The 57175-nt window shown below is 68.2% G+C and carries 45 protein-coding genes, 1 tRNA gene, 1 other RNA gene and 1 pseudogene (2 of these 48 only partly in view); 25 read left to right on the forward strand and 23 right to left on the reverse strand.

All coding sequences use genetic code 11. The features are described 5' to 3' along the window. From treZ to VFG40_RS12800, 4 genes are all read right to left on the reverse strand, one after another. Positions 1-1493, reverse strand: partial view of a malto-oligosyltrehalose trehalohydrolase gene (treZ, locus tag VFG40_RS12785; protein WP_324898049.1) — the 5' portion only. 313 nt of this gene lie to the left of the window's left edge; the window shows 1493 of its 1806 coding nt (coding positions 1-1493); its start codon is at positions 1491-1493; its stop codon lies beyond the left edge, outside the window. Continuing rightward, positions 1490-3673, reverse strand: coding sequence for a 1,4-alpha-glucan branching protein GlgB (glgB, locus tag VFG40_RS12790; RefSeq protein WP_324898217.1), 2184 nt, complete (start codon positions 3671-3673; stop codon positions 1490-1492). The genes treZ and glgB overlap by 4 nt, the downstream gene beginning before the upstream one ends. 77 nt (positions 3674-3750) lie before the next feature. Continuing rightward, the gene (glgA, locus tag VFG40_RS12795) at positions 3751-5301 is read right to left on the reverse strand and encodes a glycogen synthase GlgA (protein ID WP_324898051.1); all 1551 of its coding nucleotides are present in this window, start codon (positions 5299-5301) and stop codon (positions 3751-3753) included. A gap of 340 nt (positions 5302-5641) precedes the next feature. Further along, entirely contained in the window at positions 5642-5965 is a 324-nt protein-coding gene (locus tag VFG40_RS12800; RefSeq protein ID WP_324898053.1) for a hypothetical protein, read from the reverse strand. A gap of 413 nt (positions 5966-6378) precedes the next feature. Here VFG40_RS12800 and VFG40_RS12805 point away from each other — a divergent pair. Both VFG40_RS12805 and VFG40_RS12810 read left to right on the forward strand, forming a co-directional pair. Beyond that, positions 6379-6876: pseudogene (locus VFG40_RS12805) on the forward strand (ferritin-like domain-containing protein); the annotation flags it as partial. Between the two features lie 166 nt (positions 6877-7042). Next, positions 7043-8335, forward strand: a complete 1293-nt coding sequence (locus VFG40_RS12810) for an Nramp family divalent metal transporter (protein WP_324898055.1) — start codon at positions 7043-7045, stop codon at positions 8333-8335. 31 nt (positions 8336-8366) lie between these two features. On the opposite strand, the gene VFG40_RS12815 is transcribed toward VFG40_RS12810, so the two are convergent. Further along, positions 8367-9737 (reverse strand): cation:proton antiporter, encoded by a 1371-nt coding sequence (locus VFG40_RS12815; protein ID WP_324898057.1) that lies wholly within the window; start codon positions 9735-9737, stop codon positions 8367-8369. Positions 9738-9819: 82 nt separating this feature from the next. After that, positions 9820-10674, reverse strand: coding sequence for a YihY/virulence factor BrkB family protein (locus VFG40_RS12820; protein ID WP_324898059.1), 855 nt, complete (start codon positions 10672-10674; stop codon positions 9820-9822). A gap of 267 nt (positions 10675-10941) precedes the next feature. On the opposite strand from VFG40_RS12820, the gene VFG40_RS12825 reads away from it, so the two are divergent. After that, entirely contained in the window at positions 10942-11301 is a 360-nt protein-coding gene (locus tag VFG40_RS12825) for a response regulator (protein ID WP_324898061.1), read from the forward strand. 59 nt (positions 11302-11360) lie between these two features. Here VFG40_RS12825 and VFG40_RS12830 read toward each other — a convergent pair whose 3' ends face one another. After that, positions 11361-12236 carry a DUF72 domain-containing protein gene (locus VFG40_RS12830; protein ID WP_324898063.1) on the reverse strand — a complete coding sequence of 292 codons (876 nt, stop codon included), beginning with the start codon at positions 12234-12236 and terminating at the stop codon, positions 11361-11363. 167 nt (positions 12237-12403) lie between these two features. Here VFG40_RS12830 and VFG40_RS12835 point away from each other — a divergent pair, with 167 nt between their 5' ends. Then, on the forward strand, positions 12404-13348 hold the full coding sequence (locus VFG40_RS12835; protein WP_324898065.1) for an NAD(P)/FAD-dependent oxidoreductase: 945 nt from the start codon (positions 12404-12406) through the stop codon (positions 13346-13348). A 127-nt stretch (positions 13349-13475) separates the two neighbouring features. Here the strand turns inward: VFG40_RS12835 and VFG40_RS12840 are convergent, their stop codons facing one another. Next, positions 13476-13670 carry a hypothetical protein gene (locus VFG40_RS12840; RefSeq protein WP_324898067.1) on the reverse strand — a complete coding sequence of 65 codons (195 nt, stop codon included), beginning with the start codon at positions 13668-13670 and terminating at the stop codon, positions 13476-13478. Between the two features lie 416 nt (positions 13671-14086). Here VFG40_RS12840 and VFG40_RS12845 point away from each other — a divergent pair, with 416 nt between their 5' ends. From VFG40_RS12845 to VFG40_RS12870, 6 genes are all read left to right on the forward strand, one after another. Next, positions 14087-15883: a thiamine pyrophosphate-requiring protein gene (locus VFG40_RS12845; protein WP_324898069.1), complete on the forward strand. Its 1797-nt coding sequence runs from the start codon at positions 14087-14089 to the stop codon at positions 15881-15883. Continuing rightward, on the forward strand, positions 15880-16983 hold the full coding sequence (locus VFG40_RS12850) for an enolase C-terminal domain-like protein (protein WP_324898071.1): 1104 nt from the start codon (positions 15880-15882) through the stop codon (positions 16981-16983). The genes VFG40_RS12845 and VFG40_RS12850 overlap by 4 nt, the downstream gene beginning before the upstream one ends. A gap of 44 nt (positions 16984-17027) precedes the next feature. Beyond that, positions 17028-20018, forward strand: a complete 2991-nt coding sequence (locus VFG40_RS12855) for an FAD-binding and (Fe-S)-binding domain-containing protein (protein WP_324898074.1) — start codon at positions 17028-17030, stop codon at positions 20016-20018. A gap of 55 nt (positions 20019-20073) precedes the next feature. After that, positions 20074-20475 carry a sensory rhodopsin transducer gene (locus VFG40_RS12860; protein WP_324898076.1) on the forward strand — a complete coding sequence of 134 codons (402 nt, stop codon included), beginning with the start codon at positions 20074-20076 and terminating at the stop codon, positions 20473-20475. An 11-nt stretch (positions 20476-20486) separates the two neighbouring features. Further along, positions 20487-21518, forward strand: a complete 1032-nt coding sequence (locus VFG40_RS12865; RefSeq protein ID WP_324898078.1) for an SDR family oxidoreductase — start codon at positions 20487-20489, stop codon at positions 21516-21518. Between the two features lie 70 nt (positions 21519-21588). Further along, positions 21589-23367, forward strand: a complete 1779-nt coding sequence (locus tag VFG40_RS12870; protein WP_324898079.1) for a glycoside hydrolase family 15 protein — start codon at positions 21589-21591, stop codon at positions 23365-23367. 68 nt (positions 23368-23435) lie between these two features. Here VFG40_RS12870 and VFG40_RS12875 read toward each other — a convergent pair whose 3' ends face one another. Beyond that, entirely contained in the window at positions 23436-23642 is a 207-nt protein-coding gene (locus tag VFG40_RS12875; protein WP_324898081.1) for a hypothetical protein, read from the reverse strand. A 167-nt stretch (positions 23643-23809) separates the two neighbouring features. Between VFG40_RS12875 and VFG40_RS12880 the strand changes: the two genes are divergently transcribed. Beyond that, positions 23810-24004: a hypothetical protein gene (locus tag VFG40_RS12880; protein WP_324898083.1), complete on the forward strand. Its 195-nt coding sequence runs from the start codon at positions 23810-23812 to the stop codon at positions 24002-24004. A gap of 168 nt (positions 24005-24172) precedes the next feature. On the opposite strand, the gene VFG40_RS12885 is transcribed toward VFG40_RS12880, so the two are convergent. Then, complete coding sequence (locus VFG40_RS12885; RefSeq protein WP_414649297.1) at positions 24173-25162, reverse strand: SDR family oxidoreductase; 990 nt, start codon at positions 25160-25162, stop codon at positions 24173-24175. 208 nt (positions 25163-25370) lie between these two features. On the opposite strand from VFG40_RS12885, the gene VFG40_RS12890 reads away from it, so the two are divergent. Then, positions 25371-25655: a hypothetical protein gene (locus VFG40_RS12890; RefSeq protein WP_324898087.1), complete on the forward strand. Its 285-nt coding sequence runs from the start codon at positions 25371-25373 to the stop codon at positions 25653-25655. Between the two features lie 154 nt (positions 25656-25809). Beyond that, positions 25810-26097 (forward strand): hypothetical protein, encoded by a 288-nt coding sequence (locus VFG40_RS12895; RefSeq protein ID WP_324898089.1) that lies wholly within the window; start codon positions 25810-25812, stop codon positions 26095-26097. A 176-nt stretch (positions 26098-26273) separates the two neighbouring features. Here VFG40_RS12895 and VFG40_RS12900 read toward each other — a convergent pair. Next, positions 26274-26348: transfer RNA gene (locus tag VFG40_RS12900), tRNA-Val, on the reverse strand. A gap of 146 nt (positions 26349-26494) precedes the next feature. Between VFG40_RS12900 and VFG40_RS12905 the strand changes: the two genes are divergently transcribed. Then, positions 26495-26836: a lipid-A-disaccharide synthase N-terminal domain-containing protein gene (locus VFG40_RS12905; protein ID WP_324898091.1), complete on the forward strand. Its 342-nt coding sequence runs from the start codon at positions 26495-26497 to the stop codon at positions 26834-26836. Positions 26837-26852: 16 nt separating this feature from the next. On the opposite strand, the gene metH is transcribed toward VFG40_RS12905, so the two are convergent. The 3 genes from metH to VFG40_RS12920 are packed head-to-tail and all read right to left on the reverse strand — an operon-like array spanning position 26853 to position 31583. Beyond that, positions 26853-29546, reverse strand: coding sequence for a methionine synthase (gene metH, locus VFG40_RS12910; protein WP_324898093.1), 2694 nt, complete (start codon positions 29544-29546; stop codon positions 26853-26855). Next, positions 29543-30622: a homocysteine S-methyltransferase family protein gene (locus VFG40_RS12915; protein ID WP_324898095.1), complete on the reverse strand. Its 1080-nt coding sequence runs from the start codon at positions 30620-30622 to the stop codon at positions 29543-29545. Before VFG40_RS12915 ends, metH begins: the two co-directional genes overlap by 4 nt. A gap of 34 nt (positions 30623-30656) precedes the next feature. Next, complete coding sequence (locus VFG40_RS12920) at positions 30657-31583, reverse strand: metalloregulator ArsR/SmtB family transcription factor (RefSeq protein ID WP_324898097.1); 927 nt, start codon at positions 31581-31583, stop codon at positions 30657-30659. A 227-nt stretch (positions 31584-31810) separates the two neighbouring features. On the opposite strand from VFG40_RS12920, the gene VFG40_RS12925 reads away from it, so the two are divergent. Beyond that, complete coding sequence (locus VFG40_RS12925; RefSeq protein WP_324898099.1) at positions 31811-32971, forward strand: acyl-CoA dehydrogenase family protein; 1161 nt, start codon at positions 31811-31813, stop codon at positions 32969-32971. 152 nt (positions 32972-33123) lie between these two features. Here the strand turns inward: VFG40_RS12925 and VFG40_RS12930 are convergent, their stop codons facing one another. Then, positions 33124-36303 (reverse strand): multidrug efflux RND transporter permease subunit, encoded by a 3180-nt coding sequence (locus VFG40_RS12930; protein ID WP_324898101.1) that lies wholly within the window; start codon positions 36301-36303, stop codon positions 33124-33126. A gap of 12 nt (positions 36304-36315) precedes the next feature. Beyond that, entirely contained in the window at positions 36316-37521 is a 1206-nt protein-coding gene (locus VFG40_RS12935; protein WP_324898104.1) for an efflux RND transporter periplasmic adaptor subunit, read from the reverse strand. A gap of 559 nt (positions 37522-38080) precedes the next feature. Between VFG40_RS12935 and VFG40_RS12940 the strand changes: the two genes are divergently transcribed. From VFG40_RS12940 to VFG40_RS12950, 3 genes are all read left to right on the forward strand, one after another. Continuing rightward, positions 38081-43006, forward strand: coding sequence for an NAD-glutamate dehydrogenase (locus VFG40_RS12940; RefSeq protein ID WP_324898106.1), 4926 nt, complete (start codon positions 38081-38083; stop codon positions 43004-43006). Positions 43007-43258: 252 nt separating this feature from the next. Continuing rightward, positions 43259-44020: an NAD kinase gene (locus VFG40_RS12945; RefSeq protein WP_324898109.1), complete on the forward strand. Its 762-nt coding sequence runs from the start codon at positions 43259-43261 to the stop codon at positions 44018-44020. A gap of 101 nt (positions 44021-44121) precedes the next feature. Further along, positions 44122-45051 (forward strand): 5'-nucleotidase, encoded by a 930-nt coding sequence (locus VFG40_RS12950; protein ID WP_324898111.1) that lies wholly within the window; start codon positions 44122-44124, stop codon positions 45049-45051. Positions 45052-45125: 74 nt separating this feature from the next. Here VFG40_RS12950 and VFG40_RS12955 read toward each other — a convergent pair whose 3' ends face one another. From VFG40_RS12955 to smpB, 4 genes are all read right to left on the reverse strand, one after another. Beyond that, entirely contained in the window at positions 45126-46004 is an 879-nt protein-coding gene (locus VFG40_RS12955) for an aldo/keto reductase (protein WP_324898113.1), read from the reverse strand. A 77-nt stretch (positions 46005-46081) separates the two neighbouring features. After that, positions 46082-46957 carry a DMT family transporter gene (locus VFG40_RS12960; protein WP_324898115.1) on the reverse strand — a complete coding sequence of 292 codons (876 nt, stop codon included), beginning with the start codon at positions 46955-46957 and terminating at the stop codon, positions 46082-46084. 234 nt (positions 46958-47191) lie between these two features. Then, positions 47192-47546, reverse strand: a transfer-messenger RNA (tmRNA) gene (gene ssrA / locus VFG40_RS12965). Positions 47547-47637: 91 nt separating this feature from the next. Beyond that, positions 47638-48123 (reverse strand): SsrA-binding protein SmpB, encoded by a 486-nt coding sequence (gene smpB, locus VFG40_RS12970; RefSeq protein ID WP_324898117.1) that lies wholly within the window; start codon positions 48121-48123, stop codon positions 47638-47640. A gap of 84 nt (positions 48124-48207) precedes the next feature. Between smpB and VFG40_RS12975 the strand changes: the two genes are divergently transcribed. Both VFG40_RS12975 and VFG40_RS12980 read left to right on the forward strand, forming a co-directional pair. After that, the gene (locus VFG40_RS12975) at positions 48208-48639 is read left to right on the forward strand and encodes a type II toxin-antitoxin system RatA family toxin (RefSeq protein WP_324898119.1); all 432 of its coding nucleotides are present in this window, start codon (positions 48208-48210) and stop codon (positions 48637-48639) included. Further along, entirely contained in the window at positions 48632-48943 is a 312-nt protein-coding gene (locus tag VFG40_RS12980; protein ID WP_324898121.1) for an RnfH family protein, read from the forward strand. Before VFG40_RS12975 ends, VFG40_RS12980 begins: the two co-directional genes overlap by 8 nt. A gap of 57 nt (positions 48944-49000) precedes the next feature. Here VFG40_RS12980 and VFG40_RS12985 read toward each other — a convergent pair whose 3' ends face one another. Further along, positions 49001-49444 (reverse strand): outer membrane protein assembly factor BamE, encoded by a 444-nt coding sequence (locus VFG40_RS12985; protein ID WP_324898123.1) that lies wholly within the window; start codon positions 49442-49444, stop codon positions 49001-49003. A gap of 72 nt (positions 49445-49516) precedes the next feature. Here VFG40_RS12985 and fur point away from each other — a divergent pair, with 72 nt between their 5' ends. Then, positions 49517-49933 carry a ferric iron uptake transcriptional regulator gene (gene fur, locus VFG40_RS12990; protein ID WP_324898125.1) on the forward strand — a complete coding sequence of 139 codons (417 nt, stop codon included), beginning with the start codon at positions 49517-49519 and terminating at the stop codon, positions 49931-49933. A 299-nt stretch (positions 49934-50232) separates the two neighbouring features. Here fur and VFG40_RS12995 read toward each other — a convergent pair whose 3' ends face one another. Further along, positions 50233-51846, reverse strand: coding sequence for an MASE1 domain-containing sensor histidine kinase (locus tag VFG40_RS12995; RefSeq protein ID WP_324898219.1), 1614 nt, complete (start codon positions 51844-51846; stop codon positions 50233-50235). A 67-nt stretch (positions 51847-51913) separates the two neighbouring features. On the opposite strand from VFG40_RS12995, the gene VFG40_RS13000 reads away from it, so the two are divergent. Further along, a complete protein-coding gene (locus VFG40_RS13000; RefSeq protein ID WP_324898127.1) occupies positions 51914-52549 on the forward strand; it encodes a response regulator in 636 nt (211 codons plus the stop codon). 18 nt (positions 52550-52567) lie between these two features. Here the strand turns inward: VFG40_RS13000 and recN are convergent, their stop codons facing one another. Next, positions 52568-54241: a DNA repair protein RecN gene (gene recN, locus VFG40_RS13005; protein WP_324898129.1), complete on the reverse strand. Its 1674-nt coding sequence runs from the start codon at positions 54239-54241 to the stop codon at positions 52568-52570. Positions 54242-54375: 134 nt separating this feature from the next. Between recN and hrcA the strand changes: the two genes are divergently transcribed. From hrcA to dnaK, 3 genes are all read left to right on the forward strand, one after another. Beyond that, positions 54376-55437 carry a heat-inducible transcriptional repressor HrcA gene (hrcA, locus tag VFG40_RS13010; RefSeq protein ID WP_324898131.1) on the forward strand — a complete coding sequence of 354 codons (1062 nt, stop codon included), beginning with the start codon at positions 54376-54378 and terminating at the stop codon, positions 55435-55437. Positions 55438-55519: 82 nt separating this feature from the next. Further along, positions 55520-56053: a nucleotide exchange factor GrpE gene (gene grpE / locus VFG40_RS13015; RefSeq protein WP_324898133.1), complete on the forward strand. Its 534-nt coding sequence runs from the start codon at positions 55520-55522 to the stop codon at positions 56051-56053. 137 nt (positions 56054-56190) lie between these two features. Further along, a protein-coding gene (gene dnaK / locus VFG40_RS13020) for a molecular chaperone DnaK (protein ID WP_324898135.1) crosses the window boundary here: on the forward strand, positions 56191-57175 show its 5' portion. It continues 941 nt past the right edge of the window; 985 of the gene's 1926 nt are visible here — the first part of the coding sequence; it begins with the start codon at positions 56191-56193; its stop codon lies beyond the right edge, outside the window.

The raw sequence follows: 57175 nt of genomic DNA on the forward strand, positions 1-57175 counted from the left end.
CACGCCGCGGCGGGTGCCGCCGACTCGATCGCCGGGATCGACGCGTCGAAGGTGGCCGCGTCGTTCGGATCGGGAATCGCCTCGCGCTGCACCGGATCATGAAAGCCGGCGAAGCTGGCGAACTCGGCTCGGCGCCCCTCGCGCACCGCTTCAGCCAGTGCCGGCGGGTGGCTGGTGAAGAACAGGAACGGGCTGCGGCAGCCCCACTCGTCGCCCATGAAGAACAGCGGCACCATCGGGCACAGCGCCACCAGTGCGGTGGTCGCGCGCATCGCCGGCGGCTCGATCAGCGTCGCCAGCCGCTGCCCCAGTGGCCGGTTGCCGATCTGGTCGTGGTTCTGCGCGAACAGCACGAACCGGGTAGGCGGCAGATCGCCGCTCGGCTCGCCCCGCGGCCGGCCGCGCAGGTCCGGCTCGCCCTGGAACGCAAAGCCCTCGGCCAGCACGCGCGCCAGGTGCGCCGTCGGATCGTCGGCAAAGGCGCCGTAGTAGCCCTCGCTTTCGCCGGTGAGCAGGGCATGCAGCGCGTTGTGGCCATCGTCGTTCCACTGCGCCTGGTAGGCGCCGTCACGCAGCAGCGAGGCGCTGTTGTGCTCGTTCTCCAGCACCAGGTGCACCGGGTGGCTGATCCGGCTGCCCGCGCGGATCGCCTGCTCCAGATGGCGCAGGAACTGCGGCGGGGCGATGGCATGCACCGCGTCCAGCCGCAGCCCGTCCATGTGGTACTCGTTGATCCACATCAGCGCGTTGTCGATCACGAACTGCTGCACCGGCTCGCGCCGGAAGTCGATCGCCGCGCCCCAGGGCGTGGGCACGTCGTCGCGGAAGAAAGTGGGGGCATAGCGGGGCAGGTAATTGCCGCTGGGGCCGAAATGGTTGTAGACCACGTCCAGCAGCACCATCAGGCCGCAGGCGTGGGCCTCCTCGACCAGCTGCTTGAGCGCATCGACGCTGCCGTAGGCGGTGGCCGGCGCGTAGGGCAGCACGCCGTCGTAGCCCCAGTTGCGTGCGCCGGGAAAGGCACCGATCGGCATCAGCTCGATCGCCGTATAGCCGGCCGCGGCCAGCCGCGGCAGCTGCTGGCGCACGCCGTCGAAACCGCCGAGCAGCCCCACGTGCAACTCGCAGATCACCGCCTCGTGCCACGGCCGGCCGGACCATGCCTGGTCTTGCCAGCACCAGCTGGCCGGGTCCACCACCACGCTGGCGTCTTCCACGTCACCGGCCTGCGCGCGGGCGGCGGGATCGGGAACGACGGTGCCGTCGTCGAGCCGGTAGCGATAGGGCGTGCCGGCCGGCACCGACAGCACCGTCTCGAACCAGTCGTCGTCGCCTCGCTGCATGGCATGGGCGGTGTCGTGCACGAGCAGCTGCAGCTGCCGACACGCCGGCGCCCACAGGCGAAAACGCACGCGTCCGTCCGGCAACCAGTGGGTACCCCATGCGGTCTCCTGCACCCGATGCACGGCAGCGGCAGGCGTCGATGCGCTCATGCCGGCAACTCCGCGCGCAGGTACAGCGCGCCCAGCGGCGGCACCGTCAACGGCAGCGAGAACGGCTGAACGTGTGTCGGTGTCGCCTCGGCCTGGGCGTAGCCGCCGTTGCCGATATTGGAGCCGCCGTAGTGCGCGCTGTCGGTGTTGAGCAGCTCGCGCCAGCGGCCGCCGCGCGGCACGCCCACGGTGTAGCCGTGGCGGGGGATCGGGGTGAAGTTCAGCACCACCAGCACCGGCGGGGCCGGCTCGGCGTGGCGTAGAAAGGCATACATCGAATGCTCCGCGTCGTCGGCCACCACCCACGTCACGCCGCACGCATCGTGATCGTCACGATGCAGTGCCGGCTGGTGCTGCAGGCAGTGGTTGAGGTCATGTACCAAGGCTTGCATGCCGGCATGCATGGGGTCGTCCAGCAGCGCCCAGTCGAGCGCGCGGTCGTGGTCCCACTCGCGCCACTGGCCGAACTCGCCGCCCATGAAAAGCAGCTTCTTGCCCGGCGTGGCCCACATCAGCGCCAGCAAGGCGCGCAGGTTGGCGAACTGCTGCCAGCGGTCGCCGGGCATGCGCGAGAGCAGCGAGCCCTTGCCGTGCACCACCTCGTCGTGCGACAGCGGCAGCACGAAACGCTCGGTGTGGCCGTACGTCGCGCGGAGCGTGAGGTCGGCGTGGTGGTGGCGACGGTCGACCGGGTCGCGCTGCAGGTAGCGCAGCGTGTCGTGCATCCAGCCCATGTCCCAGGTGAAACCGAAGCCGAGCCCGCCCTCGTCGGTGCGCGCAGTGACGCCGGGCCAGGCGGTGGAGTCTTCGGCGATCATCATCAGGCCGCGGCCGTGCGCCGCCACGGCCTGGTTGAGCTCGCGCAGAAAGGCGATCGCCTCGAGGTTTTCGGGGCCGCCGTGCCGGTTGGCCAGCCACTGCCCCGGCGCGCGGCTGTAGTCGCGGTAGAGCATGCTGGCCACCGCGTCCACGCGCAGGCCGTCGACGTGGTAACGGTCGATCCACTCCAGCGCGCTGCCGATCAAATAGCTGCGCACCTCGGCCCGGCCGTAGTTGAAGATCAGGGTCTGCCAGTCCGGGTGCACGCCTTCGCGCGGGTCGGCATGCTCGTACAGCGCCGTGCCGTCGAAGCGCTGCAGGCCGTGCGCGTCGGCGGGGAAGTGCGCGCCCACCCAGTCCACGATCACGCCGATGCCGGCCACGTGGCAGGAGTCGACGAAACGGGCAAACGCCGCGGGGCTGCCCATGCGCGCGGTGGGGGCGTACAGGCCCAGCGGCTGGTAGCCCCACGAGCCGCCGTACGGGAATTCGCTGATCGGCAGCAGCTCGATGTGCGTGAAGCCCTGTGCCTGCACGTACGGGATCAACTCAGCGCCGAGCCGATCCCAGCCCAGCGGCTGGCCGTCTTCGCCGTGGCGCCAGGACAACGCGTGCAATTCGTAGATCGACACCGGTTCGCGCTCCGGGCTGGCGTGCGCGCGTCGCGCCAGCCAGGCGGCGTCGTGCCAGCGGAACACCGGCTCCGGGCTGACCAGCGAGGCCGACCCCGGCGACGGTTCCATGCGCCGGGCGTACGGGTCCGCCTTCAGCGGCAGCAACTGGCCGTGCCGGTCGAGCAGCTCGTACTTGTAGGCGGCGTCGGCGGCGACGCCGGGGAGAAAGATCTCCCACACGCCTGCTTCAAGCCGCTGCCGCATCGGATGGCGGCGCCCGTCCCAGTCGTTGAAGTCGCCCACCACCGACACCCGCGATGCCTCCGGCGCCCACACGGCGAAGCGGGCACCGTCAACGCCATCCACGTTCACCAAGTGCGCCCCGAGCAGGGTAGCCGGCTGCAGCAGTGAGCCCTCGCGAAACGCCTTCAGGAGCTCCACCGGCAGCTGCGGCGGCCACTGATAGGGATCGACCCAGCGTTGCTGCTGCCCTCGCCGGCGCGCCTGCCATACGAGCCGGGCCGGCCGCTGGCGCAGCGCCACGGCATGCACGCCCGGCGCCACTTCGGTTGCCGGCGCGGCGTGTGCGTCATCGAGGCACAGCGACACCTGCCGCGCATCGTGGGCCACCGTGGCGGCGATCCAGAGCTCGCCGCGCCGGTGGCAGCCGAGCCATGCAAACGGCTCGCCGTGACGGCCCTGCGAGAGCGCCTGGGCCACCTCCGGTGGCAGCAACGCGGTGGGCATCGGCGGCGGCGCAGGCGACGTGGCCGGCACCTGCTTGTGGCTGCGGGAGGGCCCCTTCACTGCACGTGTCATCGGGCTCAAGCCGCGATCTGCATCTGCAGGGTGCTGTCGTAGAGCGCCGCGTACTGACGTGCAGGCCCTTGCCAGTTGCGCGGCTCGAGCATCGCCGCCAGCCGCATCGAATCGAGCAACGCCGTTTGCTGGTGCAGCCGGAAAGCGCGCTGCAACGCATGGCGCATGCTCATCGCCGAAGCATGGGGAAACAGCAGTCCGGTGACGCCGTCGTCGATGGTGTCCTGCAGCCCGCCGGTAGCGTGCGCGATGGGCAGGCAACCGTAGGCCTGCGCGTACATCTGGCTCAGCCCGCACGGCTCGAAACGCGAGGGCATCAGGAGGAAGTCGGCGCCGGCGAAGATCACGCGCGAGGCTGCCTCGTCGAACGGCAGCGGCCCGGCCACATCGTCGGGAAAGCGCAGCTGCATCTCGCGCACGGCCTGCTCGAATTCCGGCTCGCCGTGGCCCATCACCACCAGCTGGCCGCCGGCGGCCACGATCTGCGGGATCGCCGCGCACACCAGGTCGATGCCCTTCTGGTGCACCAGCCGCGAGACGATGCCGAACAGCGGGCCGTGCCCCGGGCGCAGGTTGCAGCTGTGCTGGATCGCCAGCTTGTTTTGCTGGCGGCGCTGCCAGTCGCCGGGCTGGAAACGCTCCACCAGTGCCGGGTCGTTGACGCTGCTCCAGCTGGCGTCGATGCCGTTGACGATGCCGTGCAGGCGGCCCTGGCGGGCCTTGCGGGCCAGCAGTGCTTCCAGTCCGCAACCGTAGGTGGGGCCGGTGATCTGCCGCGCGTAGCTGTGGCTGACGGTGGTGCAGACGTCGGCATGTGCGATGCCCGCACGCAGGAACGAGAGGTTGCCGTGGAAGGCCAGCTCCGGGTCATCCACCAGCAGCCCCAGGTCGGCGCACTGCCGGCGCGGAAAGACCCCCTGGTAGGCCAGGTTGTGGATGGTCAGCACCGTTGGAGTATGGACGCCGCGCCAGCGCAGGTATGCCGCGGCAAGGGCGGTGGGCCAGTCGTTGAGGTGCAGCAGCCGCGGCTGCCAGTCGAGCCCGGCGCGGCCCGAAGCGATGTCGGCCGCGGCGCTGGACAAGGTGGCGAAGCGCAGCGCGTTGTCCGCCCACACCACACCGGCGTCGCCATAGGGATTGCCGGGGCGATCGAACAGGTCCGCGTGGCACAGCACCAGGATCTGCAGGCCGTCACGCGTCTGTGCCTCGCCGATGTCGCAGGCGGGGATGCCGGCCACGGCGCGCGTGCGCCCGACGATTGGAAACGAGCCGAGCGCGTCCAGCACGCTGCGGTAGCCCGGCAGCAGCACGCGCACGTCGTGCGACGCGCGCAGCGCGCGCGTGAGCGCCGCGGAGACATCGCCCAAGCCGCCGGTCTTGATGAAGTCGGTCATCTCGGTGGTGACGAACAGCGTGCCGACGTCGCTGCCGGTGTGGATCGGCTGGACGACACGGGCGCGACCGTGACGACTTGCTGCGCGTTCCGCGCTGCCCGTGGCGCGCCGCTGCGACACGGCGGTGGCAGCGGCACGGGAGCGCTTGATGGTGCTGTTCATGATGACCTCGAGTGCCCCGCCAAGTGCGCGCCGGTGCAGAGGCGGTCGCATGCTGCGCACGGCGCAGTGACTGGTGGGGAGATGGCTCAATGTCGGCGTTCGGCGATCAAGGCGGCGTGTAATTGGCGCGGGCTGCGCGCTCACGCGGACATCGCATTTGTCGGGACTGCTCGCCTTGTGGTCGTGACTGCTTGCGCCGGTTGCTCCTGCAACAGGCGCGCGGATTCCCGCGCGCATGCAGATGCTCGCTCGCGTAATGGCGCGACGGGAGTGCGTCCGAGAAAGTGAGAGGCGGCGGGGTCGAGCAGTGAAAAGGGCGTGCGCGCACACGCCCGATGATTCACCGGTCCTGTCGCCGCGCACTCTGCGGCGAGTCCCGCAGGCCCGGCTCCGCGGGCCGCACGCTGCTGCCGCTCCAGCGGCTCTGCGCCTCGTCGGCGTTGGTGTCGACGGCATCCTTCGCCATGCTGTTCTTGCCGGTGCTCTTCTCGTCGCTTCCCTGTTTCAGGCCTTTCAGCCCGGCCTGTTCGCTTCCCTCTGGCCCCTGCGTCGGCTCGCCGCGGTTGCGCGGGTTGTGCGTCTGCCCAGCGGCACCTTGCGGTGCGTCGCTCGCTTGCGTCGGCTGCCGGCCGCCAACGCGGCCGGAGGTGTCTGCATTGCTCATCGTTGACTCTCCAGGTGGATCCTCAAAAGTGCGGCTCAGGTGCCGGTTGCCGGGGTGCGGCCGAGGCATGCAGGGCATCGCTGCATGACGGGCGATGCTCCGCGCACGCGCAGCAAGCGGCCGTGCGTGCCGCATGACGTGGCTCGTGATGTTAGTGAAGGCGCTCTCTTGCATGCCGCAGCGGCCTCATCGACACCGCCCGCACCCGGCCGACGCGCTGCGGTCACGGCCCGCTGTTGATGATCCGCGTGCCTGCCACTGCGGCAGGCGCGCGCGGGAGTCACCCCGCGCATTTCTTGAACCCCCTGGGTGAGAACCCCCTGTTTCAGAAACGCCGTGCAGAAACCCCGGCTCCGGGAGCTCCATGTCCCGGGGGCCGCATGTCCCAATCCCCCAGTCCCACGAGGCACACCATGGCCGTCAAGAGCATCGAAGAACTGTTCGTACACGAGCTGTCGGACATCTACAGCGCCGAAAAACAGCTGACCCGGGCATTGCCCAAACTGGCCAAGGCGGCACAGGCGCAGGAGTTGCGCGACGCGTTCGAGGCCCACGCCGAGGAAACCCAGGGCCAAGTCGAGCGCATCGACCAGATCGTGCAGGCGATGGACCTGCGCCTGAAGCGGGTCAAGTGCGCTGCCATGGAAGGGTTGATCGACGAAGGCAGGGACGTCATCGAGTCGATCGACAAGGGGCCGCTGCGCGATGCCGCCCTGATCGGCGGCGCACAGAAGGTGGAGCACTACGAGATCGCCTCCTACGGCACGCTCAGCGCGCTGGCCAAGGAGCTCGGCTACAGCGACGCGATCGGGCTGTTGCAGGAAACCCTGAAAGAGGAAAAGGCCACCGACGAGAAGCTCACCCTGCTCGCCGAACAGGCCGGCAACCAGCGTGCCGCCGAGCAGTCGCAGGGAGGTCGGGCGGCCCAGTCGGGCGGGCAGCAGCGTTCGTCCGCAGGGTCGCAGAACGGATCGTCGCAACAGGCGAAGCATTGAGCCTGCGGCGCCGGATCGCATCGCGGACCGGACCGGCCCGCGATGCGACCGCCGGTGACTGCATCAACGGACGGGTGTGCTGATGGACATGCGTGCCGCCACGGTGCCTGCGCCGACGTTGCGACGTCCGAAGCGGGCTCGCGGCATCCGCGTGCTCGGTGCGGGCGCGTTGGTGGCTGCCGGATACATGGACCCGGGCAACTGGGCCACCGACGTCCAGGCCGGTGCGGGCCACGGTTATGCGCTGCTGCTGGTGGTGGTACTGGCGAGCCTGGTGGCGATGGTGCTGCAGGGCGTGGCGGCGGCGCTGGGCGCGGTGACCGGCCACGACCTCGCGCGATGGTGCCGCGAGCGCTTGCCGCGGCCGACCGTGGTGCCGATGTGGTTGATGTGCGAGGCGGCCATCGTCGCCTGCGACCTCGCCGAAGTGGTGGGCGCGGCGGTGGCGCTGCGCATGCTATTGCATGTGCCGCTCTGGCTTGGCGTGCTGCTGTCGACCCTGTTGATGGTGCCGTTCATCTGGCTGCAGCAGCGCGGTCGCCACTGGCTGGTGGCTGGCGTGATGGTGCTGCTGGGCGTGGTGATGGTGGCGATGGGGGTGCAGCTTTTCGCCGCCGCCCCGCGACCGCACGAGATGCTCGCCGGCATGCTGCCGGACCCCGCGCAGTGGCGGCACGGCGACACGCTCTGGCTCGCCGCGGGCATCGTCGGCGCGACCGTGATGCCGCACAACCTCTACCTGCATTCGTCGCTGACCACGCCGGTGGCGCGCTCGCCGCGCACGCAATTGCGCGCGGGGCTGCGGCGGATCGCGCTGGACAGCGCGGTGTCGCTGGGACTGGCGATGGCGGTGAACGTGGCGCTCTTGGTGCTGGCCGCGGCGGTGTTCCATGCCCACGGCGTCCGCCAGGTCGGCGACCTGGCCGAGGCAAGCCGGCTGATCGACCACCTGCTGCCGCAGCAGTGGGCCGGCATGCTGTTTGCGCTGGCGCTGCTGGCCTGCGCGCTCAACGGCATGGTTACCGCCACGCTGGCTGGGCAGATCGTGATGGAAGGTTTTCTCGACCTTCGCATGTCGCTGCCGCGCCGCGCGTTGATCACGCGCGGCCTGGCGCTAGGGCCTGCGCTGGCGGGCGTGCTGGTGTTCGGCTCGCACGGCTCTACGTCGCTGCTGGTCGGCAGCCAGGTGGTACTGAGTCTGCAACTGCCGCTGGCGGTGGTTCCGCTGCTGTGGCTGGCGGGAGACCGTGCCGTGATGGGCGGCCACCGCATGGGTCGGGTACTCAAGAGCGCCAGCTGGGCGATCGCCGCGGTGCTGGTGGCGCTGAACGTGGTGCTGCTGTGGCAGACGGTGGCGGCGCCGGCCAGCCCGTGAACGGTGCCTGCCGCCATGCGAGCGGGCGGGGTCAGCTGTTGGCTTCGTGCTCGCGCATGCGCCGCCCGCGCCAGCGCATCAGCGGCCGCGCGGTGACGCCGTGCAGCACCACGCTCAGCACCACGGTGGTGATCGCCAGTGCGGTGACCATGCCCGACTCGTCGTCGTTGAGTCCGTGGGTGAGTGCGTACGCCATGTAGTTGATGGTGCCGATGCCACGGACCCCCAGCCAGCCCATCAGCAGCCGCCGCGGCCGGGGAATGCCCGCACCCACCGTGGAGAGGTAGACCGACAGCGGCCGCACCAGCACGAACAGCAGCAGCGCCACGGCAATCGCCTGCAGGCTCCAGTGCCGCGCCACCGCCGCCCCGGTGGCGAACACCAGCACCGCAGCCAGGATGCGCTCCAGCGTGTCGCCGAAAGACAGCGCATCGAACACCACCCGGCCGATCGATTCGGCCGGCCCGGACTCGTCGCCGACCTTGCCGCGCTTGACCAGGAACTCCGCCGGCGCGTGCCCGCCGCCGACGTCGTCGGGAGATGCCTGGTCGCCTGATGACACGCCGTGCCGGTGCGGATGCCGGGCCACGATCATCAGCTCGGCGTGACGCAGGCCGACGCCGGCAGAGAACGCGGCCAGGAACGTCGACGCCGACAGCGATTCGGCCGCCGCGTACGCCAGCATCATGATCGCCATTGCCAGGAAATCGCTGGGCGCCGTGTCGTTGGTGAGCGACTTGATCCGCGTGCCGAGCAGGCCCAGGCCCCAGCCGATGCCGCCGCCCACGGCCACGCCCACCGGCAGTGACCACGCGATGTTGGCGAAGAACCAGTGGCCGAGCGCGCCATCGGACACGCTGCCGGTGTGGTCCAGCAGCAGCAGCGCCAGGATCAGGAACGGCAGCGCCGCGCCGTCATTGAGGCCGGCTTCGCCGGAGAGCGCGCCCCGCATGGCGTCATGGTCGGAGGCATCGTCCACAGCCACGATGCTGGCCAGCACCGGGTCCGTAGGCGCAATCATCGCTCCGCACAGCAGGGCCAGCTCCCACGGCGTGCCGAACAGCAGGTGCATCGCCACGCAGACGCCACCGATGCACAACAGCATGGCCGGAAACGCCAGTCGCCACGCCGTGCGCCAAGCCACGTGGCGAAAGCCCACGCGCAGCTTCAGTCCGCCGATGAACAGCGACACCACCAGTGCCAGCTCGCTGGCCAGCGCCACCCATTCGGGATGCTTCGGAAAATCGATCCACACCTGATCGAGGAACCACGGCCCGCCGACGACACCGGCCGCGAGAAAGATCCAGAACGAGGTGATCGGCAGGCGCCGGATCCAGCCCGTGGCCAGTCCGGCCAGCAAAAGCAGCACGCCGCAGGCGGCGATCCAGGCAGTCAGGCCCATGGTGCGCACTCCTTGTGGGTGACGGCATGGATGGAGACGCGGGGTCGAAGCGCCTTTTGGAGATGCAGAAGCCGGCCGGCGCTCATGCGGACGGACGCGCGTGGGCGGCAGGCGTGTCGGGCGTACCGCGCGCCTGGGCCAGCCCGTGGCTGAGCTCGGCCCCCATCAGCACGATCAGCGAGGCGTAGTACACCCACATCAGCAGCACCACGATGGCGCTGGCGGGCCCGTAGGCGCCGCCGATCTTGGACTTCTCGATGTACAGGGCGATCAGGAACTTGCCGCCCATGAACAGCAGCGTGGTCAGCAGCCCGCCGCGCACCGCGTCGCGCCACGCCACGCGCACGTCGGCGAGAAACCGGTACATCGCTCCGAACGCCAGCCACAGGGCGAACAGCGCCACCACGTTCTCCAGCGCCAGCCACCACACGCTGTCGCGCGGCACCACCAGGCTGATCAGCGTGGTGAGCGAAAACGACACCACCACCAAGAACCCCACCCCCACCAGCACGCCGATCGCGCGGGCGCGCGCCAGCAGCCAGCCGGTGAGCGCCTTGCCCGGCTCCGGCTCCACGTTCCACACGCGGTTGAGGCTGTTCTGCATCTGCGCGAACACCGCCGAGGCGCTGAAAAGGGTGATGCCGAGGCCCACCACGCCGAGCAGGTGGCCCAGCTGGGGGCGGTCCTTGGCGCTGTGGATCACCAGTCGCGCCGCGGCTGCGCCGTCTTCGCCGACGATCGCGGCCATGGTCTGGATCAGCTGTTGCTCCAGCCCGGGGCGGATCGCCGACACCGCCCAAAGCACCAGTACCAGTACCGGTGCGAACGAGAAAGCCGAGTAGAACGCCAGCGCCGCGGCGCGGGTAAACAGTTCATCGTCCCAGAAGCCGGAAAAGACTTTGCGGATCAGGTGAACACCCTGCTTGATCGAAAACATGCCGAAGAAGGTCCTGCCGGGGAACGCGCGGGCGGATGGCCGACGACGCTAGCATCGCGCCCGGTAGTGAGTGCGTGAGCGCGGCGGCAATGGCCGGTGGACGGCTGGCAGCCGTCGGCGCGCCGAGGGGGGCGGGGCCCACGCTGCGCAGGCTGGCCTTCGCAAGGACGTCACATGGCTGAACCGTTGCCGGCCAATAGACATAGTTCTAACGGGAAACCGGTTAAAAAAAGCGGTGAAGTACAGCCCGCTTGGACGCGCATCGACATGACTGCCATTTTGCTAGTGGAAGACGAACCGGCGGTCCGCGAGGTGACCGCGACCCTGCTGCGCCATTGCGGCTTCGTCATGCACACCGCCGCCACGCCCGACGAGGCACTCGCCGTGGTGGCGCGCCACCCGATCGATATCCTGCTCACCGACGTCTACCTGCTGGGCCACTCCGACGGCTACAGCATGACCCGGCAGCTGCGCAGCCAGGGGTGGAAGGGCCGCGTGATCTTCACCTCCGGCGATCCCGACGCCATCGATGCCGCCCGGCTGGAGGACGAAGACGCGCCGTTCCTGCCCAAGCCCTACGGCCGAAACATGCTGCTGGAGGCGATCCGGGAGCTCGAGCGCAGCTGACGCGCCCGGCGGACTCGCTCAACGGTCTCTCCCGGCGCTCCTGCGCACGGCAGGACCGCTCAGCGCCGCGCACGCGGCCGCTTCAGCAGGGCGATCAACGACTGGGCGTCGAACGGCGCATGCACTTTCGCGTCATTGTCAAAATACACGTAGACGTCGCGCGGCTGCACCGGTGCGTCGCTGCCGGATACCCGCACCGCGTCGGGCGACTGCTCGCCCCGTTCCCAGTACCCGATGCGTCGTGCCCAGGCGCGCAGCGCCTGGTCGCCGTAGCCGCTGCTGTAGAGCTCGGTGTCACCATGCAGCCGCACGTAGACAAAGTCCGCGGTGAGATCGTGCATCACCGGATGAAGGCCCGCGGTGTCCGCCGCCACCAGCGCCACCTGGTGCCGCCGCAGCTGGTCCACCAGCGCCGGATCGATGAAGCTCGCGTGGCGCACCTCCACCGCGTGGCGCAGCGGACGCGACTGCAGAACCTCCAGATGCGGATCGGCCACGCGGTGGTCGTGGTCGCGCGCCAGCATGGCCGCCTGCGCGGTGGTGCGTGGCAGCGCCTGCAGGAACGACTCGAACAGCTCCGGCTGCCAGCGGAAGTTCGGCGGGAATTGCCACAGCAGCGGGCCGAGCTTTTCCTCCAGCGCCAGCACGCCGGACGCAAGGAAGTTGGCGAAGGGGCCGTCGATCTCCCGCAGCCGCTTCACGTGCGTGAGGAACCGTGGCGCCTTCACCGAGAACACGAAATGCTCCGGCGTCTCGGCGTACCACTGCCGATACGAGCGCGCCTTCTGCAGTGAATAGAACGAGCCGTTGAGCTCGATGGTGGGAAACAGGCCGGCGGCGTACGCCAGCTCCCGGCGCTGCAGCAGATCCTCCGGATAGAACGTGCCGCGCCAGCCCTTGTAGCGCCAGCCCGAGATGCCCACGCGCACGCTCACGGCCGTGCTCCGGCCCGCGCGTGACGGCGTTGTCTCGCGCATCGTGCCGCGCATGGCCGCCTTGGCTCGCCATGCACGCTGCGTGGATCGCATCGCGTCCACTGTGGGCGATGGCGCGGTGGTGAATACCGTGCGCCGCCCTTCACCTGCCCAAGGAGCGAGCCGCAATGGCACAGCAGGCTTCCGCGCAAGCCGATATCCCGGTACTCGATTGCGTCGTGATCGGCGCCGGCCCGGCCGGCCTCACCGCGGCGACGTACCTGGCGCGCTACCGGCGCCGGCTGCTGGTGCTCGATGCCGGCGCGAGCCGAGCGCGCTGGATTCCGGCCAGCCACAACTGCCCCGGGTTCCCGATGGGCGTGGCGGGCGATCGGCTGCTGGCGCGCTATCGCGAGCAGGCACTGCGCAGCGGGGTGGTGATTCAGCGTGCCCGGGTGGAGGCCGTCGCGCGGGCGGACGATGCGGGGCCCGAGCAGGCGTTCACCATCGATGGCAGGACGGAAGGTCGCGCCGCACGCTGGCGGGCGCGCCACGTGGTGCTCGCCACCGGCGTGGTCGATCGCCTGCCCGCGATGGAACATCGGGACGAGGCGATCGCGCAGGGCGTGTTGCGACTGTGCGCGGTGTGTGACGCCTACGAGGCGCGCGACCAGCGCATGGCGGTGCTGGGCAAGGAGCTGGAGGCCACGCTCGGCCACGCCCGTTTCCTGCGCACGTTTTCGCGCAGCGTCACTGCGCTGGTCACCGGCGGCGACGCGGCGGTGCGCGTGGAAAGCGTCGACGAGGGCATCTCGCTGCGCTGCGGGCCGGTGCAGCTGGCGCTGGTCGACGGCGAATGCGCGGTTCGTTTCGCCGACGGCAGCACGTGCAGCTACCAGACGCTCTATCCCGTGCTGGGGGCCGTGCCCCAGGCCGGCATGGTGCAGGCGCTGGCACCGCAGGCGGACGCGCAGGGCGCGCTGCGGGTGGGCGATCACATGGAAACCAGCGTTCCGGGGTTGTACGCGATCGGCGACCTGGTCAGCGGGCTCAACCAGATCAGCGTGGCGGTCGGCCATGCCGCGCTGGCTGCCACGGCGATCCACCGCGCGTTGCCACCGCGATTCGCCTGAGCCGCAGGCAGGCGAATGTGCGGCACGCGCGTGAACCGCTGGGGACAACGCCGTCCAGCGGACCGTGCGGGCGCGGCTCACCCGCAAATGCAGCAGCTCTCCACGCCGCGGCTGCGGCGCCATCTGCTCACGCGTCGCCGCCCGTGTGCTTGCGCTGGTGATTGTCCTGTCCCACATCGTTGCGCGCATTGCCGGAGGCGTCGGTGTCTTCCGGTCGCTTGGGCACCTTGGAGTGGCGGTCGGCCTGCGACTCGTGCGCGGGCGGCGACGCGTCACCGGACTTCGGGTCCCTGTGCTGCGGGTGATCTTTCTGCGGGCTCATCTGGGTTTCTCCATGCGGGGAGGATCCAGCGGATCACGATGCGGTTGCAGCGCTGGTGAACGCACTGCGATGGCGTGACGACGTGAGTAGCGGTCTGCGCCCGGAGCGTCCTTCTACCTCTCTCACCGTTGCCATTCGCACGTTCCTTCGGTTTCGTGCACAGCCAGACACGCGCTGTTGACCGCTGACTTACACCACCGCTCGCACCATCGCTGGAGGCGGTGAAGCGGGCGGCGGTGCGGTAGCCGTGCCATATCGGCGCTGCGCAATCGGTCGGGCCTGCCACGACGGCGCGTCAGCAGACCCGGGTGATCACGCCGTGGCGAACGCATGTCATCAGCCCCATCGCGGCGCCGCACCCGTGCCGCCAGGGCTTGGCCTTGCCGCCCATTGCACGCAAACCAAAGGAGCCCCTCATGAGCCAGACCGTCGGCGATTTCCTGCTTCAGCGCCTGTCCGAGTGGGGCGTGAAGCGCATCTTTGGCTACCCCGGCGATGGCATCAACGGGATCATGGGCGCGATGGGTCGTGCCGCCGACCGCTTCGACTACGTGCGGGTGCGGCATGAAGAAATGGCTGCCTTCATGGCCGGGGCGCACGCCAAGTTCACCGGCGAGGTGGGTGTGTGCATGGCGACCTCCGGCCCCGGCGCGATCCACCTGCTGAACGGCCTGTACGACGCCAGCATGGACCACATGCCCGTGGTCGCCATCGTCGGCCAGCAGGCGCGCAGCGCGCTCGGCAGCGACTACCAGCAGGGGGTCGACCTGCAGACCTTGTTCAAGGACGTCGCCGGCTATGTGGAAACCGTTATGGCGCCCGCACAGGTGCGCCACGTGGTGGATCGCGCCATGCGCATCGCCGCGGCCGAGCGCTGCGTGACCTGCGTGATCGTGCCCAACGACCTGCAGGAGATGAAGGCGGTGCCCAGCCCGCCGCGCGCACACGGTGACGTTTACTCCGGCGTCGGCTATGCCCCTGCGCATCCGCAGCCGTCCGCACACGACCTGCAGCGCGCTGCCGAGGTGCTCAACGCGGGCAAGCGCGTGGCGATCCTGATCGGCGCCGGTGCCCTTCATGCAGGCGAGGAGGTGATCGCGCTGGCGCGTCACCTGGACGCCGGCGTGGCCAAGGCGCTGCTGGGCAAGGCGGCATTGCCGGACGACCTGCCGTTCGTCACCGGCTCGATCGGCCTGCTCGGCACCAAGCCCAGCTGGGAGCTGATGAACGACTGCGACACCCTGCTGATGATCGGCACCACGTTCCCGTATTCGGAGTTCCTGCCGCCGGACGGGCAGGCGCGCGCGGTGCAGATCGACATCAATCCGCGCAACGTGTCGATGCGCTACCCGACCGAGGTCAACCTGATCGGCGACAGCGCCCAGGTGATCCGCGCGCTGTTGCCGCTGCTGCACCGGAAGGACAACCCCGACTGGCGCGAGCGGATCGAGGTGAACGTGCGCAAGTGGTGGCGCGCGCTGGAGGCCAAGGCGATGGAGCCGGCCGACCCGATCAATCCGCAGCGCATTTTCTGGGAGCTGTCGCCGCGCCTGCCGGGCAACGTGATCATCTGCGGCGACTGCGGTTCGCACACCAACTGGTATGCGCGCGACGTCAGGATCCGCCAGGGCATGATGGCGTCGCTGTCGGGCAAGCTGGCGACCATGGGCAGCGGCATGCCTTACGCGATCGCGGCGAAGATGGCCCACCCCGAGCGGCCGGTGCTGGCGATCGTCGGCGACGGCGCCATGCAGATGAACGGCAATGCGGAACTGATCACCGTCAAGCAGTACTGGGAGCGCTGGAGCAACCCGTGCTTCGTGGTGATGGTGCTGGCCAACCACGATCTCAATCAGGTCACCTGGGAGCAGCGCGCGCTGGCCGGCGACCCCAAGTTTGCCGCGGCGCAGGACGTGGAGGATTTCCCCTACGCGGAGTACGCCCGCATGCTGGGCTTCAAGGGCATCCGGGTGGAACGGCCCGAGGACATCGCCGCCGCCTGGGAGGAGGCGTTCGCCGCCGACCGTCCGGTGCTGCTCGAGTTCATCGCCGATCCGGACGTGCCGCCGTTGCCGCCGCACATCCGCTGGGCGCAGGCCAAGGCGTACATGACGGCGCTGGCCAAGGGTGATCCGGACGAGCTGGGCATCATCCGCCAGAGCCTGCGCGACATGATGGCCGGGCTGCTGCCGGGCGATTCGAAAAACGCATGAGCGCGCCGGCCGCCCCCATCGAACGGGTCGAGGCGGTGGCCTACCGCATACCCACCGACCAGCCCGAAGCCGACGGCACGCTGGAATGGTGCTCGACCACCCTGGCGATCGCCCGCGTGCATGCCGGTGGCGAATGCGGCCTGGGTTACACCTACGCCCATCGCAGCGCGGTGGCATTGATCGGCGAGCCGCTGCGCGGGGTGTTGCTGGGCGGCGATCCGATGGATATCGACGGCCTGTGGCAGGCGATGCAGCGCGCGCTGCGCAACATCGGCCGGCCCGGCGTGGGGATGATGGCGGTGGCTGCGCTGGATCACGCGCTGTGGGATCTGCAGGGACGCCTGCTGCAGCGTCCGGTGGTGGACCTGCTGGGCCGCCGCCACCGCGCCGTGCCCGCCTACGGCAGCGGCGGCTTCACCTCGTACGGGCCGGATCGCCTGCAACAGCAGCTCGCCGGTTTCGTGGCGCAGGGTCTGGCGCGGGTGAAGATCAAGGTCGGTGCCGACCCCGCGCATGATCCGGCACGGCTGCGGCTGGCGCGCGAGGCAATCGGCGAGAAGGTTGCCCTGATGGTCGACGCCAACGGCGCCTACGACCGCGCGCAGGCGCCGCGCGAAGCCGAACGCTTCGCCGCCCATGGCGTGTGCTGGCTGGAAGAGCCGCTCAGCTCCGACGACCTCGACGGCCTCGCCGCGCTGCGCAGCACGCTGCCGGCGGGGATGGACCAGGCCGCGGGTGAGTACGGCTGGGACGGCTGGTACTTCGAGCACATGCTGGCCGCCGGTGCGGTCGACGTGCTGCAGGTGGACAGCACCCGCTGCGGCGGTTTCAGCGGGTTCGTGCGGGCCGCGGCACTGGCCGACAGCCATGGCATCGCCGTCTCCGCGCATTGCGCGCCGCACCTGCACGCGCACGTGTGCAGCGCGGTGGGGAACCTGGCGCACGTGGAGTACTTCCACGACCACGTGCGCATCGAGTCGATGTTCTTCGACGGCTTGCCGACGCTGCGCGACGGCGCGCTGTGGGTGGACTCTACGCGGCCCGGGTTGGGCCTCACCCTGAAACAGCCGGACGTGGAGCGTTTCCGGATCACCGCCTGATCGCCGACCGCCTGTTTTTCCGACATCCGACCACTGGAGGAGCCATGCACGCCGCACCCGCCCATCCGCGCCCCGGCGAAGGCACCGGTCGCGACGCCCGCGCCTGGCCGGATGCGCAGGCTGCCGCACTGGCCGCGGCGCTGACGCAGGCGGTGCGTGGCGAGGTGCGCTTCGACGCCGGTACCCGCGGCATGTATGCCACCGACGGCTCGATCTACCGCCAGGTACCGATCGGCGTGGTGGTGCCGCTGGACGTCGACGACGTGCTGGCGACGCTGCGCGTGTGCCACGCGCACGATGCGCCGGTGCTGGCGCGTGGTGGCGGCACCAGCCTGGCAGGCCAGTGCTGCAACGTGGCGGTGGTGATGGACTGCTCGCGCCATCTGCGCGAGATCCTCTCGCTCGATCCGCAGGCCCGGCTGGCCCGCGTGCGGCCCGGCTGCATCCTCGACGCCCTGCGCGACGCGGCCGAGCGTGTGCACCTCACTTTTGGCCCGGATCCATCCACTCACGCGCACAACACCCTGGGAGGCATGGTCGGCAACAACTCCTGCGGCGTGCACTCGGTGATGGCCGGGCGCACCGCCGACAACGTGCGCTCGCTGGACATCGTCACCTACGACGGCGTGCGCATGCGCGTGGGCGCCACCAGCGAGGAGGAGCTGGAGCAGATCATCCGCGAAGGTGGCCGGCGCGGCGAGATCTACGCGGGCCTCAGGGCGATCCGCGACCGCTATGCCGACGAGATCCGCCGCCGCTATCCGCGCATCCCGCGGCGGGTCTCCGGCTACAACCTCGACCAGCTGCTGCCGGAGAACGGCTTCCACGTGGCGCGCGCGCTGGTCGGCAGCGAAGGCACCTGCGTGACGGTGCTGGAGGCCGAGCTGGAACTGGTGCCGAGCCCGCGATCGCGCACGCTGGTGGTGCTGGGGTATCCGGACATCTTCGAGGCCGGCGACCACGTGCCGGCGATCCTCGCGCACCAGCCGATCGGTCTCGAAGGCATCGACGCGATGCTGATCGACAACATGAAGCGAAAGCACATGCATCCGCGCGACCGCAAGCTGCTGCCGGAGGGCAAGGGCTGGTTGATGGTCGAGTTCGGCGGCGATGACAAGGACGAGGCCGACCGCAAGGCGCGGGCCATGATGGATGCGCTGGCGCGCGAAGCCAGCCCGCCGTGCATGAAGCTGTTCGACGACCAGGCGGAGGAGGCACTGCTGTGGCAGGTGCGCGAGTCAGGGCTTGGCGCCACCGCGCGCGTGCCCGGGCGGCGCGACACCCACCCGGGCTGGGAGGACGCGGCCGTGCCGCCGGACCAGGTGGGCGCCTACCTGCGTGACTACCGCGCGCTGCTGGACAAGTACGACTACGACTGCGCGTTGTACGGCCACTTCGGCGACGGCTGCATCCACTGCCGCGTGAACTACTCGCTCGACACGCCGGCGGCGGTGGCGCAGTGGCACGCGTTCATGGAGGAGGCCTCGGACCTGGTGCTGAGCTACGGCGGCTCCAACTCGGGCGAGCACGGCGACGGCCAGATCCGCGCGTGGCTGCTGCCGAAGATGTTCGGCGAGGAGTTGATGCAGGCGTTCGCGCAGTTCAAGGCGCTGTGGGACCCGAGCGGGCGGATGAACCCGGGCAAGGTAGTCGATCCGTATCCGCCCGACGCCGACCTGCGCCGCGGACCGAGCTACCAGCCGCCGCGGCTGGGGACCGAGTTCGCCTACCCGGACGACGACATGAGCTTCGCCCGCGCCACCACCCGCTGCGTGGGCGTGGGCAACTGTCGCAACCAGAGCGGCGGCGTGATGTGCCCCAGCTACCGCGCTACCCAGGAGGAGCGCTATTCCACCCGCGGTCGCGCGCGTCTGCTGTTCGAGATGCTCGAAGGTGATCCGCTCGATCACGGCTGGCGCAGCCCGGCGGTGCACGAGGCGCTCGACCTGTGCCTGGCCTGCAAGGGCTGCAAGAGCGACTGCCCGATCAACGTGGACATGGCCACCTACAAGGCCGAGTTCATGTCGCACTTCTATCGCGGCCGGCTGCGTCCGCGCACCGCCTATGCGATGGGGCTGATCTACTGGTGGGCGCGGCTGGGCTCGCGGGTGCCGCGGCTGACCAATGCGCTGCTGCGCGCGCCGGGGCTGTCGCGGCTGAGCAAGTTCATCGGCGGCATCGCGCAGCGGCGCACCATGCCCAGCTTCGCCACCCGGACCTTTCGCGCCTGGTTCGCCGGGCACGAGCCGGCCAACCCGCACGGCCCGCCCGTGCTGCTGTGGCCGGACACGTTCAACAACTACCTGCATCCGCAGCCGCTGCAGGACGCCGTACTGGTGCTGGAGGCCGCCGGCTACCGGGTACAGATGCCGCAGGCCGAGCTGTGCTGCGGCCGGCCGCTGTATGCCGAAGGCATGCTCGACCTGGCGCGCCACCAGCTGCGCGACATCCTGCATGCGCTGGCCGGGCCGATCGACGCGGACGTGCCGGTGGTCGGGCTGGAGCCGTCCTGCGTGACCAGCTTCCGCGACGAGCTGCCGCGCCTGTTTCCCGGCGACGAGAAGGCGCTCTGGCTGAGCCGCAATACCTTCATCTTCAGCGAGTTCATCGAGCGCAGCGGCTACCTGCCGCCGCCGCTGCGGCGCAAGGCGCTGGTGCACGCGCACTGCCATCACCACGCGGTGCTCGGCACCGCGGCGGAGAAGCGCCTGCTCGGGCGGCTCGGCCTGGACGTCACCTGGCTGGACGCCGGCTGCTGCGGCATGGCCGGTTCGTTCGGCTTCGACGCGCGCAAGGTGGATGTATCGGTGCGCGTGGGCGAGCTGCAGCTGCTGCCGGCGGTGCGTGCCGCGGCGCCTGACACGCTGATCATCACCAACGGTTTCAGCTGCCGCCAGCAGATCGCCCAGTGCACCGGGCGGCAGGCGCTGGACGTGTCGCAGGTGCTGGCGATGGCGGTGCGCCAGGGTCCGCCCCATCTGCTGCCCGTGCCCGTCTCGCTCACTGATCCACGCGCGGCCGATGCGGTGCGCTGACCCGGCCGCGGTCTGCGCGCCGCGCCTTTTCCGACCTTCACCGAGGAGCCACACCATGAGCCAGTCGCATCCACCCGCGCCGATCGGCAACACCCGCTGGGCCATCGCCGAGGGCTACATCCCGCCGGAAAGCACGCACGGCGGTGACCCACGCTTTGTCAGCCACGAAACCGCGTGCCTGCTCAACGCCAACGACGCCGAAGCGCACGTGTCGATCACGCTGTACTTCACCGATCGCGAGCCGGTCGGGCCGTACCGGGTGACGGTGCCGGCGCAGCGTACCCGGCACGTGCGCTTCAACGACCTGCGCGATCCCGAGCCGGTGCCGCGCGACACCCCTTACGCCAGCGTCATCGAGTCGGACCTGCCGGTGGTGGTGCAGCACACCCGGCTGGACTCGCGACAGCCCGCGCTGGCCCTGCTCAGCACCATCGCCCATCACGCATCCGCCCACTGAAGGAGATCGCCATGCCTCTGCGCCCCCGTCGCCGCACGTCCGAAGTCGTTGTCATCACCGGAGCCTCGGCCGGTGTCGGCCGCGCCACCGCCCACCGGTTCGCCCGCGCTGGTGCGCGCGTCGCCCTGATTGCCCGTGCCAGCGAAGCGCTGGACAGCGCCGCGCAGGAAGTGCGCGAACTTGGCGGCCAGGCGCTCGCGATACCGCTGGACGTGGCCGATGCCGACGCCGTAGAAGCGGCGGCCGAACGCATCGAGTCCGAACTCGGCCCCATCGACGTGTGGGTAAACGCGGCGATGGCGACCATCTTCGCCCCGGTCAGCGAGATCCGGCCGGCCGAGTTCCGCCGCGCGACCGAGGTGACCTACCTCGGCACCGTGCACGGCACCATGGCCGCGCTCAAGCGCATGCGCTCGCGCAACCGCGGGCACGTCGTGCAGGTGGGTTCTGCGCTGGCTTACCGGGCGATTCCGCTGCAGTCGGCCTACTGCGGGGCCAAGTTCGCCATCCGCGGGTTCACCGACGCGCTGCGGGTGGAGCTGATGCACGAGCGCTGCGCGGTGGGGCTGACGATGGTGCAGCTGTCGGCCTTCAACACGCCGCAGTTCCAGTGGGCACGCACGCGGCTGGCGTGGCGGCCGCAACCGGTGCCGCCGATTTTCCAGCCGGAGGTGGCTGCCGATGCGATCTACTGGGCGGCCCATCATCGGCGGCGCGAGCTGTGGGTGGGGTTTCCCGCGGTCAAGGCGATCCTCGGCAACGCGCTGGCGCCGTGGCTGGCCGACCGCAAGTTGGTCAAGCAGGGTTACTCCGGCCAGATGAGCGACCAGCGGTTGCCGGAGCCGCGGCCGGACAACCTGTTCAAGGCGGTGCACGATGACTACGGCACCCACGGCCGCTTCGACCACCGCGCGCGCGCATCGAGTCCGCAGCTGTGGCTGACCACGCACCGGCCGGCGGTAGTCGCCGGCGCGCTGACCATGGCCGCCCTGGTGGCGCGGCGCCTGTGGGGATCGCGTCGCCAGCGGGGGTCCATGCGGTGAGCTGCCCCGTGGATTGGTACCGGCCGCGCCCGGTCGGCCGGTGCCTGCGATGCGCCGGCACGGTGCGCCGGTGAGCCGCATCGAGCACTACGCGCTGCTGGGCGACGGCCGCAGTGCGGCGCTGGTTGGCCGCGATGGTTCGATCGACTGGTTGTGCTGGCCGCGGATCGGCTCCGACACCTGTTTCGCGGCACTGCTGGGCGAACACCGGCACGGCCGCTGGCTGCTGGCCCCTGCCGAAAAGGCGGCGGTAGCCCGGGTGGAGCGGCACTACCGCCGCGGCACCGCCACGCTGGAAACGCGCTGGCACACCGCCGATGGCGTGGTCGAGGTGAGCGAGGCGATGCCCTGGCGCAGCGAGCGCACCAGCGTGGTGCGCAGCGTCCGCTGCGTCTCCGGATGTGTGCCGATGCGGTTGGAGCTGCGTGCGCGCTTCGACTACGGCAAGGCGCTGCCCGGCATCCGCCGTCATGACGGGCGCTGGCAGCTGGTGATGGGGCCGATCGCGCTTTGGCTGGACACCGACGTAAAGCACCTGTCGCTCGACGCGGAGGGCGATGCGGTGTGCGGCGAGTGGCTGCTGCGCGAGGGCGATAACAGCTGCTTTGCATTGCAGTGCACCGCCTCGGTGGAGCGTGCGCCCGCGCCGATGGACGCCACGCAGGCCCTCGCCGACAGCGATGCGTTCTGGACCGATTGGGCAGACGCGGTGCAGCCCGGTGACGGCCCGCACGCCGATGCGGTCCTGCGCTCGCTGGTGACGTTGAAGGCGCTCACCGAGCGTGACGGTGGCGGCGTCGCGGCGGCGGCCACCAGTTCGCTGCCCGAATGCATCGGGGGCAAGCGCAACTGGGACTACCGCTACGGCTGGCTGCGCGACGCGAGCTTCACGCTGCTGGCGTTCGCCGGGGCCGGCCTGCGGCAGGAGGCGGCGCAGTGGCGCAACTGGCTGATGCGCTGCATCGCCGGGCACCCGGCGCAGCTGCAGATCATGTACGGGCTGGACGGACGCCGCCGGATCGACGAGTGGGTGTGCGACTGGCTGCCCGGATACGAGCAGTCCGCTCCCGTGCGCTTCGGCAACGGCGCGGCCAAGCAGGTGCAGGTCGATGTCTACGGCGAGGTGCTCAACGCGCTCTACCACGCCCGTCGCCACGGCCTGGCACCCGATCCCGATACGTGGTCGCTGGAGTGTGCGCTGGTGGAGCACCTGGCCAACGTGTGGCGGGAGCCGGGGCACGGCATCTGGGAGATGCGCGGCGCGCCGCGAGTGTTCACCCACTCGCGCGTGATGGCGTGGGTGGCGGTGGACCGCGCGCTGCGCAGTGCGCGGGAATTCGGCCACAGCGCGCCGCTGGCGCGGTGGGAGGCACTGGCCGGCAGCATCCGCGAAGACGTGCTGGCGCACGGCATCGACCCGTTACGCGGATGCTTCACGCAGTGCTACGGGCAACCTGCGCTGGACGCGAGCCTGTTGCTGCTGCCGATCTACGGATTCCTGCCCGCCGATGATCCACGCATCGCCGCCACCGTGCGGGCGATCGAGTCGGAGCTGGATGAGGGCAACGGGTTGCTGATGCGCTACCGCCACACCGACGGCAACGACGGCCTGGAGGGCGGCGAGGGCACGTTCATCGCCTGCAGCTTCTGGCTGGCGCACGTGAAACACCTGCAGGGTCGCCACGACGAAGCGCGGCAGTTGCTGTCGCGCTTGCTGGCGCTGTGCAACGACGTCGGCCTGCTGTCGGAGGAGTACGACGTGGGCGCAGCGCGCCTGTGCGGCAACTTTCCCCAGGCGCTCTCGCACGTGGCGCTGATCAACACCGTTCGGGCGCTGGGCGAGGGCTGAGGGCGACGCGCCGGCGCGGATCGCCGGCGCCATCGCGCGGGTGAGTAGGCCCTGGCGTCAGGCGAATCTCACGACGACGGCTGCGGCTTGGCGTCCGGGTCGTTCTGCGGCTGCCGCGGCGCGTCCGGCGCGGGATGGCCTTTGCCGCCCTGCGGATCTTTCGGGTGGCTCTCGTCGTAGCCGGATTTTTTCGGCGGGGTGCTGTTCTGGCTCATGGAATCCTCGCGTTCGAGTTCGGCTTGGCGTCCATGCAGCGTGGCATCGGCGCGGCGCACGCGGGGTGAATGCGCGCCGCTGCTCCGCTTCGCCAGAGCCCCAGCCCGGACCAGCGGGCCGGAGCAGCGGGGAACCGCGGTGCAAACGGGCCGTAGACGGAATCCGCACGGCGCCGTGAGCCCGGCGCGACCACCATGGATTACCACCCGCTGATCCGGAGAGCCCCATGACCACGCCCCCTCGCGATGTCCGCAAGACCGGTTACCCCTCGATGGACGAGGACGAGCAGAGCCGCGCCAGCGGTGACGGCAACGACTTCGACCAGGGCAGCCGCACACCGCGCAACAAACATGAGCGCTCGGGCAAGCAGAGCGACTTCGAGAAGCGCCACGAGGGAACTACCGAAGTACCGCACGGCTGAGTTGGGTGCCGTTTCCGCCGAGGGTTGTCCTGTGCGCCCCGGTGTGTGGCGGACGCCCGACCTGATTGACGAGTCGGGCGCGTCCATGGATCGCGGTACGCCGCAATGTCGTGAGCGCGACGCGCAAACGCCGGCGAGCCATCGCGGCTCGCCGGCCTCGCACGGCACTTACGGCGTGGGTCCGCCCATCACCGGAAGGATGGCGCCGGAGATGTAGCTGGCGCAGACCGGCGACGCCAGGAACACGTACGCGGGGGCCAGCTCCTCCGGCTGCGCGGGACGGCCCATCGCGCTGGACTTGCCGAAGTCCACGATCTTGTCCGCCGGCGCGTCGGCCGGATTCAGCGGCGTCCACACCGGGCCCGGCGCCACGGCATTCACGCGGATGCCCTTGTCGGCAAGGTTCGCGGCGAGCGCCTTGGTGAAAGCGTGGATGCCGCCCTTGGTCATCGAGTAGTCCAGCAGCACCTTGTTGCCGAACAGCCCGGTTTCCGAGCCGGTGTTGATGATGCAGTCGCCGCTGGTCAGGTGGGGCAGGGCGGCCTTGGCCATGTGGAAGTAGCCGTAGAGATTGGTGCGCAAGGTGGTGTCGAAACGCTCCTCGCTGACATCCTCCAGGCGCTCGGCGTGCTGCTGGAAGGCGGCGTTGTTGACCAGCACCGACAGCTTCTCGAATGCATCCACCGTCTGCGCCACCGCCCGCTCGCAGAATTCCCGATCGCGCACGTCGCCGGGGATGAGCAGGCACTGCCGGCCCTCCGCTTCCACCGCCTGCTGGGTCTCCTGCGCATCCTCGTGCTCGTCCAGATAGACGATCGCCACGTCGGCGCCCTCGCGTGCGAACAGCACCGCCACCGCACGGCCGATGCCGGAATCGCCGCCGGTGATCAGCGCGGCCTTGCCCTCGAGCTTGCCGCTGCCGCGATACTCCGGCGCCTTGTAGCGCGGACGCGGCTCGAGATCCTTCTCCAGGCCCGGCTTGTTGAGATGCTGCGCCGGCAATGGATTAGTCGGCTCCTTCGGTGCATGCACTTCCTGGGAGGACTTGGCCGATGCCGCCTTGCCACGCGTTGCGGCAGGCTTGTCCGGCTTGGATGATCGGTCTCGGGTCATGTCGTACTCCGTGGAAAGACGAAGTCTCGATGCTGGTCGGCGCAGCGTCCGGCGCGGGTGAACGCCCGGTGGAACGCGCTTGACGCCCGACCCCAAACCGCGCCCTGCGCAATGGAAAAGTGATCGGATCGCGGCCCCGCTTCGACGCCCGTTGAACGGGGCCGATGCGAGCATCGATGACGGTTGCCGCGGACATCGCGGCATGCCTTTTTTCATATCGGCGTCGCCGCAGGCCGATGCCAGGAGGAGCCTCATGACATCCACATCCAAGACCACCACCAACCACGACGAGATCCGTCAGTGGGTCGAGATGCACGACGGCAAGCCGGCCTGCGTGAAAGGGACCGGCTCGGACAATGATCCCGGCATCTTGCGCATCGATTTCCCGGGCGGCGCCGGCGAGGAATCGCTCAACCACATCAGCTGGGACCAGTGGTTCAAGAAGTTCGACGACACCGATGTCGCCTTCCTCTACCAGCAGCACAAAAGCTCCGGCGAAGACAGCACGTTCTTCAAGCTCGTCAACCGCGATAACTGACTGCTGAAAGCCGAGTAGACAAGAAAGGCCGCCTGCATGGGCGGCCTTTTCTTATTTGCCGGCAACTCGTTTGGCGGCCGCGCGTGATTGGCCTGACGTTCCTGCATGGCGCAGAATCAGACGCCGCCGGGGATGGCGGCACCAGGGGAACATCGTGAAGCGAACGGGATGGCTTGGCGCGGCGGCGCTGCTGACGGCGTGTGCACCGCTGACAATCAAGACCAGCGATGTCGTGTCTGCGGGCAGCGGCAACTATCTGGTTGTGGCCAAACCCAGCGACAACACGGACTGGAGCGACATTCAGCTCAAGGCGCTGGCCGCTGCCAACGCCTGGTGCGACGCGAGGGGCGAGCAAATGCAGCAGGTCAACGTGGAGACCCACGGTGCTGCCCACTGGGGGCAGCAGTCCTATGGCCTGACGTTCCGCTGCGTGGCGCGCTGATCACGTCATATCGTGCTGTCGCTGGGGGCAAGCCCCGTTGCGGATGCCTGAGATTCGCGCGTCCCGCGCCATGTGGCACAAGGCCCGGGACGCACCGCGGCTAACCACGCTAGCTCGCCCGTGGTATCCGCAAAACAAAAAGGCCACCCGTTGGGGAGGCCTTTTCGTCGATCAGATGGTGGGCGGTACAAGGATCGAACTTGTGACACCTGCCGTGTGAAGGCAGTGCTCTACCGCTGAGCTAACCGCCCGCCGAGAGCGCGCAAATATACGGGGTGTGATGGCCGCGGTCAACGGGGATCGCGTCGATCCCGATGGCCGGTCGCTGAACGGCCTGCCGCGACGGTGCCGGCCGGATTGCTAGACTGTCGCGCCCACGCTGCCCGGATCTGCCCTGATGGACCTGCTTCAACTCGAACTCGGCCACATCCTTGCCGCCTTGAAGAGCTTCGAGGTGACGCCGTGGAAGGCCGTGGGCCTGGCCGGCTCGCTGATGTTCACCAGCCGCTGGTTCGTGCAGGTGTACTACACCCGCAAGCTCAAGCGGGTGGTGATGCCGCTGGCGTTCTGGTGGCTGTCGGTGTGCGGCAGCGCATTGCTGCTGGCCTATTTCATCGTGGGCAAGAACGACTCGGTCGGCATCCTTTCCAACTTCTTTCCGGCGTTCGTATCGATCTACAACCTGGTCGTGCACATGCGCGAGGTGAAGCGGCGCAAGGCGGTCCCGGGCGAAGCCTGAGCGGCCTCGCTGCCGGTCATTCCGGGTCGTAGTCCAGGCTCGGCGCCAGCCAGCGCTCCGCCTGCTCGCGGGTCCAGCCCTTGCGCCGCGCATAGTCGTCGACCTGTTCGCGGGTGATCCGGCCCACCACGAAGTACTGGCTGTCCGGGTGCGCGAAGTACCAGCCGGACACCGCGGCGGCTGGGTACATCGAGAAGCCGTCGGTGAGGGTGATGCCGGCATGGCCGGGCGCATCCAGCAGCTCGAACAGCGCGGTTTTCTCGGTGTGGTCGGGGCAGGCCGGATAGCCCGGCGCCGGGCGGATGCCGCGGTATTTCTCCGCGATCAGCGCGTCGTTCGGCAGCGACTCGTCCGGCGCATAGCCCCAGAACTCGCGGCGCACGCGCTGGTGCATGCGCTCGGCGAACGCCTCGGCCAGACGGTCGGCCAGCGCCTTGAGCAGGATCGCCGAATAGTCGTCGTGCGCCGCTTCGAAGCGAGCCACGTGCTCCTCGATGCCGATGCCGGCGGTCACCGCGAAGCCGCCGAGCCAGTCGCGCTTGCCGGACGCTGCTGGGGCGATGAAGTCGGACAGGCAGAAGTCCGGCCGTTCGACCGGCTTGTCGACCTGCTGGCGCAGGTGATGGAGCGTGCGTCGGGTGCCGTTGCCGGTATCCAGCTCGATGTCGTCACCGGTGCTGGCGGCGGGCCAGAAGCCGATCACGCCGCGGGCGGTGAGCCATTTTTCGGCAATCAGCGTGTCCAGCATCTTCTGTGCGTCGGCGAACAGTTCGGTGGCCTGCGTGCCCACGATCTCGTCGCCGAGGATGTCGGGATAGCGGCCGGCCAGCTCCCAGGCGTTGAAGAAGGGTGTCCAGTCGATGTAGTCGCGCAGCTCGCCCAGGTCGTAGTCGTTGAACACGTGCAGGCCGGGCTGTTTCGGTTCGGCCGGCTCATAGGCCTGCCAGTCGCTATGGAAGCGCTGGCCGCGGGCCTTTTCCAGCGAGACCAGCTGCTTGCCGGGGCCGCGATTTCGGTGGCGTTCGCGCACGTCGGCGTATTCGGCGCGCACCTTGCTCATGAACGCGTCGACCAGCTCCTTGCTGAGCAGCGACTGCGCCACGCCGACGGCGCGCGAGGCGTCCTTCACCCACACCGTGGGGGACTTGTAGTGCGGCTCGATCTTCAGCGCGGTGTGTGCGCGCGAGGTGGTGGCGCCGCCGATCAACAGCGGCAGGTGGAAGTCCTGCCGCTGCATCTCGCGGGCGACCTGGCTCATCTCTTCCAGCGACGGCGTGATCAGCCCGGACAGGCCGATGATGTCGGCCTTGTGCTCGCGCGCGGCGTCGAGAATCTTCTGCGCCGGCACCATCACGCCCAGGTCGATCACCTCGAAGTTGTTGCAGCGGAGCACCACGCCGACGATGTTCTTGCCGATGTCGTGCACGTCGCCCTTCACCGTGGCCATGATGATGGTGCCGTTGTTCTTGCCGGCGTCGCCGGTGCGCAGCTTCTCTTCCTCGATGTAGGGAATGAGGTGGGCGACCGCCTTCTTCATCACGCGGGCGGATTTCACCACCTGCGGCAGGAACATCTTGCCGGCGCCGAACAGGTCGCCGACCACGTTCATGCCGTCCATCAGCGGGCCCTCGATCACGTCCAGCGGACGGGATGACAGCTGGCGGGCTTCCTCGGTGTCCTCCACCACGAACTGGTCGATGCCGTGCACCAGCGCGTGGCTTAGGCGCTCGCGCACGGGCTTGTCGCGCCAGGCCAGCGTCTCGACCACCGCCTCGCCCTTCTTGGCCTTGAAGCGCTCGGCGATCTCCAGCAGCCGCTCGGTGGCGTCGTCGCGACGGTTCAGCACAACGTCCTCGACGCGCTCGCGCAGCTCGTCGGGAATGTCGTCGTAGATGGTCAGCGCGCCGGCGTTGACGATGCCCATGTCCATGCCGGCACGGATCGCGTGGTACAGGAACACCGAGTGGATCGCCTCGCGCACGGTGTTGTTGCCGCGGAACGAGAACGACACGTTGGAGACGCCGCCGGAGACATGGCTGAGCGGGAAGCGCTTCCTCAGCTCGCGGGTGGCCTCGATGAAGTCGACCGCGTAGTTGTTGTGCTCCTCGATGCCGGTGGCGATGGCGAAGATGTTCGGGTCGAAGATGATGTCCTCGGGCGGGAAATCGAGCTTCTCGGTCAGCAGCGCGTAGGCGCGCGAGCAGATCTCGACCTTGCGCGCGCAGGTATCGGCCTGGCCGACCTCGTCGAACGCCATCACCACCGCGGCGGCACCGTACTGCTGTACCTTGCGCGCCTGTTCGAGAAATGCTTCCTCGCCTTCCTTCATCGAGATGGAATTGACCACGCCCTTGCCCTGCAGGCAGCGCAGGCCGGCCTCGATCACCGTCCACTTGGACGAGTCGACCATCACCGGCACACGGGCGATGTCGGGCTCGGCGGCGATCAGGTTGAGGAAGCGGGTCATCGCCGCCTCGGAGTCGATCAGGCCCTCGTCCATGTTGACGTCGATGATCTGCGCGCCGTTCTCCACCTGCTGGCGCGCCACCTCCACCGCCTCGTCGTAGCGGTCTTCCTTGATCAGCTTCTTGAACTGCGCCGAGCCGGTGACGTTGGTGCGCTCGCCCACGTTGACGAACAGCAGGTCGGGCGTGATCACCAGCGGCTCAAGGCCGGACAGGCGGGTGTAGCGAGGTGCTTGGTTGCTCATGCGGCTTGCTGCTTCTCGCTGGGGAGCTGGCGCGGCGCGCAGTCACGCACGGCGTCGGCAATTGCCTTGATGTGGGCCGGGGTGGTGCCGCAGCAGCCGCCGACCAGGTTGAGCAGGCCGTCGCGGGCGAAACTGCCGATCACGCTGGCCATCTGCTCGGGCGACTCGTCGTACTCCCCGAACGCATTGGGCAGGCCGGCGTTGGGATGCGTGCTGACGAAGCCGTCGGCAATGTTTGCCAGGGTCTGGATGTGCGGTCGCAGGTCGGCGGCGCCCAGCGCGCAGTTGAGGCCCACCGACAGCGGCCGGGCATGCTGCACGGAGTAGTAGAACGCCTCGGCGGTCTGGCCCGAGAGGGTGCGGCCGGAGCGGTCGGTGATGGTGCCGGAGATCATCACCGGCAGCCGTCCGCCGCGCGCGCGGAACAGTTCGCTCAGCGCGAACAGCGCGGCCTTGGCGTTGAGCGTGTCGAAGATCGTCTCGACCATGATCACGTCGGCGCCGCCGTCGATCAGCCCGCTGGCGGACTCGGTGTAGTTGGCTGCCAGCTCATCGAACGACACGTTGCGGAAGCCCGGGTCGTTGACGTCGGGCGACAGCGAGGCGGTGCGGCTGGTGGGGCCGAGCACGCCGATCACGAAGCGCGGCTTGTCCGGCGTGCGTTGCTCCATCGCATCGCAGGCCGCCCGTGCCAGCGCCGCACCCTCGCGGTTGAGCTCGTAGGCGAGGTGCTCCAGGTGGTAGTCGGCCTGGCTGATGCGGGTGGAATTGAAGGTGTTGGTTTCGACCAGGTCGGCCCCGGCCTCCAGGTACGCGGTGTGCACGCCTCGGATAATCTCCGGGCGGGTCAGCGTGAGCAGATCGTTGTTGCCCTTGAGGTCGCAGGCGCCGGGGTGGTCGTGGGCGTGGGTGCTGTCGTGGCCACCGGCGAAGCGCTCGCCGCGGAAGCCGCTCTCGTCCAGCTGGTGGCCCTGCAGCATGGTGCCCATGCCGCCGTCCAGGATCAGGATGCGCTGGCGCAACGCGTGTTCGAGCATCGCGACGCGGTCGGGGTGGAGCCAGGGCAGGGTGGTCATGCGGCGGTCCTCGGCAGGGGTGGTGGGCGCGTGCTCACGGCTTGCGCGCCAGCAGGCTGATCACTTCGAAGTGCGGTGCCTTCCGCTCGCGGCTGAGCCGGTTGGCGCTGAGCACCTCCAGCCCCGCCGCCTGCGCAAAGCCCGCGAGCTGGTTTTCGGAAAACCCGAGGTTGCGGTGGTCGAACGGCTCCACCGCGGCACGGTGGTCGTGTTCGCCCAGCGTCACCGCCAGCAGCCGGCCGCCGGGACGCAGTACGCGTGCGGCCTCGGCGACCGCCACGGCCGGCTGCTCGGCATAGGTGAGGGCGTGCAGCATGAGCACCAGGTCGAAGCGGTGCTCGCCAAGGTCCAGTGCCTGCATGTCGCCCTGGCGCACCTGCACGTTGGCGAACGCCGCCAGCCGGCGCGTGGCCGCCTCGACCACCCGCTCGCTGGAGTCCACGCACAGGATCGAGCGCGCGTGCGGCGCCAGCAGTTCGGCGGTGATGCCGTCGCCGGAGGCGATGTCCAGCACGTCGCCGGTTTCCAGCAGCTGCAGCAGCGAGCGGGCCAGGGTTTCCCAGGTGCGACCGGGCGAGTAGTGGCGCTCCATGTCGCCGGCCACCGTGTCGGCCCAGCCTTCCTCGCCGGCGCGTTTGGCCAGCACGGCGGGCACGCGCGCGGCGTCCTCGCGCAGCAGCGCGTCATCGATGCTTTCGCGCAGCGACCGCAGCAGTGCGTGCTGGTGCTCCTCGCCCTCGTTGTTGGCGCGGTAGTAGGCCGAGACGCCGGCGCGGCGGTCGCGCACCAGGTTGGCCTCCTTGAGCTTGGCCAAGTGGGTAGACACACGCGGCTGCGCCAGGTGCAGTACCGCTGCCAGCTCGGCCACGGTGAGCTCCTCGCTCTCCAGCAGGGCAAGAAGCCGCACCCGGGTCGGGTCGGCGAGCAGGCGAAGCACGCTGGAGGCGGTCGCCAGATCCATGATCATCCCTTTATCGCGATACAAAGATAAGCAAGGCTAGGCCTGCATCGCGGGGGCGTCAAGGGCTGCCGCCGGGACGGCGCACCGGCGGTTGCCGAACGGCGGCGTGGGGCACGTGGCGGCGCGAGCGAGCCCCGCCCGAAGACCGGCGTGTGCTGCGACTGCACAAAGCCGTGAGGGGCAGGCAGGCTAAAATGAACGGCTAAGTCATTGCGCCGGAGTAGTTCATGGATTTCCGATTTACCGAAGACCAGCTGTCGATCCAGTCGATTGCGCGCGACTTCGCCCAGAAGCGCATCGCGCCGGTCGCCGCCGAACTGGACGCCAAGGGCGAGTTTCCGCTGGACAACATCCGCGAGATGGGCCAGCTGGGCCTGATGGGGATCGAGGTGCCGGAGGAGTACGGCGGCGCGGGCATGGACACCATCGCCTACGTGCTGGCGATGATCGAGGTCGCGGCGGCCGACGCGGCCACCTCCACCATCATGTCGGTCAACAACTCGCTGTTCTGCAACGGCATCCTCAAGCACGGCACCGAGGAGCAGAAGCAGAAGTACGTGCGCGCGATCGCACAGGGCGAGGGCATCGGCGCCTACGCGCTGACCGAGCCGCAGTCCGGCTCCGACGCCTCGGCCATGCACACCCGCGCCACCAGGAATGGGGATGGCGACTGGGTGATCAACGGCAAGAAGAGCTGGATTACTTCCGGCCCGGTGGCGCGCTACATCGTGCTGTTCGCGATCACCACGCCGGGCATCGGCGCCAAGGGCGTGTCCGCCTTCATCATCGACACGCAGAAGCCCGGCTTCCAGGCCGGCAAGACCGAGCCGAAGCTGGGTATCCGCGCCTCGGCCACCTGCGAGATCGAGCTCAACGAGTACATCTGCTCCAAGGACGACGTGCTGGGCGAGATCGGCAAGGGCTTTGCGATCGCCATGGGCGTGCTCGACGCCGGCCGCATCGGCATTGCCTCGCAGGCGGTGGGCATTGCGCGGGCTGCCTATGAGGCCACGCTGCAGTGGTCGCGCGACCGCAAGGCGTTCGGCCACCCGATCGGCACGTTCCAGATGACCCAGGCCAAGATCGCCGACATGAAGTGCAAGCTCGACGCCGCCACCCTGCTCACGCTGCGCGCGGCGTGGACCAAGATGGAAGCGGAGAAGACCGGCGGGCGCTTCAACACCGAGGCCTCGGTGGCCAAGCTGGTGGCGTCGGAGGCGGCAATGTGGATCACCCACCAGGCCGTGCAGGTGCACGGCGGCATGGGCTACTCCAAGGAAATGCCGCTGGAGCGCTACTTCCGCGACGCCAAGATCACCGAGATCTACGAGGGCACCAGCGAGATCCAGCGCATGGTGATCGCGCGGGCGGAGACGGGCCTGCGCTGAGGCGACGTGGGGGCGGGGCAACGGCCCGCTGTCGCGGTTCCCGCGCGAGGAAGCACAAAAAAGCCCCGGCCTTGGCCGGGGCTTTTTTTTCACTGCCCGCCCCGGTAGAGCGAGCGGTGGGTGAAGCGGGGCGGCGCGCCGCCCCTGCCGGCTCAGGTTCCCCGTCGCGGATCGGAATCGAACGGCTGCATGCCGTCATGGCCGCGGGCCGGCTTGTCGTTTTCCGGTCCGTCGAGCTTTTCGCCGAGCAGGCGGCGCACCACCACGTAGAACACCGGGATCAGCAACAGGCCGAGGAAGGTGGCAAACAGCATGCCGCCGATCACGCCGGTGCCGATCGCATGGCGCGAGTTGGCGCCGGCGCCGGTGGAGATCGCCAGCGGCAGCACGCCCAGGATGAACGCCATCGAGGTCATCAGGATCGGGCGCAGTCGCAGCCGGGCCGCTTCCACCACGCCTTCGCGCAGGCTCTGGCCCTGGGCCTGCTTTTCCACCGCGAACTCGACGATCAGGATCGCGTTCTTCGCGGCCAGTCCGATCACCGTGATCAGGCCGATCTTGAAGTAGATGTCGTTCGGCAGGCCGCGCAGCATCGAGAACGTGACCGTGCCCAGCAGGCCCAGCGGCACCACCAGCAGCACCGCCACGGGGATCGACCAGCTTTCGTACAGCGCCGACAGGCACAGGAACACGATCACGATCGACAGCACCATCAGCAGCGTGGCCGAATTGCCGGAGAGGATTTCCTGATACGACTGGCCGGTCCAGTCGTAGCCGAAGCCCGAAGGCAGGTCGTCGTTGACGATCTTCTCCATCTCCGCCATGGCCTGGCCGGTGGAGAAGCCTTCCGCCGCGTTGCCCACGATCTCCACCGCCGAATAGCCGTTGTAGCGGGCCAGCGCCGGCGAGGCGAGCGTCCATTTCGCGTCGACGACGCTGCTCACCGGAATCATCTGCGGCGTGCCGTCGGCGTCGGTCTGGTTGCTCGGCGTGTAGATGTGCTGCAGCGCGTCCGGCCCCATCCGGTAAGGCTGGTCGGCCTGCATCAGCACGCGCTTGACGCGTCCGCCGTAGGCGAAGTCGTTGACGTAGACCGGTGCCAGGGTGAGCTGGATCGCCTGGTAGATGTCGCTCACCGACAGGCCCAGTGACTGTGCCTGCACGCGGTCCACGCTGAGCTTCAGCGACGGCGCGTCTTCCAGCGCCTGCGGGCGGATGCCGGTGAGCTTGTTGTCCTGCGCGGCCTTGGCCAGCAGGGTGTTGCGTGCCTTGGTCAGCGCGCTGCGATCCTGGCCGGCGCGCGCCTGCAGCCACATGTCGATGCCGCCGAACTGGCTCAGGCCGCGGATGGTCGGCAGGTTGACCACGAAGATCTGCGCGTCGCGGATGCCGTGCAGCATGCCGTTGGCCTTGGCGATGAACTGCTCGGCGGTGACGTCGCGCTTGGCCCAGTCCTTCAGCCGGATAAAGGTCATGCCGGTGTTCTCGCCGGCGCCGACGAAGCTGAAGCCGGAGATCTGGAACATGCCCTCCACCGCCGGATCGTCCTTGATGGTGGCGCGAACCTGCTTCATCACGGCCTGGGTGCGGTCGACCGTGGCGCCGGGTGGCAACGACACGATCGCCAGCGCGAAGCCCTGGTCTTCGCTGGGCACGAAGCTGGTGGGCATGCGCACGAACAGCACCCCGCAGATCACGCAGATCGCGGCGAACACCATCATCCAGCGCGGCGCATGACTTATCGCGCTGCCGATGTGACCACCGTAGATGCGGGTGACGCGGTCGAACACCTTGTTGAAGCCACGGTAGACGACGTTCTTCTTGTCCCCGTGCTCGGGCTTGAGGAAGCTCGCGCACAGCGCCGGCGTGAACGACAGCGCGAGCAGCGCGGAGAAGCCCATCGACACGGCGATGGTCAGCGCGAACTGCTTGTAGATGACGCCCGAGGCGCCCGGCTGCAGCGCCGAGGGCACGAACACCGCCGCCAGCACCACCGTGATCGCCACGATTGCACCGGTGATCTGGCCCATCGCCTTGCGGGTGGCCTCCTTCGGCGAGAGGCCTTCCTCGGTCATGATGCGTTCGACGTTCTCGATCACCACGATCGCGTCGTCCACCACGATGCCGATCGCCAGCACCATGCCGAACAAGGTCAGCTGGTTGATGGTGAAGCCCAGCGGCAGCAGGCCGAGGAAGGTGCCCAGCAGCGCCACCGGAATCACCAGCGTGGGAATGACGGTGGCGCGGAAGTTCTGCAGGAAGATCAGCATCACGCCGAACACCAGCACGATCGCGATCGCCAGCGTCTCGATCACCTCCTTGATCGAGATGCGCACGAACGGCGTGCTGTCGTAGGGCGCAAACCAGGTCACGCCGGGCGGGAAGCTCTTGGCCAGCTCGTCCATTTTCGAGCGCACCGCCGTTGCCACGTCCAGCGCGTTGGCGCCGGGCAGCAGCTGCACGCCGAAGGCGCCGGCCTCCTTGCCGTTGTACTGGGCGTGGAAGCCGTAGTTCTGCGGGCCGAAGGCAATCCGTGCCACGTCACCGAGCTTGACCGTGGTGCCGTCGCTGTTGGCGCGCAGGATGATGTCGCGGAACTCCTCCGGCGTGGAGAAGCGGCCCTCGGCCGAGACCGTGGCGCTGAAACCCTGGCCCGGCGGGGCCGGGTCGGCGCCCAGCGCACCGGCGGCGAACTGCACGTTCTGGGCCTTGATCGCGTTGAACACCTGCGTGGCCGACAACCCGTAACCGTGCAGCTTGTCCGGGTTGAGCCAGATCCGCATGGCGTATTCGGAGCCGATCTGCCGGATGCTGCCCACGCCGGAGATGCGCGACACCTGATCGAGCACCTGCGAGGAAACGATGTCGTTGAGGCGGGCGCCGTCCACGGCGGGATTGTCCGAGGTGAGCGCCACGAACATCAGGAAGTCGGGGTTGGCCTTGGCCACCACCACGCCCTGCTGGGTCACCTCCGAGGGCAGTCGCGGGGTGGCCAGCGAGACCTTGTTCTGCACCTGCACCTGGGCGATGTCCGGGTCGGTGCCGGTCTCGAAGGTGAGCGTGACATTGGCCGAGCCATTGGCGCTGGAGGACGAGCTGAAGTACAGCAGGTGGTCGATGCCGGTGAGCTGCTGCTCGATCACCTGGGTGACGGTCTTCTCGGTGGTGTCGGCACTGGCACCGGGATAGGTCGCGCTCACCGTCACCTGCGGCGGCGCGATGTTGGGATACGACTCGATACCCATGTTCAGCACGGCGAGCGTGCCGCCCAGGGTGATCAGGATGGCGACCACCCAGGCGAAGATCGGGCGATCGATGAAGAAACTCGGCATGATCGCGCTCCGTTACTGCTTGGCGGCGGACGCCTTGCCCGCGCTGGTGGCTGGTTGCGGCTGCGCGTCACCCGGCGTCTTGCGGTCGGCGGGCGTCCACGGCTCGGTCTTGGCCGGTGCCCCATCCTTCACCGACTGCAGGCCGGACACGATCACCTTGTCGCTGGCCGCCAGGCCATCGCTCACCACCCAGTTGCTGCCGCTGACCTGCTCGGCGGTGACATCCTTGCGCGCCACCTTGCCGTCCTTGCCGACCACCAGCACATACGCGCCGGTGGTGTCGCGCTGCAGTGCCGGCTGCGGAATCAGGAAGATCCGGTGCTGCTCGCCCAGCTTTGCCTTGAGCGTGACGTACATGCCCGGCAGCAGGCGATGCTCCGGGTTCGGCACGGTCGCGCGCAGATCCACCGAGCCGGTGGCGGGATTGACCGCCATGTCGGCAAAGTTGACCGTGCCCTGGTGCGGATACGCGCTGCCGTCGGGCAGGCTCACGGCGACGCTGGCGGTGTTGGGGTCGGCCAGCGTGAGGTTGCCCTGGGCCTGCGCCTGGCGCATCTGTTCGAGCTCGCTCGCGCCGAGGGTGAAGTTCACGTACAGCGGGTCGATCTGGTCCACCGTGGTCAGCAGCGTGGCTTCGCCCTGGCCGACCAGCGCGCCTTCGGTCACCTGCTGCTTGCCAGCGCGGCCGTCGATGGGTGAGGTCACGGTGGCGTAGCCGAGGTTGATCCGCGCAGTCTGCACGTTCGCCTGGGCCTGCTGCACGCTGGCCTGCGCGCTGCGCTCGGTGGCCTCGGCGTTGTCCAGGTCCGACTTGGACACGTAGCCCTTCGGCGCCAGTTCGCGCACCCGCTGCGCGGCGACCTTGGCATTGGTGTAGCTGGCGCGGGCTTGGGCCAGGTTGGCCTGGGCCGCGTCGAGCGAGGCCTTCAGCGGGGCCGGATCGATCTGGAACAGCACCTGGCCTTTCTTGACGTCGGAGCCTTCGTCATAAGTGCGCTTCAGCACCACGCCCGACACGCGCGCACGCACATCGGCGCTGCGGAACGGCGACAGGCGCCCGACCAGGTCCTTGGTAAGCGGTGTGCTGGTGGGCGTGGCCGTGATCACGCCCACGGTCGGCGGCGGCGGGGCCGGCGGGCTCTTGTCCTTGCCTCCGCACGCGGCCAGGGCGAGCAGACCCAGGCACAGCAGAGGGGTGCGCAGTGAAGAGGGGTTCATGAAGACTCCAATCTTTCGGGTTCGATGCTTTCGGGTTCGGGGCTTGCGGGCTTGGGTTTGTTCGGTGCTGCACCATGGCGTCACGCCTGCGCCGGGGCGGGCGCTCGGGCATGCGTGATGGCGGCAAACCGGACGGGACGACGGTGCAAACGCGGACGATGCGTCCGCCGACGGGCGGACACCCGCGCGTCCCGGACCGCAGACTATACCCGCCGGTTTACAATTTGTCTTGCCCGCATGCGTGCTCGTGTGCCCGTTTTTGTCGCGGACTCGCGACCTCGTCCGCTCGCCTTCGCGCGCACCGCATCGCACGCGATCGGCACGATCTCTCAGCACCCGCTCCGCGCACTCGGCGCTGCCAGGTCGGCGATCGCCGCCGGTGCTGCTCAGCGTGCCTTTTTTATTGCGCTGCAACGTGCCCACGACGCAGCGCGAGAGCGCTCCACCATGCGCGCGAGCATGGCTGCAAGCGGCGCCGCGCGGTGGATTCGCCCGGTGCCCCGGCGTATCCTCTTGGGGCTTTTAGATCCCCATCTGTCTCCACTGCACAGTAGAAGCCATGAATGCGATCCGCGCGGACGAAAATGTTTCCCTCGCAGCAGTTGTTCTCGACGAAATAAGCAAAAAGGATTTGCCCGCCAAGCGCCTCCAGGAGGCGCAATTTTTTATCCGCGCTTTCTTCGCCCGGCTGGCCGCGGGCGACCAGTCGCTGCACACCGCTGCGGAGTGGGCAACGTTGGTGGAGGGCCTGCTGGAATTCATCGACCAGCGCCAGGTGGGCCGCGCCTCGGTGCGCGTGCTCAACCCGATGGCCGGTCACGATGGCCGCAGCGTGGTCGAGGTGGTCACCGACGACATGCCGTTCCTGGTCGACACGGTGAGCATGATCGTCTCGGCGGAACTGCAGATCCACGCCGTGATCCATCCGGTGGTGAGGGCGACGCGCGACGCGTCGGGCAAGCTGCAGGCGCTGGGCGATGAGGCCGACTCCGCCGAGTCGGTAATGCATTTAGAGGTGGACCGGCTCGCCGACGAGGCGGCCCAGGCCGCACTGAAGTCGCGCATCGAGGACGCACTGGAAGACGTGCGCGCCGCCGTGCGCGACTGGGCCGCCATGCGCGACCAGGCTCGTGCCATCGCTGCCGACCTGCCGCAGCGCCAGCCGGCACTGGATCCGCGCGTGGCGCGCGAGGCGGGCGAGTTCCTGCGGTGGGTGGCGGAGGACAACTTCACCTTCCTCGGCTACCGCGAATACGAAGTGCGGCAAGGTCCGGATGGCGAGGTGCTGCAATCGGTGGACGGCTCGGGCCTGGGCATCCTGTCCGGCAACGAGCGCTCGGTGGCACCGCGTTCGCTCAGTTCGCTCAGTGCACGCACGGCCGTACCGGCCGGCGCCGCCGAGGCGGTGATCCTGACCAAGACCAACGCGCGCTCGCAGGTGCATCGTCCCGGGCACATGGACTACATCGGCGTGCTGCGCTTCGACGCCAGCGGCAAGCCGGTGGCCGAGCAACGGTTCCTGGGGCTGTTTTCCTCCAACGCATACATGGCCCGCCCGCAGGACGTGCCGCTGGTTCGCGAAAAGGTGGAAGCGGTGCTTACGCGCTCCGGGCTCAAGCGCGACTCCTACTCGGGCAAGTCGCTGCGGCACATCCTGGAGACGCTGCCGCGCGACGAGTTGTTCCAGTCCAACGAGGACGAGCTGTTCAACGCGGTCACCGGCATTCTCGAACTGCGCCAGCGTGCGCACACGCGCCTGTTCGTGCGGCGCGACCGTTACGGCCGGTTCTTCACCTGCATGGTGTTCGTGCCGCGCGAGCGCTTCAACACCACGGTGCGCGAGCGCATCGAGGCGCTGCTGCGCGACGCGCTGCACGGTGAGCAGGTCGACTCGGCCGTGCTGATGGGCGAGGCCGCGCTGGCGCGCCTGCACGTGGTGGTGCGTCCGCGCGTCGGCGAGCAGGTGAGCTACGACACCACCGCGCTGGAGCACGGCGTGGCGGCGATCGTGCGCAACTGGCAGGACGAGGTGCGCGATGTGCTGGTACGCAATGTCGGCGCGCACGAGGGCGTGGTGCTGGCCAACCGCTTTGCGCGCGCACTGCCGCCGGGCTACATCGACGAGGTGACGCCGGAAGTCGCCGCCGCCGACGTGCAGGCGCTGGCAGGACTCGACAGCGAAGACGCCATCCGCATGTCGCTGTACCGGCACGCCGACGGCTCGCTGCGCTTCAAGGTGATTCACTACGGCCACCCGATTCCGCTCTCCGAAGCACTGCCGATGCTGGAGAACATGGGCGTGCGGATGCTCGCCGAGCATGTCTACACGTTGGAGAACCAGCACCAGCCGCTGACGATCCACGACTTCGAGCTCAAGCCGAAGCAGCCGCTAACCTTCGAGCTGGCGCACGTGCGCGACCGTTTCGAACGCAGCTTCGAGGCGCTGTGGCGCGGTCAGGCCGAGAGCGACGGCTTCAACAACCTGGTGCTGTTCGCCCAGGCCGACTGGCGCCAGGTGGCGGTGCTGCGCGGTTACTGCAAGTACCTGCAGCAGGTCGGCATCGCGTTCTCGCAGACCTACATGGAAGCCACGCTCAACCGGTACCCGGCGATCGCCGGCGTGCTGATCGAGCTGTTCTACGCCAAGTTCGACCCGCGTCGCGAGAGCCTGTCCGCCGACGAGCGCGAGCGCGCCGGCGAAGACCTGCGGCGGCAGATGGTGGCGCTGATTCCCGAAGCCACCCGCGCCGCGCATGCGGAGCTGGTCGACGGCATGGTCGCCTCGCTGGCGCAGCCGCGCGCTGCCCAGGTGCAGGTGCTGACTGACGCGCTGCGCACGCTGCTCGACGACGTCGCGAGCCTGGACGACGAGCGCATCGTCAAGAGCTACCTGGACGTGATGGACGCCACCCTGCGCACCAGCTACTTCCAGCAGTGGAACGGGCAGGTGCGTCCTTACATCAGTTTCAAGTTCGACTCGCATCGGGTGCCGGACGCGCCCAAGCCGGTGCCTTACCGCGAGATATTCGTGTACTCGCCGCGCGTCGAGGGCGTGCATCTGCGCTTCGGCCCGGTAGCGCGCGGTGGCCTGCGCTGGTCCGACCGTCGCGAAGATTTCCGCACCGAGGTGCTGGGCCTGGTGAAGGCACAGATGGTGAAGAACACGGTGATCGTGCCGGTCGGCTCGAAGGGCGGTTTCTATGTGAAGAACCCGCCCGAGGGCGGCGACCGCGATGCGCAGCAGGCCGAGGGCATCGCCTGCTACCGGCTGTTCATCGCCGGCCTGCTTGACATCACGGACAACCTGGTCGAGGGCCAGGTGGTGCCGCCGCACGATGTGGTGCGCCACGACCAGGACGACCCGTACCTGGTGGTCGCGGCCGACAAGGGCACGGCCACCTTCTCCGACATCGCCAATGCGATCTCCGTCGAACATGGATTCTGGCTTGGCGACGCGTTCGCCTCCGGCGGCTCCAACGGTTACGACCACAAGGCGATGGGCATCACCGCCAAGGGGGCGTGGGAGTCGGTCAAGCGCCACTTCCGGGCGCTCGGGCGCGATTCGCAGACGCAGGACTTCACCTGCGTGGGCATCGGCGACATGTCCGGAGACGTGTTCGGCAACGGCATGCTGCTGTCGCGTCACATCAAGCTGGTGGCGGCGTTCGATCACCGCCACGTGTTCCTGGACCCGAGCCCGGACGTCGAGCGCTCGTTCGTGGAGCGCGAGCGGATGTTCGCCCTGCCGCGATCGAGCTGGGCCGACTACGACACCTCGCTGATATCCACCGGCGGCGGTGTCTATCCGCGCAGCGCCAAGTCGATCCCGATTTCGCCGGAGGTGCGTGCGGTGCTCGGCATCAAGGGCGACGCGACGCACCTGCCGCCGAACGAGTTGCTGAGCGCCATCCTCGAGGCGCCGGTCGACCTGCTCTGGAACGGCGGCATCGGTACCTATGTCAAGGCGGCCAGCGAGACCCACGCCGACGTCGGCGATCGCGCCAACAACGCGCTGCGCGTCAACGGCGCCGAGTTGCGTTGCAAGGTGGTGGGTGAGGGCGGCAACCTCGGCATGACCCAGAAGGGCCGTATCGAGGCGGCCCAGCACGGTGTGCTGCTCAACACCGACTTCATCGACAACTCCGCCGGTGTGGATACCTCCGACCACGAGGTCAACATCAAGATCCTGCTCGGTGACGCCGTGCAGCGCGGCGAGCTCACCGAGGAGCAGCGCAACCAGCAGTTGCGCGTGATGACCGACGAGGTGGGCCAGCTGGTGCTGTGGGACAACTATCGCCAGAACCAGGCAATCACGCTGATGGAGCACCAGTCGACCAAGCGACTCGGTTCGATGGCGCACTTCATCCGCACGCTGGAAGGCGAAGGCCTGCTCGATCGCCAGGTGGAAAACCTGCCGACCGACGCCGAGCTGACCGAGCGCAAGGCGCGCAGCCAGGGCCTGACCCGGCCGGAGCTGTCGGTGCTGCTGTCCTACGACAAGATCAAGCTGTTCCAGCAGCTGCTGGAGTCGGACGTGCCCGAGGACCCTTACCTGTCCAAGGAACTGGTGCGTTACTTCCCCGAGCCGCTGCACGACAAGTACGCCGAGCACATGCAGCGTCACCGCCTCAAGCGCGAGATCATCGCCACGGCGGTGACCAACTCGACCATCAACCGCATGGGCGCCACCTTCATGATGCGCATGCAGGAGGACACCGGTCAGGGGCCGGCGGCGATCGCCAAGGCCTACACCGCGGCGCGCGAGATCCTCGACGCACGCGAATTGTGGGCACAGATCGAGGTGCTCGACAGCCAGGTGGCCGAGAGCACGCAGATCGACGCGATCCTGCAGATCTGGAGCCTGCTGCGGCACATGACGCGCTGGCTGCTCAACCGCCCGGGCGGCACGCTGGATATCGCCGCGAATGTGGATCGCTACCAGAGCCGGGTCAGCGAACTGCGCAAGGCGCTGCCCGACGCACTGACCGACACCGGCCGCGGCGATTTCGAGTCGAGCCAGGAGAAGTGGGTCGGCCTGGGGCTGCCGGCCGAGTTGGCGGTTCGGCTGGCGCGGCTGTCCGAGCTGCGTGCAGCGCTGGACATGGTGGAAGTGGCCCAGCACAGCGGGGAGCCGGTGGCGAAGGTGGCCACGGTGTTCTACGAGCTGGGCGAGGCGCTGGACCTCGAGTGGTTGCGTGACCAGATCGAGGCGCTGCCGGTGGAGGGGCACTGGCATGCCCAGGCACGCGGTTCGCTGCTGGACGAGCTGAACCACCAGCATCGCGCGCTGGCGCTGCAGGTGCTTTCGCTGTGCGGCGAGCGCACCGACCGCTCGCCGGTGCAGGCGTGGCTGGAGCGCGACGACGCCACGCTGAAGTACACCCGCACCATGCTGGCGGAGATCCTCACGCAGAACGCGGACTACCCGATCGCCTCGGTCGCGGTGCGTCGACTGGCCCAGCTGGCGCAGGTGCCCGCTGGCTGAGCGCCGGCCGGATGAGTGCCGGCCAGCCGAGTGCCGGCTGGCTGAGTGCACGTGGTTGCACGGGCCCGCGCGTTGATCGCGCGCGGGGCCGTGTCCGGCGCCGGCGGATCGATGCGCACGCCCGTATGCCGGTCGGTGGGTGGTGCCTAGCCGTCCGTATGCGTGGCGTGCCTACCGAGCCGCGGCTGCCTTCCTCACGGCGGTCCGGCGTGCTCCTGTAAGCTCGCCGGACACTTCCAGCCGACCCAGACCATGCGCTTTGCTTTCGTTGCCAGCGACACGCCGCTCGCCCAGCAGGCCCGCCGCAAGCTCGTCGAACGCTACGGGCATACGGCACCACTCGAAGCCGAAGTGATCGTTGCGCTCGGCGGCGATGGCTTCATGCTGCGCACGCTGCACGCCCATCACGCACTGCCGGCTCCGGTGTACGGCATGAAACTGGGCCGGGTCGGATTTCTGATGAACAAGCATCGGCTGGACCAGCTGCCCGAGCGGATCGCCCGCGCCCACACGGCGACGTTGTACCCGCTGGAAATGCACACCACCGACGCCGCGGGCGAGGTATCCAGCGCCATCGCGTTCAACGAGGTGTCGCTGCTGCGCCAGAGCAACCAGGCCGCGCACCTGGAGGTGACGCTCAACCACACGGTCAAGCTCGCCAACCTGGTCTGCGACGGCATCCTGGTGGCGACGCCCGCTGGGTCGACTGCCTACAACCTGTCCGCCCATGGGCCGATCCTGCCGCTGGACGCGAACGTGCTCGCACTGACCCCGATCAGCCCGTTCCGACCCCGACGCTGGCGCGGCGCGATCCTGCCGCATCTGACCGAGGTGGGCCTGCGCACGCTCGATCCGGGCAAGCGGCCGGTCAGCGCCACCGCCGACTTCCACGAGGTTCGAGACGTCCGTGCCGTGACCGTTCGCCAGTCGCGCGAGAATGGCGTGCGGCTGCTGTTCGATCCGGAGCACAACCTGGAGCAGCGGATCCTGGACGAGCAGTTCGCCGCCGATTGACGCGATGGATCAGACGCGCGCGGGCAGGTGTGCCTGCTCGCTCCGCTACGCATCGCGGTGCGCCTTTGCTAGATTGGCGCTCCCACGCCCCGGCGCCGCGCATGACCTCTTCCGCTCCAGACGCCCACGATCCTTCGGCTGCCGGCGACAACCGGCTGGTGGTGGCGATCTCCTCGCGGGCCTTGTTCGACATGGGCGACAGCCACGCGCTGTTCGAACGCGACGGGCTGGACGCCTATCGCAGCTTCCAGATCGACCACGAGGACGAGATCCTGCCTCCGGGTGTCGCGTTTCCGCTGGTGCAGAAGTTGCTCGGGCTCAATCGGTTGGCCGGTGATGTACCACCGGTGGAAGTGATCCTGCTCTCGCGCAATTCCGGCGACACCGGCCTTCGCATCTTCAACGCCATCCAGCATTACGGACTGGAGATCAGTCGCGCCGCCTTTACCAGCGGAGCGCCCACCTCCGACTACATCGCGCCGTTCAAGGCCGATCTGTTCCTGTCGGCCAATGCCGAGGATGTCGGACGCGCGCTGGCCGCCGGTGTCGCCGCGGCCACCATCCTGCCCAGCACGGCGCCGCCGCGGGCCAGCGAACAGCTGCGCATCGCGTTCGACGGCGACGCGGTACTTTTTGGCGACGAGGGCGAACGGGTGTCGCGCGAAGAGGGCCTCGACGCGTTCCACCGCAACGAGCACGAACGTGCCGCCGAACCACTCTCGGTGGGGCCATTCCGCGGATTCCTGACTGCAGTGCACCGGTTGCAGGCGGCCTTTCCGGCGGAGAACTCGCCGATCCGCACCGCGCTGGTCACGGCGCGCTCCGCACCGGCACACAAGCGCGTGATACTGACCCTGCGCAAGTGGGGCGTGCGCATCGACGAGGCGCTGTTCCTCGGCGGACGCGACAAGGGGCCCTTTCTCGACGCATTCGGCGCCGACATCTTCTTCGACGATTCCCCGGCCAACGTAGAGTCTGCGCGGCGACACGTGGCGACAGGCCATGTGCCGCATGGCGTGAGCAACCGCTAGCGGCATCTGGTGTAACGCGGGGATCCACCGGCCGTTTGCTTTCCCGGCGTGTGATGTGCTCCCATCGCCAGCCGTTACGGCACGGGGTGGCCCTGGCTGGCGGTCCAGATGTCGTACCAGTCCTGCGCATCGAGCTCGATATCCAGGGCAGCGACAGCCTCGGCCAGTCGTTCGATGCGGCCGCTTCCGGTAATCGGATACGGGCGAGACGGGTGACGCAGGATCCAGGCGTAGGCGAGCGTCGTCAGGCTGATGCCTAGGCGCGTCGCGATACCTTCCATCGTCTCGCGCACGCGTACTGCCTGGGGATCGCTGCCGGAGAAAAGGCGCCCGCCGCCCAGCGGAGACCAGATCATCGGGCGCAAGGCCAGTTGCTGGGCCTGGTCGAGCACGCCGTCGTCGAGCGCCTGCATCGCCAGCGGCGATAGTTCCACCTGATGGGTTGTCAGCGGATGATGCTGGTGGAGCAGGGCGAACTGGGCCGGCGAATGGTTGGATGCACCCCAGTGGGCTACCTTGCCTTCGCTCGTGAGCTCGCGGAAGGTCCCGGCCAAGGCTGCCGCGTCCATCAGGTAATCGGGCCGATGGATCAGCACCAGGTCGAGCTGCTCGACACCCAGGTTCGCCAACGACCGTTCGACCTGCGCGCGGAGGTAGGCGCTGGAGGTGTCGTAGTAGTTCAGTCGGTAGGCGTGTTCCGGCGAGCGCAGCCGGATGCCGCATTTGCTCACCAGCTGCATCCGGCCGCGTAGCCGGGGTGCCGCCCGCAGCGCCTCGCCGAAAAGCGCTTCAACGCGGTAATCACCGTAAATGTCCGCGTGGTCGAATGTGGATATGCCGAGTTCCAGCGTCTGTTCAATCCAGCGGACGCGGGCGGGCACGTCCAGCTGCCATTCCGCCATGCGCCACATGCCCGCAACGATGGGTGAGAGTGCAAGAGGCGTGTTGGGCATGACAGCGTGCCGTGGCGAAGGACCCGTTCAGTGTGACCAGCGCCCGTCGTGGCGACAAGCGCTGCGGGCGCGCAGATCTAGACCAGCTTCTGCCGCCGCCACCATGGCGTGACCTTCTCTTCGCGAACCAGGGTGAACAGGCCGGCACCGAGGATCAGCACGATGCCGGCGAGCATCGGCCAGTCCAGCGTGTCGCCAAACAGCCAGTAGCCGAAACCGATCGCCCACAACATCTGGCTGTACTGCGTCGGCGCGATGCGATTGGCAGGTGCCAGCAGCGTGGCAAGCATCAACAACACGCCGGCGAGGCCCTGCATCAGCCCGTAGCCCAGCAGTAGCGGCCACGCGTGCACGTCGGGCCAGACGAAGTGCGGGATCATCAGCAGGCCACCAAGCAGCAGTGGCCCCACGACTCCGGCGCCGTAGAGGCTGATGCGTTTCTCGTGCGCGCCGGCCAGGCGCATCGCCACCATGGAGACGGCGCCGGACAATCCGCAGAGGATGGCGGCGAAGTGACCCGTGCCGAGTTCCCGGAAGCCGGGGCGCAGCACCACCATCACTCCGGCGAACCCGATCAGCACGGCAGCCCATCGGCGCCAGCCCACGTGTTCTTTCAGGAACAGCACCGAGAGCAGGGTGACGAAGATCGGCATCAGGAAGATCAGCGCAAACGTTTCAGCCATCGGCAGCAGCGTGAACGCCACCACAGCCGAGATGTTGCAGATGCCCCCGGTCAGCGCGCGGATCCACCACAGGCCCGGGCGATTGGCCACCACCACGTCGCGCCACCGGTCGCCGCGCCCGCGGATGAAGGGCAGGGCACACAGGCAAAGCAGCGCGCCCGCAAAGACCGCCTCGTAGGCAGGCACCGAACCGTGGAGCGACTTGACGCAGGCGTCGCTGATCGCGAAGGCGGCATAGCAGGCGAAACCGAGAATGACGCCTTTGAGCATGGATGGAAGCGCGCCGTCGTGATGGCCGGGCCGCATTCTCCCATAGCGAGCAGCAGCATCGTGGCGCCGTCTCGAGCAGGCGCCTCGATCGAGTGCCTGCTGGCGGACCTCCGCCGGGGTTCAACCTGTCTCCAACGGTCGCCGCCGTGACCGCTGCTCGGCGGTACACCGACGGCTGGAAGGAATCCGGAGGCGCAATGAAAAAGCCACCCAAGCATGCTTGAGTGGCCGGATTGGTGGAGGTGGCGGGAGTCGAACCCGCGTCCGAAGGTGTTCAACGCCTGAATCTACATGCGTAGCTCAACGTTCAATCTCGTTCCGCGACAAGCACGATGAGCAAAGCGCACCGCGGAACCAGCCTGCTTGATTTGACCTAGGACCGGCAGGCGGCAGTCTTCGGCGATCCCGTGATAATGACCCTACACCGACGAGCACGAGCACAAGTGGGTTCGGGGCTTACGCCTTAAGCGGCGAGAGCGTAGTTGTCGTCGTTGGCAACTATAAGTTTGCTGCTGGATTAACGAGGAAAGCTGCCCCCTCGGCATGCATCAAGCTATCTCACGACCCCCGTCGAAGCCAGGACACCCCCGGGAAATCTGATAGCCGAAGTAGTATATGGGGTGCGTGGCAGCCAGTTCAATGAACATGCTGCCCGTCGCACCACTGAGCTGCTTCCGGCATCACGTGTTGTGCGCGCGCATCGTCCGCTGCTTCTCGCGCTGCCAGTCGCGCTCCTTCTCGGTATCGCGCTTGTCGTGCTCCTGCTTGCCCTTGGCCACGCCAACCTCGACTTTGACCTTGTTCCCCTTCCAGTACATCGCGGTCGGCACGATCGTGTACCCCTTGCGCTCCACGGCGCCGATCAACTGGTCGATCTCGTTTCGGTGCAGAAGCAGCTTGCGGGTACGCCGGTCTTCGGCGATGACGTGGGTCGAGGCGCTGATGAGCGGCGGGATCGACGCGCCGTGCAGGAACAACTCGCCGTTGCGGATCATCGCAAAGCTCTCGCCAAAGTTGATGCGACCGGCACGCAGCGCCTTCAGCTCCCAGCCCTGCAACGCAATGCCCGCCTCGTAGCGCTGGTCGATGTGGTATTCGTGGCGCGCGCGCTTGTTCAGCGCGATCGTGCCGCCGCCCTTATTGTCCTTCTCTTTGCTTTTTGCCATGTTCGCTAGACTTCGGGCGCTTGCCCTGTGCGGGGTCGACCGCATATCGGATCGAACCCGGAAAAGATTCTGAAAGAGGCTACCGTGATCGAAATTCGCCGAAGCGCCCTCGTGGGGTACTCGCCCGCTCAGATGTTCGATCTGGTCAATGATGTCGAAGCATACCCAAAGCGGTTCGGCTGGTGTTCCGGCTCCGAAGTCCTCGACCGCGGTGATGACATGCTGGTGGCGAGGCTCGATCTCAAGATGGCGGCGTTCAACCAGAGCTTCACGACACGCAATACCTTGCAGCGTCCCCACCGGCTGCAGATGAGCCTGGTGGACGGTCCGTTCCGCAGCCTCGAGGGGCTCTGGTCGTTCGTCGCCTTGGGCGACAGTGGCTGCAAGATCGAGTTTGCGCTGGATATCGACTATGCCGGCTGGCTCGGCGCGAGTGCGGTTAAACTCGGGTTCCAGGGGCTGGCCACGCGGATGGTCGACGACTTCAGTCGCGAAGCGAAGCGTACCTATGGATGAGGCGCGGTGCCCGCAGACATCGCTCGACGCTATCACCGTGGAGGTGGTGGCGGCCGGTGAATCGCGGACCAGTCGCTGCCTGCTCTCGCTTCCCGCCGGCAGCACCGTCGCCGCGGCCCTCGAGATTGCGGCTTTCCAGCCGGGCTGGGGCGAAGCGATCGAGGCAGCTGCCGGTACCGGCATCTTTGGCCGCGCGGTGAAGATGCAGCATGTCCTGCACCATGGCGATCGGCTTGAGCTGTGTCGCGCACTGCGGCTTGACCCCAAGGACGCGCGCCGGCGCCGCGCGCAGCTTAGGGACTGAAGGCATCACGCGGGCGGGGACGGTTCCGTCCCGCGGCCACTGCGTGCAAGCTGGCGCCTACGGTTCCTGCGCGCCGCTGTCGTCGGCTCCGGCATCGGTCGAGGAGCCCTTGTCGCCGCTCTTCTCGTCCACCGGATAGTCCACCCGATACTTCTTCGTATCCTTCAGCATCTGCTCCGCGTTCTGGGCGAAGAAATCACCTTCGGTACGCACCAGCGTGTCGTTGTTGAAGGTGAGAGTGAAGGTGCGGATCTTGATCGGGCCGCCCCGGTGCTGCTGGCTGGAGACGTAGTCCCAGCGATCATGATCGAACGGGCTGCTGACCGACGGCGAACCGAGCAATACGATGACCTGACGCTTGGTCATGCCTGGCTTGAGCTGGTCGACGGCTTCCTTGGTCAGGATGTTGCCTTGCTGCACGTCCGGGGTATAGACCAGTCCACAGCCGCCCAAAGCCAGTGCTAGCGTGGCGAAACCCAAGGTACGGATCAGCTTGTGCATGCGTGTTGCGTCCCGAGCGTAAAGGTGACGGATGATACACTAACGGTCTTGCGGAACCGCGCGGAGTTGGCAATGGAACAGGAAACCCGGGAGCTGCGGAAGGCCGGCCTCAAGGTCACGCACCCGCGCATGCGCATTCTCAAAATCTTCGAGGAAGATGGGATTCACCATCTCTCGGCCGAGGACATCTACCGCAAGCTTCTCGGCTATCAGGAGGACATTGGCCTGGCCACGGTCTACCGGGTGCTGACCCAGTTCGAGGCCGCCGGCATCGTCGTCAAGCACCACTTCGAAGGCGGACAAGCGGTCTACGAACTCGATCGCGGCAAGCATCATGACCACATGATTGATGTGGACAGCGGAAAAGTGGTCGAGTTCGTCAGTGAAGAGATCGAGCGACTGCAGAAAGAAATCGCCGCCCGCCACGGCTATGAGCTGGAAGACCACAGCCTTGTGCTCTACGTGCGCCCGAAGGGCAGCAAGAAATAGGGCGTCGCCAAGGGCGCCGTACGGGAGTGGCAGGCGCCCGAACCTGGGTTTCAAACAAAAAAAACCGCGGGAGGACTCCTGTCCGCCCACGGTTTATCCGTTACCTGGAAGCCTGGATCAGGGCGAGTTGCTCGCGTAGGTCCTTGGGCTGCTTCGGTTCCGGCGGAGCGACTTCCTTGTCGCCCTTCGAAGCCACCGTCCCCACGGTGACTTCGGCGCGCCATCTTGCGATGGCGGCTCCCCCACATCGATGGATCGATCCTAACGAAGCCTTCACGAACGGGCTATCGGAAAAATTCCTATACCGGGCGAGCTATCGAGGTCACTTTGCCGGCAGGGAGGTTGCTGCCCCGCAGCAACACGCGCAGATGCAGCCCGTGCCCGGCGGTGGGGCGCAAGCGGAACAAGCCACCCAACGACGTGACGCGGTCGCGCATCCCCTGCAGGCCTCTGCCTCCGCGGGGCAGGGTCCCCGGCAAGCCGACCCCGTCGTCGCGGACATCCACCAGTGCCAGCGGCACGCCATGGCGCTCGCCGATGCGCAGCCGCACCCTGAAATGCTTCGCCTGTGCATGTTTGACGGTATTGGTGGCGCTCTCCTGCACCAGCCGATAAATGGCGGTGCGCGTGTCATCGTCGAGCAGGCGCGGATCCCCGTACATGTCTGTCTGGTAGACGATGCCCGCAGCATCCAGCAGGTCCCTCACCGGTCCTTCCTCAAGCGCTCGTATGAGTCCGAACTCGTCCAGTACCGCGGGCCGCAGATCGTCCAGAAGCCGGTGCAGCGCACGCCGCATGTGGCCCAGGATGGCGTTCACCGAGTGGCCGACATCTTCCATGCCGACCTGCTGCAAGCGCGTCTGCGCAAGCTTGATATGCGTCTGGATGGCGGTGATGTTCTGCCCCAGCTCGTCGTGCAGCTCGGCCGCCATGTGGCGGCGCTGGCTCTCTTCGGCTTGCAGGTTGCCGCGGGCGGCATCGCGCAGCTGGCGGGCCAACTGGTCCAGGCGACGGTTGACGGCCGCCAGATACACGTTCTGTTCGGCGACTCTCTCGCTGCTGCGTCGGAGCGCGTCCGTGGCCGAACCCAGCATCAGCGCGCCGGTGCCCGCGACAGCGAGGAAAAGATAGCCCGGTGCGCTGGGCGCTGGCTGGCCGATCATGTAGTCGACCATGCTCATGCCCATGCTCGTGGTCAGCATTGCCAGGCTGGCGCCTCGCCAGCCGTGGCGGAAGGCAAAGAACATCACCGGCGCCAACGAAAGCACGCGCGCGAACTGCGGCTGCGGCGCCGCATGCTCGGAAAGCATGAGCAGAATCGCCATGGAGGGCAGCATCACGAGCAAGCCGTCCATGATCAGCGCGGCGAGCATCCTGCGGCTTGGACGGGCACGCGCGAGCATCACCATGAGCGGCACCACCAGGAGCACGCCCAGGTAATTGCTGAGCAGGTCCAGGCCCAGCGCGTCCACCATCGGGGTGGACGGCGACGACTGGTGCATCAGGGCCAGCAGCGCGGCGTCCAGTGCGGTGGTTGCCGTCACCACCAGCAGTGCCGAAAGCAACAGGCGCGTCACGTCCTCGGGGACGCGCAGGCTCGCGTGCAGGTTGGCCTTGCGCAACAGCCACAGACCGGCGGCGACGATCAAAGGATCGGGCAGGTCGCCGAGCAGGAAGCCCAGCCACCCCATGGCTGCATCGTTGTGGATCTCGATGGCCGCGCCAGCACCCAGCTCGAAGCCGAGCAGCCAGGGCCAGACGCGTGTCGGCGTCAGCAGCAGCGCACCGAAGCGCAGCCCGAACGGCAGCATCCAGTAGGGTTGTTCGGTCGGCCAGAGCAGCAGCCATGCGATCAGATAGGCGGCGCCGATGACCAAGCCTGAGTTGAAGAAGCGGGGCGTCTGGCTCTGCATTCGCGAATGGTACATGTGCGATGCTTTGGGGTGACCTGGTGCAACGGGCATTGAACGGGGAAGAGGCATGTACAGCATTGTTCTGGTCGACGACCACGCCATCGTGCGCGAGGGCTTCAAGCGCCTGATCGAGATGGAGCCCGATCTGGAGGTGGTGGCGGAGTGCCGCTGCGCTGACGATGCCGTTGACGCGATCAACCGCCGCACGCCGGATCTGGTGGCGCTGGACCTGTCGCTGCCCGACGGCAGCGGCCTGCCGCTGATCGAACACCTGCTGAGCGTGTCGCCGTCGAGCCGCATCGTCGTGCTGAGCATGCATGACGGTGATCCCTACGTGTCCGAGGCGCTGCGCCGGGGGGCCAGTGGCTACGTCACCAAGGGCGTGGCGCCGGAAGAGCTGGTGGCCGGGTTGCGGGCGGTCATGCAGGGAGAGTGCTTTCTCAGCTCCGACCTGCGGCAGCGACGTGCGGATCGCCCGGCCGATGCGCTTGACCCGATCCAGCGGCTCACCGCGCGCGAGCGTGAGGTGTTCCTGCTGCTTGCCGCGGGTCGAGCGCCGAAGCAGGTCGCTGGCGAACTGGGGATCGGCCAGAAGACGGTCTACATCCACCGGGCCAGCTTGATGGGCAAGCTGGGTGCGGGGTCCGAGCTCGACCTCTATCGCATGGCCAGCGAGCGCGGGTTGTTGCCCGGCCCGGGCTAAAACGCGGCGGGAAAATGCTCAGCCGGCCTGGGCGCGCTCCAGCATCTGTTTGGCATGGGTGCGGGTCGCCTGGGTGATCTCGACGCCGCCGAGCATCCTCGCCAGTTCCGCGCGCCGACCGGCGGGATCGAGCTCTTCGATCCGCGTCTGGGTTGAATCGCTGTCGCTCTGCTTGCTCACGCGCAGATGCGCATGGCCCTGCGCAGCGACTTGGGGCAGGTGGGTGACGCACAGCACCTGCCGCTGCGCACCGAGCGCCCGCAGTTTCTGCCCGACCACCTCCGCGACCGCGCCGCCGATGCCGGTGTCCACCTCGTCGAATACCATGCTGCCCACGGTGTCCTCGCCGAGGGTGACCACTTCGATGGCCAGGCTGATGCGCGCGAGCTCGCCGCCGGAGGCTACCTTGCGAAGCGCGCGGGGTGGCTGCCCCGGGTTGGCGCTCACCAGCAACTCGCAACGCTCCTGGCCCTGCGGATCGGGCGCATCGCCCGCCACCGGCTCCAGCGACACCTCGAGTACGCCGCCGCTCATGCCCAGTTCCGCCATCAGCTGGCTCACCTCCCGGCCGAGCCGTGCTGCCGCATCCGACCGCTCGCGGCTGAGGGCGCCGGCGGCGCGGATATAGTCTTGCTGCACGCGCTCCCGGCGGCCAGTCAGCTGCTCCAGCGCCTCGCCTGCGCCCTCGAGTTCGTCGAGCTCCTCTCGCATGCTGCCGAGTTTTTCGTGAAGCTCGCCCGGCGGCAGGCGATGACGTCGTCCCAGCTCGTGCAGGCGCGCCAGATGGGCGTCGACCTGCGCGAACCGTTCAGGGTCGAGATCGACATCCTGCGCATAGCGGCCCAGGTCGTCCACCGCCTCGCCCAGCTGGATGGTTGCGGTGTCCAGCAACTCCAGCAGCGGGTTCAGCCGGTCATCCAGGAGCGCGAGCCGGCCGACCTCCGCCTGTGCACGCGCCAGCGCCCGACGCACGGCAAACTCGCTGTCGCCATCCAGCAACTCGACCACGCCCGACGCTCCCTCGGCGAGGCGGCCGGCATTGGCCAGCCGTTTGTGCGCGGTCTCCAGTTCCGCCAGCTCGGCAGGCGGCAGCGCCCATTTTTCCAGTTCTGCTACTTCGTGCGCGAGCAGCGCCAGACGCTGCTCGCGATCGGTACCGCCGCTGAGCTTGTGGATGCGAACCCCGAGTTCGCGCCATTGCCCGGCGAGCTCGCGGACCTGCTCCAGCGTTTCATCGTTGCCGGCAAAGGCGTCCAGCAGCGCGAGCTGGTGGCTGCGCGAGAGCAGCGCTTGATGCTCGTGTTGCCCGTGGATCTCCACCAGCAGCGTTGCCAGCTCGCCGAGCTGCCCGGCGTTTGCGGGGCGTCCGTTGATCCAGGCGCGCGAACTGCCTTCGGCGCGAATGACCCTGCGCAACTGGCAGGTGTCGCCATCGTCCAGCTCTTCGCGCCGCAGCCATTCACGGGCATCGGGCAGTTCGGCGAGATTGAATTCCGCGGCCAGTTCGGCGCGATCGCTGCCGGTGCGCACCATGCCGCTGTCGGCACGTGCGCCGGCCAGCAGCATGAGCGCGTCCACCAGTAGCGACTTGCCCGCCCCGGTCTCGCCGCTGACCACGGTGAGGCCGGGGCCGAAGGTGATCTCGGCTTCTTCGACGACGGCGAAATGGCGGACGTAGAGCGAGGTGAGCATGGATAAGCGGCTTCCGGCGAGTTCGTTGATTGTAGGGAGCGGCGCGGGCGCGGGCGAGGGGGCACAGGCCCGGCTGCTTGCAAAGCACTGCCCTACACCTTATTTCTTGCAGGTCTCACGGATTGCCACAGCGCATGACCCATTACCAAAGCCACGAACTCGACGCTCGCGCCAGGCGCCTGCTGCGCACGCTCATCGCGCAGTACCTGGCCGATGGCGAGCCGGTTGGCTCGCGCACCCTGTCGCGTTCCTCCGGGCTGGATGTCAGTCCGGCGACCATCCGCAACATCATGGCCGATCTGGAAGACGCCGGGCTGGTGGCTTCGCCGCACACCTCGGCCGGCCGCATACCCACGCCACGGGGGCTGCGGCTGTTCGTGGACAGCCTGATCGAACTGCAGCCGCTGCCCCGTGACGAGATGGCCCGGCTCAAGCGCGAGCTGCCGCCCGGCCCGGCCACTACGCGCGACCTGTTGGGCAACGTCTCCTCGCTGCTGTCGGCGATGACCCGGTTTGCCGGCGTTGTGTCGGTGCCGCGCCAAGGCGACTTCCCGCTTCGTCACATCGATTTCGTGGCGCTGCCGGATGCACAGGTGCTGGTGGTGCTGGTATTCGCCGACAATCAGGTACAGAACCGCATCGTGCGACTGGCCAAACCGCTCGGCGGACGGGAGCTGGAGCAGGCGGCCAACTACCTCAATGCACACTTCGCCGGCCTGCGGCTGGACGATATCCGCGCGCATCTGCTCAGCGAGATCCGCGAGGCGGGCAGTGAACTCAATCGGCTGCTGGCGAGTTCTGTGGAGCTGGCTACCGCGTCGTTCGCTCCGCATGCCGAGGGCGACGACGTCCTGGTCAGCGGCCAGACCAACCTCATGGGGTACGCGGAACTGGCCAACCTCGACCGCCTTCGCGAATTGTTCGAGGCCTTCCAGAAAAAGAATGAGCTGCTCCAGTTGATGGAAGTCTGCGCCCGTGCCCCGGGCGTGCGACTTTTCATCGGCGAGGAGTCCGGCTTTACCGCCCTGGACGGTTGCAGCGTGGTCACCGCCAGCTACGGCGCACAGGGGCGGGTGCTCGGCGCGGTAGGCGTGATCGGACCCACGCGCATGGCCTACGAGCGGGTGATCCCGGTGGTGCAGGCCACCGCCGGATTGCTCAGCGATGCCTTGAATCGCGCCGCGACGGCCTTATAACCGGCCCGGGAGGCGGGGTTGCCCGCATTTTGACGATGGTCGGCAGTACCTGCCGGCCCGGGTTTTCTGTTGGAGTGGACGTATGCAAAACAACGATCCGCAGGCGCCGGAACAGGGCCGCGAGCACGACCCCATGGATGACGCGCAGGGCAGCGAACTGGCCCAGTTGCAGGCGCGTATTGCCGAGCTGGAGGCCAGCAACGCCGACCTGCGCGACACGGTGCTGCGTGAGCGCGCGGATCTGGAAAACCAGCGCCGCCGGCTGCAGCGCGACCTGGAGCAGGCCCGGCGCTTCGCCAACGAGAAGCTGCTGAATGATTTGCTGCCGGTCTACGACAGCCTCGAGCGCGGCCTGGCGGTCGAGGGCGGGGACGTGGCGGCGATTCGCGAAGGCATCAGCCTGACCTTGAAGTCGCTGCTGAAGGTGGCCGAGAGCAACGGCATGATGCAGGTCGATCCGCTCGATCAGCCGCTCGATCCGGAGCGCCATCACGCCGTGAGCATGGTGGCCGCGCCCGGCAAGGCGCCGGGGACGGTAGTGAGCGTGCTGCAAAAGGGCTACGTGCTGAACGACCGACTCCTGCGCCCGGCGCTGGTGGCCGTCGCGCAGGACTGATCCGGCCGCGCCGGAGCCGGCGATTGCCGCGCACCCAGACATTCGTGCCCGCCAGGCATTGAACCGCCATGGCAGGGCCCCATTTTGAAAACCAGTTCGCGGCCGCGGGGGCCGCTCAGAAGATTCGGAGCATAGACATGGGCAAGATCATCGGCATCGACCTGGGCACGACCAATTCGTGCGTCGCCGTCATGGACGGTACCTCGGTCAAGGTCATCGAGAACTCGGAGGGCGATCGCACCACGCCGTCCATCGTCGCCTTCAACAAGGACGGCGAAGTGCTGGTGGGCGCCTCGGCCAAGCGCCAGAGCGTGACCAATCCGAAGAACACCTTCTACGCGGTGAAGCGTCTGATCGGCCGCAAGTTCACCGATGCCGAGGTCCAGAAGGACCTGCACATCGTGCCGTACGGCATCGTGGCGCACGAGAATGGCGATGCCTGGGTGCAGACCTCCGACGGCAAGAAGATGGCGCCGCAGGAAATCGCCGCCAAGGTGCTGATGAAAATGAAGAAGACCGCCGAGGACTATCTCGGCGAGACGATCACTGAGGCGGTGATCACGGTGCCGGCGTACTTCAACGACAGCCAGCGCCAGGCCACCAAGGACGCGGGCAAGATCGCCGGCCTGGACGTCAAGCGCATCATCAACGAGCCGACTGCGGCCGCACTGGCCTATGGTCTGGACAAGAAGGGCGGCGACCGCAAGATCGCGGTGTATGACCTGGGCGGCGGCACCTTCGACGTGTCGATCATCGAGATCGCCGAAGTCGACGGCGAGAAGCAGTTCGAAGTACTGGCGACCAACGGCGACACTTTCCTCGGTGGCGAAGATTTCGACATGCGCGTCATCGACTACCTGGTCGACGAGTTCAACAAGGAGCAGGGCATCGACCTGCGCAAGGATCCGCTGGCGCTGCAGCGCCTGAAGGACGCCGCCGAGCGCGCGAAGATTGAGCTGTCCTCGAGCCACCAGACCGACGTCAACCTGCCGTACGTCACCGCCGACGCGTCGGGTCCGAAGCACCTGAACATCAAGCTGACCCGCGCCAAGCTGGAGTCGCTGGTGGACGAGCTGGTCAAGCGCACCATCGAGCCGTGCCGTACCGCGCTCAATGATGCGG

The sequence above is a fragment of the Dyella sp. genome (assembly GCF_035685805.1).
In the GTDB taxonomy this organism is placed as follows: domain Bacteria; phylum Pseudomonadota; class Gammaproteobacteria; order Xanthomonadales; family Rhodanobacteraceae; genus Dyella_A.

What these genes read in the sequence shown, in the direction of transcription:
- VFG40_RS12955 (WP_324898113.1), bottom strand. Translation starts at nt 46,004, where the DNA reads ATGCCCAACACGCCTCTTGCACTCTCACCCATCGTTGCGGGCATGTGG.
- VFG40_RS12950 (WP_324898111.1), top strand. Translation starts at nt 44,122, where the DNA reads ATGACCTCTTCCGCTCCAGACGCCCACGATCCTTCGGCTGCCGGCGAC.
- metH (WP_324898093.1), bottom strand. Translation starts at nt 29,546, where the DNA reads ATGAGCAACCAAGCACCTCGCTACACCCGCCTGTCCGGCCTTGAGCCG.
- VFG40_RS12945 (WP_324898109.1), top strand. Translation starts at nt 43,259, where the DNA reads ATGCGCTTTGCTTTCGTTGCCAGCGACACGCCGCTCGCCCAGCAGGCC.
- VFG40_RS12845 (WP_324898069.1), top strand. Translation starts at nt 14,087, where the DNA reads ATGAGCCAGACCGTCGGCGATTTCCTGCTTCAGCGCCTGTCCGAGTGG.
- VFG40_RS12920 (WP_324898097.1), bottom strand. Translation starts at nt 31,583, where the DNA reads ATGGATCTGGCGACCGCCTCCAGCGTGCTTCGCCTGCTCGCCGACCCG.
- VFG40_RS12835 (WP_324898065.1), top strand. Translation starts at nt 12,404, where the DNA reads ATGGCACAGCAGGCTTCCGCGCAAGCCGATATCCCGGTACTCGATTGC.
- VFG40_RS12855 (WP_324898074.1), top strand. Translation starts at nt 17,028, where the DNA reads ATGCACGCCGCACCCGCCCATCCGCGCCCCGGCGAAGGCACCGGTCGC.
- VFG40_RS12930 (WP_324898101.1), bottom strand. Translation starts at nt 36,303, where the DNA reads ATGCCGAGTTTCTTCATCGATCGCCCGATCTTCGCCTGGGTGGTCGCC.
- VFG40_RS12940 (WP_324898106.1), top strand. Translation starts at nt 38,081, where the DNA reads ATGAATGCGATCCGCGCGGACGAAAATGTTTCCCTCGCAGCAGTTGTT.
- VFG40_RS12915 (WP_324898095.1), bottom strand. Translation starts at nt 30,622, where the DNA reads ATGACCACCCTGCCCTGGCTCCACCCCGACCGCGTCGCGATGCTCGAA.
- VFG40_RS12980 (WP_324898121.1), top strand. Translation starts at nt 48,632, where the DNA reads ATGGATGAGGCGCGGTGCCCGCAGACATCGCTCGACGCTATCACCGTG.
- VFG40_RS12995 (WP_324898219.1), bottom strand. Translation starts at nt 51,846, where the DNA reads ATGCAGAGCCAGACGCCCCGCTTCTTCAACTCAGGCTTGGTCATCGGC.
- VFG40_RS12905 (WP_324898091.1), top strand. Translation starts at nt 26,495, where the DNA reads ATGGACCTGCTTCAACTCGAACTCGGCCACATCCTTGCCGCCTTGAAG.
- VFG40_RS12820 (WP_324898059.1), bottom strand. Translation starts at nt 10,674, where the DNA reads ATGTTTTCGATCAAGCAGGGTGTTCACCTGATCCGCAAAGTCTTTTCC.
- fur (WP_324898125.1), top strand. Translation starts at nt 49,517, where the DNA reads ATGGAACAGGAAACCCGGGAGCTGCGGAAGGCCGGCCTCAAGGTCACG.
- VFG40_RS12985 (WP_324898123.1), bottom strand. Translation starts at nt 49,444, where the DNA reads ATGCACAAGCTGATCCGTACCTTGGGTTTCGCCACGCTAGCACTGGCT.
- VFG40_RS12810 (WP_324898055.1), top strand. Translation starts at nt 7,043, where the DNA reads ATGGACATGCGTGCCGCCACGGTGCCTGCGCCGACGTTGCGACGTCCG.
- recN (WP_324898129.1), bottom strand. Translation starts at nt 54,241, where the DNA reads ATGCTCACCTCGCTCTACGTCCGCCATTTCGCCGTCGTCGAAGAAGCC.
- VFG40_RS12880 (WP_324898083.1), top strand. Translation starts at nt 23,810, where the DNA reads ATGACCACGCCCCCTCGCGATGTCCGCAAGACCGGTTACCCCTCGATG.
- VFG40_RS12840 (WP_324898067.1), bottom strand. Translation starts at nt 13,670, where the DNA reads ATGAGCCCGCAGAAAGATCACCCGCAGCACAGGGACCCGAAGTCCGGT.
- VFG40_RS12865 (WP_324898078.1), top strand. Translation starts at nt 20,487, where the DNA reads ATGCCTCTGCGCCCCCGTCGCCGCACGTCCGAAGTCGTTGTCATCACC.
- VFG40_RS12850 (WP_324898071.1), top strand. Translation starts at nt 15,880, where the DNA reads ATGAGCGCGCCGGCCGCCCCCATCGAACGGGTCGAGGCGGTGGCCTAC.
- VFG40_RS12935 (WP_324898104.1), bottom strand. Translation starts at nt 37,521, where the DNA reads ATGAACCCCTCTTCACTGCGCACCCCTCTGCTGTGCCTGGGTCTGCTC.
- VFG40_RS12815 (WP_324898057.1), bottom strand. Translation starts at nt 9,737, where the DNA reads ATGGGCCTGACTGCCTGGATCGCCGCCTGCGGCGTGCTGCTTTTGCTG.
- glgB (WP_324898217.1), bottom strand. Translation starts at nt 3,673, where the DNA reads ATGCCCACCGCGTTGCTGCCACCGGAGGTGGCCCAGGCGCTCTCGCAG.
- smpB (WP_324898117.1), bottom strand. Translation starts at nt 48,123, where the DNA reads ATGGCAAAAAGCAAAGAGAAGGACAATAAGGGCGGCGGCACGATCGCG.
- VFG40_RS13000 (WP_324898127.1), top strand. Translation starts at nt 51,914, where the DNA reads ATGTACAGCATTGTTCTGGTCGACGACCACGCCATCGTGCGCGAGGGC.
- VFG40_RS12860 (WP_324898076.1), top strand. Translation starts at nt 20,074, where the DNA reads ATGAGCCAGTCGCATCCACCCGCGCCGATCGGCAACACCCGCTGGGCC.
- VFG40_RS12825 (WP_324898061.1), top strand. Translation starts at nt 10,942, where the DNA reads ATGACTGCCATTTTGCTAGTGGAAGACGAACCGGCGGTCCGCGAGGTG.
- grpE (WP_324898133.1), top strand. Translation starts at nt 55,520, where the DNA reads ATGCAAAACAACGATCCGCAGGCGCCGGAACAGGGCCGCGAGCACGAC.
- VFG40_RS12890 (WP_324898087.1), top strand. Translation starts at nt 25,371, where the DNA reads ATGACATCCACATCCAAGACCACCACCAACCACGACGAGATCCGTCAG.
- VFG40_RS12925 (WP_324898099.1), top strand. Translation starts at nt 31,811, where the DNA reads ATGGATTTCCGATTTACCGAAGACCAGCTGTCGATCCAGTCGATTGCG.
- glgA (WP_324898051.1), bottom strand. Translation starts at nt 5,301, where the DNA reads ATGAACAGCACCATCAAGCGCTCCCGTGCCGCTGCCACCGCCGTGTCG.
- VFG40_RS12800 (WP_324898053.1), bottom strand. Translation starts at nt 5,965, where the DNA reads ATGAGCAATGCAGACACCTCCGGCCGCGTTGGCGGCCGGCAGCCGACG.
- hrcA (WP_324898131.1), top strand. Translation starts at nt 54,376, where the DNA reads ATGACCCATTACCAAAGCCACGAACTCGACGCTCGCGCCAGGCGCCTG.
- VFG40_RS12960 (WP_324898115.1), bottom strand. Translation starts at nt 46,957, where the DNA reads ATGCTCAAAGGCGTCATTCTCGGTTTCGCCTGCTATGCCGCCTTCGCG.